Origin of the sequence: Sorangium sp. So ce204, from assembly GCF_051526795.1 — a bacterium.
Lineage (GTDB): Bacteria > Myxococcota_A > Polyangia > Polyangiales > Polyangiaceae > Sorangium > Sorangium cellulosum_B.
This window is the reverse complement of record NZ_CP150317.1, coordinates 3,777,501-3,835,171: the sequence shown is the minus strand read 5'-3', so window position 1 is coordinate 3,835,171 and position 57,671 is coordinate 3,777,501. Positions and strand designations below refer to the sequence as shown.

The following is a 57,671-nucleotide window of genomic DNA, read 5'->3' as shown; positions in this document are numbered from 1 at the left end:
GCCTCCGCGCCTCCTCCCGCGTCCGCCGAGCCTCCCGCGTCGCCCGCCTGCGGCCCGGCCGCCGCGCCTCCCGCCGGGGCGAGCACCGACTCCGCGGCCTGCGCCGGCGCGAGCGCGCCGAGCAGGACCATCCCGAGCACCGCTCTCTTCTTCATAACGTCCTCAAGAAGGCGGCGAGCGCCGCCTTGTCATTCCTCGACATGTGGCTGGTGCGACCCATCCGGTCCTGGTTTTCGTCGATGACCTCTTCGAGCGTCTTCGCGGATCCATCGTGGTAATAGGGCGCTGTCCCGCCGACGAAGCGCAGCGAGGGCGTCTTGAACACCTGGCCCGCCTTCTCGTCCGCGAACCCGGGCCGCGCCGCGAACCCGGGCATCGGGTAGCCCATGCGGTCGGTGTGCTCCGTCTCGGGCACGTGGCAGCGAGCGCACTGCGCCGTGTCGCTCATGAAGAGGGCGCGGCCATGCTCCTCCTGCGGCGTGAGCTTCCGCGCCTCCCTGGGCGGCGGCACGAGGCCCGCGCGCAGGAACGCGGCCAGGTGGCGCGCCCTCAGGGCGAGCTCGCCCTCGCCTAGACCACCGGGCCCCCACCGGTGAAGGCCGAACCCCTCGCGGAGGCGCTCCGCCAGGCTCTCGCTCTGGGCGTTCCAGCCATAAGGCCCCTCGGCCGACACGCGACCCGCGAGCATGGGAGTCTGCCGGGGCACGCCGCCGCGCGGCTCCACGTCGACCGGCTGGTTCTCGGCGGATCCGAGGAAATTGACGCTCTCGCCGCCGATGTCCATCACGTGGGCCTCGTGCCACACGTGGCCGTCGTCGCGCCCGTCCGGATGGCAGCCAGCGCACCCGAGGCCGCCGCTCGTGCCCCAGTCGACCGCGTTGTAGAAGAGCTTCCGGCCAAGGGCAGCCCGCTGCGGGACCGGCGCGTCGGCCAGCGCGATGTACGGCACGGGGCTCGGCTCGAACGGAGCGCCGTCGCGGTGCTCGTCGAGGCGGACGATCGCGAGGGCGTCCGTGGAACGGCAAAACACCCACGCCATGGACTCGTCCGCGGACAGCGCGACGCCGCTGGGCGCGCCGCACAGGGTCGCCACGTAGATGTCGGGGCCCGCATGGCGGCCGAGATGGTAGGTGCGGAGCGGCCGGAGCGCCGGATCGACCGCGAGCGCGTCGAGCTCCACCAGGGTGTCGGTGCCCTCGCTGGCGACGAGCAGGGTGCGGGTGCTCTTCCGGTACACGAGCGCGCGCGGCTGGACGAACGGGGCGAGCGATGTGTTGGGGAGCTCCAGCTCCGCGTCGTCGAACGCGGCATCGTCGAGCGCGCTCGCCCGCCAGAACGGCGCGCCCTGGCGGCGCCGGGGCGCGAGGGGCGCCTCGTCGCTCGTCACGAGGACGTCGACCGTGGAGGCGCCGAACCACGCCTGTTCACCGAGCGCGCCGAGCGCGTGGCGCGCGACGAAGAGGCGGCGGCCATCCGGCGAGAGCGCGGCCGCGTAGCCGAGCGACGCGGAGAGCGACTTGCCATGAGGAGCCCGGAAAGGCGACGGAGGGAGGGCGACCGGCCGGGCCTCGGGAGCGCCACCCAGCGCGATCCGGGTGAGCGAGGCGGACGTCAGGTGCATGACGTACGCGGCCGCGCCGTCCTCGCGGATCACGACGCCGCGGGGCTCGCGCGGGACATCGATGGCCCATGTCGCGGTCGCGGTCGCGAGGTCCACCGCGGAGACCTTGCCGGCCCATGCGCTCGTGACGAGCGCCGTGCGCTCATCGGGCGTGATCGCGAGCCCCCAGGCGTCGGCCGGCAGGGGCACGCGGGCCGCTTCCACGAGCCCCGCCGCCGGATCGGGCCGCAAGATAAGGAGGAGCCCGGGATCGCGGATCGTGACGAGCACGCGGTCCGCGAGCGCGAGCACCTGCGCCGGCCGCCCCGGCATGGCGATCTCGACAGGGGGCGTGCTCACGTCGACGGGGAGCGGGATGCGCCGGAGGACGGCGTGGTCCTCGTCGGCCAGATAGAGCGCGTCGTCCTGCGGCGCGCGCGCGAGCGCGCTGCCGACCCGCGTGACGGCCTCGAGCTTCTGCGGCGGCGGAGAGGCCGGCGGAGCCGGCGCCGCCGTCCCGGCGACTTCGGCGCTGCGCTCGACGGCCGGCGTCTCTCTGGAAGGACGCGAGCAGGCCGCGGCGAGGAGCGCGGCCAGGAGGAGGGTTGATGGTCGGTGCTTCATCGGTCGCCCGTGCCAACGACGGCGCCTGGCGTCCGTATTCCTCGGCACCGTCGGTCCCGATCCTCCGCGCACCGGCCACCGCTGCGCGGGAGGCGTCGCGGCGCCTGCGACAGCCCTCCCCTCTTTCCTTGGCGACCTCGGCGCCATGGCGGTTTCTCTGCTGATCCGTGGCAACTTCCCACAGCAAAGCAAGAGAACCTCTCAGCCTCGCTGCGGCGGTGTGCGTGACGTGCGCTGTGGTACGGTCATCGCGAGTCCCGTTGCCTGGATACGGCGGCTCGCCTGCAGCGTTGGGGAGCGTCGGTGGGACCGAGGGTGGGGCGACTCGGCACATGGGAAGGCGCCGGCGCTGGCCGGCCGCGCGCGCGGCTACGCCCGCCTCGGCCGGCGCCCGGCGCCCCTCACCGCGCGATAGTCGGTGAGGAGCGACCCCAGGATCGTGACCGCCCCCGCGGCGACGTGGATCACCGCGGCGAGCGGGTCGCGCTTCGCGTAGCCGAGCGCGAACGGCGCCGCGATCGCCGACACGCCGAAGGCATGGTCGATGACCTCGTGCGCCTCGATCGGTATCCGCTTTGCCAGGCTCAGCCGGCAGTCGGTGAGCAGGGAGACGAAAATGACCGACGCGCCGAGCGCGACGCCCGCAAGCCTCGCGGCCTTCGTCCGCGCGGAGAGCCCGGCCAGAGCGACGATGAGCCCGTTCGAGTAATCGAGGGCGGAGTGCACGTCCTCGGGAATGATCCGCGCGAAGGGCGCGGCGCCGAGGAGCGGCCTCGAGGGGATCGTCGTCGTGCGCTGCGCCTCCCGCACACTCGGGGCGAGCGAGGCGAGCTCCGCAGTCGGTACGTCGTCCGGCGGCAGGTAGGTCGTCGGCAGCTCGTATGCGCCCAGCGAAACGTCGGATCGTGCCATGAGGTCCTCCCGCTCTGCGCAGAGGCAATCCGCAGACCGGGGACAGGCCTCGTGCGCGGCGCGGGGCCCAGCTCTCTTGAGCTCGGCCCCCCGCGCTGCGCCTCGCGCAGGTCGCTCCGCGCGCCGCGCGTCCTACGGAGGCCTCTGTTCGTGCGATCGGCGATGCTAGGCTGCGCCCATGGGAGTCCGGATCATTCCTCTCGGCGGCCTCGGCGAGGTCGGGATGAACGCGATGCTGATCGAGGAGGAAGGCCGCCGCGTGCTCGTCGACTGCGGCGTCATGTTCCCCAACGACCAGGTGCTGGGCGTCGAGGTCGCGATCCCCGACCTCAGCTACGTCCGCGAGGCGGGCGGGGTCGACGCGGTGCTGCTCACGCACGGCCACGAGGATCACATCGGCGGGCTGCCGTCGCTGTTGCGCGAGTTCCCCGTCCCCGTGTACGGGACGCGCTTCACGCTCCGGCTGGTGCGCGAGCGCCTCGCCGAGCACGGCATCGACGTGCCGCTCCGCGAGGTCGAGCCGCAACAGCACTTCGTGGCCGGGCCGTTCCGCGCCGAGCCCCTCCGCGTGACCCACTCCATCCCCGACGCGGTCGGCTACGCCATCGAGACGGGCGAGGGGATCCTCATCCACACGGGCGACTACAAGATCGATCTCACCCCCGTGGCCGGCGAGCGGCTCGATCTCGGCCGCTTCGCCGAGTACGGCCGGGCCGGCGTGGCGGCGCTCCTCTCGGACTCGACCAACTCGGAGCGCGACGGCTGGTCGGTCAGCGAGACCGCGGTGGCCGAAGGGTTCACCCGGCGGTTTCGCGAGGCGAAGGGGCGCATCCTCGTCGCGCTGTTCGCCTCCAACGTCCACCGGGTCCAGAGCGTCCTCGACCTCGCCGCCCAGCTCGGCCGCAAGGTGGTGCTCGCCGGGCGCAGCCTCGCGACCAACACGCGGATCGCCCAGGAGATCGGCATCCTGCGCGTCCCGCCCGGCGTGCTCGTCGACGACGCCACGGCGGCCTCGCTCCCGCCCGAGCGCCTCGTCGTGCTCGCTTCGGGCGCGCAGGGCGAGCCGAACAGCGCCCTCGCGCGCATGGCCATGGGCGACCACCACCGGCTTCGGGTCGATCCGGGCGACACGGTGATCTTCTCGTCCCGCGCGATCCCCGGCAACGAGATCGCCGTGAGCCAGCTCGCCAACCGCCTGGCGAAGCGCGGCGCCGTTGTGCTCGATCGCGGCCTCGATCCCATCCACGCGAGCGGCCACGCGCAGGCCGAGGAGCAGAAGGTCCTCCTCGACGCCGTCCGGCCGGAGCACTTCGTCCCCATCCACGGCGAGTACCGGATGCTGCTCGCCCACGCGCGCACGGCGCTCCGGATGGGCGTGCCGGCGTCGGGGGTCTTCGTCGTCGAGGACGGCGACTCGCTGGTCCTCGAGAACGGCCGGATGCGCCTCGGCGAGACGGTGAAGAGCGGGCGGGTGTGGCTCGACGCGCGCGGCGGGCTCGACGTCTCCGAGCTGGTGCTCCGCGAGCGCGAGCAGATCTCGGATCAGGGGCTCGTGATGGTCCTGGTGGTGGCCGACCGCAAGACGGGCGAGATCTTGCGCGGCCCCGATCTCCTGGGGCGCGGCGTGGCGCACTTCGAGGAGGGCGGCCCGCTCTACGCCGCCGCGCTCGACAGCGCGCGCGACGCGCTCGCTGCGCTGTCCCCCGCGGCGCGCACGCTGGCGCCGGCGCTGGAGGACGCGCTCAGCCGCGGCGTGCGGCGGGTGTTCCGGCGCGAGGCCTCGCGGCGCCCCGCCGTGCTCCCGCTGGCCGTGTTGCTGTGAGGTCCGGCGCCGCGCCGTCAGGCGGGCCAGGCCGACCAGGCGGCCCGCGCGGCCCAGGCGCCTGGCCGCGCTGACAGGCGATCTGGAGTGAGCGCGGCTGTCGCCGGCGCTGGATCGCGCGGACCGGCGGAGCCCCTTTGTTCTGTCGCCGCATGACCGGCGTCGCTTCATGGTCCATCCTGGGGGGTTGCCCTCAGGCCGCGTGTCCCGGCGACCTCCCGAGCCGATCACCGCGCGACGCGGCATCATGGTGGAGCAGGCGAGATGAACGAGAGTCCCACGAACTCGCGCCTTCAGGGCGAGGCGGAGACGACGATCATGGAGGGAAAGGGCGCTGTCGCCGAGACGCGGGTCGAGGAGCCGCTCGGCGCCGATACCCGCCCTCCCCCGTCGTCGCGGCGGGGAGCGCCCGCCAGCCGGCGGGCTGCGCCGCCGGCGCGGCCGAGCGAGGACGTCGCCGCGGTCTATCTCCAGGAGATCTCGGAAAGCGCGCCGCTGAGCCGCGAGCTCGAGGTGGAGCTCGGCCGTCGTATCGAGTCGGCGGAGCGCGCGATGATCGAGGCCTGGGTCGCGTCGCCCGTCGCGCTGCGGGCGCTCGCGGCGCTGGCGGACGATGTGCGGGCGGGGCGGGTGGACATGAGCGATCTGCTGCTGAACGCGGACGGAGGCGACGCGCCGAGCGACGCGACGTCCGTGAGGATGGCGCGGCTGCTCGGGCTCGCGCGGTCCCTGGTGGAGGCCGGGCGGACGGAGGCGAGCGGGCAGCGAGCGCGCGCCGCGCTCTCGGCCGGGCTCTCCGACGTGCGCCTGGGCCCCCTGGTGGAGGAGCGGATCGAGCTCGCGCTAAGCGCGGCGATCCCCGCGGTCGACAGGCTCGGGCGCCAGGCGATCGAGGGGACGCTCTCGGCGATGCGCGCCGCCCGCCGAGAGGCGGCGGAGGCGAGGGCCGAGATGGTCCGCGCGAACCTGCGGCTCGTGGCGGCGGCGGCCCGGCAGCTCCGGCACCGCGGCGTGCCGCTGCTCGACCTCATCCAGGAGGGCAATCTCGGGCTGATCCGGGCGGCGGAGAAGTTCGATTACCGGCGCGGCTATCGGTTCAGCACGTATGCGATGTGGTGGATCAAGCAGGCGCTCTCTCGCGCGCTGCTCTATCAGGGCCAGGTCATCCGGGTGCCGGTCCACATCGCCGAGACCCGGCGCCGGGCGCTGCAGGCGCGGCGGGAGCTCGAGCAGGAGCACGCGCGCGAGGCGGCGCCCGAGGAGGTCGCCGAGCGGAGCGGGCTGTCGATGGAGAAGCTCCAGGCGCTGCGGGAGATGGCGCTGCCGCCGGTGTACCTCGACGCTCCGGTGGGGGACGACGACGGCGCGCGCCAGGGTGACTTCTTCGCGAGCGAGGGCGCCGCGCCGGACGAGCTCCTGGTCCACCGCCGCCTGCACGCGCAGGTCTCCGCGCTGCTCGAGTCGCTGACGCCGCGCGAGCGCGACGTGCTGCGGCTCCGGTTCGGCCTCGACGGCGGGCAGCCGCACACGCTCGCCGAGATCGGCGGCATGTTCTCGGTGAGCCGCGAGCGCGTCCGGCAGATCGAGGAGAGCGCGCTGAGCAAGCTGCGGACGCTGTCGCGCAGGCAGGCGCTGGAGACGCCGCTCGGGGGCTGACCGGCGCTGACGTCGCGAAGGCGCTTCGACCCCGGCTCAAGGCGTAGGGCACTGCAGCTGGAAGAGCCGCCGGCAGTTCGTCAACCACCCCCTCGGGCATATATTTGGTCGCGTGAGCTGCATCATGCTGACGAGCGAGCAGGGGTGTCGATGATCGTCGGGGCAGGCTATGCACTCCGCGAGAAGATCGAGGAAACCGCCGATTTTAGCCTGATCCGCGCGTGCCGAGAGGGTGAGGACGTCCCGGTCTTGCTGAAAGTCCTGCGCGCGGAGAGAGCCACTCGGGCCGAGGTCGCGCGCTTCAAGCACCAGTGCGAGCGCATCGCGCAGCTCGCCTCGCCCCGCCTCGTCGCGCTGCGTGGCGTCGAGGAGCTCGCCGGCGCCCTGATCGTCGTTCTCGAGGACTTCCCGGGCCGCGATCTCGCGCGGATCCTCGCCGCGCGCCCGTCGTGCAGAATGCCGATCTGCGAGGCGCTCGATCTCGCGGCGGCGCTCGCCGAAGGCCTCGCCGCGGTGCACGCGGCGGGGCTCATCCACCGCGATCTGCGCCCGCACAACGTGCTCGTCGGTGCGTGCGGCGCGGTCAAGATCACGAGCTTCGGCGTCGACGCCGAGATCACCCGCGCGCACGAACGGCTCTACGCGCCGGCGGTGATCGCCGACGTGCTGCCCTACGTCTCCCCCGAGCAGGCAGGCCGCATGAACCGCGGCGTCGACTACCGGACGGACCTCTACGCGCTCGGCGTTATCCTTATACCAGACGCTCACGGGTCAGCGCCCCTTCGAGTCCCTGGACCCCATGGAGCTCATCCACGCGCACCTCGCCCTCGCGCCCACGCCGTCGTCACGCGTCGACCCGACGATCCCCGAGGCCGTCTCCGGCGTTGTGCTCAAGCTGCTCGCGAAGAACGCCGAGGACCGCTACCAGAGCGCCGAGGGCCTGCTCGCCGACCTCGACCGCTGCCGCGAGGCCTTGCGCGGCACGGGGACGATCGAGCCCTTCGTCGCGGGCCAGCACGACCGCCAGGACCTGTTCCGGATCCACCAGAAGCTCTACGGCCGCGAGCAGGACATCGAGGCGCTCACGGCCGCGTCCGAGCGCGCGCTCGAGGGCAGCCGCGAGAGCGTCCTCGTCTCCGGCTACTCGGGCATCGGCAAGACCTCGCTCGTGCTGGAGATCCTGCGGCCGCTCGCGCGGCACAAGGGCTATTTCACGAGCGGCAAATCGGACCAGTACAGCCGCGACGCGCCCTATAGCGCGGTGATCCAGGCGTTCGACGGCCTCGTGCGGCAGATCCTCAGCGAGAGCGAGGCGCGCATCTCCCGGTGGCGGAGCGCGATCCTCGAGGCGCTCGGGCCGAACGCGCAGGTCGTCTGCGACGTCATCCCGTCGCTCTCCCACGTGATCGGCGCGCAGCCGCCCGTCCCGACGCTCGGCCCGATCGAGGCTCAGAACCGCCTGAACCGGTGCTTCTTGCGGTTCGTCTCGGTGTTCGCGCGCCGCGCCCATCCGCTCGCCGTGTTCCTCGACGATCTGCAGTGGATCGACCCCGCGAGCCTCGGGCTGCTCCGCGAGCTCCTCGCCGACACCTCGCTCGAGGCGCTCTTCTTCTGCGGCGCTTACCGCGACAACGAGGTATCGCCCGGGCACCCGTTCGTTCGGGCCATCGAGGAGGCCGGGCTCGTCGTATGCAACATCGTCCTCGGCCCGCTCGCGCGCCCGCACCTGGTCGAGATGCTCTCGGACAGCCTCAAGTGCGGCGACTGCGGGCCGCTCGCCGATGCGGTGCAGACGAAGACCGGCGGCAACCCGTTCTTCGTCAAGGAGTTCGTCCGGTCGCTGTACGACCATGGCGTCCTCACGTATTCGACCGGATCGGGCTGGCGCTGGGACCTCGCCGCGATCGACGCGCTCGGATACACGGACAACGTGGTCGACCTCATGGTGCGGACCATCGCGCGCCTGCCATCGGCGACGGTGAAGGCGCTCAAGCTCGCCGCGGCGATCGGCAACCGGTTCGACCTCGACGTGCTCGCGGCGGTGAGCGAATGCTCGCCGAAGGACGCGTACGCCCGCCTCGATCCCGCGGTGAGCGAGGGGCTCGTGATCGCCGGGCGCGAACGCTACCGGTTCGCCCATGACAAGGTCCAGGAGGGCGTCTACGGGATGATCCCGGAGGCGGACCGGCCCGCGTTCCATCTCCGGATCGGCCGGCTGCTCGCCGACAAGCTGGACCTCTCGGACAGCCAGAGCCTCTTCGACCTCGTCGGCCACCTGAACAGCGCAGGCGACCTCGTGTCGGCCCCCGCGGAGCGCCTGCAGCTAGCTCGCATAAGCCTCGAGGCCGCGGGCCGCGCCGCGGACTCGGCGGCCTTCGGCGCCGCGCTGCGCTACCTGCAATTCGGCCTCCTGCGCCTCCCGGAGGACGCCTGGACGTCACAGCACCCGCTCCGCCTCGAGTACGCGAAGAAGACAGCGCTCATGCTCTCGCTCAGCGGCCGGCACGACGAAGCGCTGGCGATCCTCTCCGACTGCCTGGAGCGGGTTGCGAGCCGGCTCGATCGCACCGAGGTCCTGCGGCTCAAGATGAACGTGCAGGTGCTCAAGAACGACCTGCCCGCCGCGCTCGAGGAGGGGCTCGCCGCCCTGCGCCCGTTCGGGCTCGACCTGCCCCTCTTCCCCGACCAGGCCATGGTCGACGCCCAGATCGACGCGACGATGGATCTGGTCCGCGAGCGGACGCTCGAGGCGCTACGGGGCCTGCCGCCGCTGCGGGACCCGGAGATCGGCGCCATGCAGGACGTGCTCCTGGAGCTGTTCGTTCCCTGCTACTTCCTCGCCTCGCACAACGTCGGCATCACCGTCGCCAAGATCCTCGATAACACGCTCCGCCACGGGCTGTCGGAGACCTCGATCTACGGCTGCGTGAACTTCGGGATGTTCCTCTGCGCGCGCGGTGACATCGAGCTCGGCTATCGACTCGGGCGAATCGCTGTAGAGCTCGCCGAGCGGTACCCGGACAAGAAGTCCGAGTCGATGCTCTGCAACATGTGGGGTGCCTTCATTCAGCACTGGAAGGAGGGTTACGCCGCCTACAGGGAGACGCTGCGCGTCGGCATGCACGCTGGACTCGCGACCGGCCAGTATATCTGGGCGTTCTATAACACGGTCAACCGGAGCACGAACAGCCTCCTGCGCGGCCTCCCGCTCTCCGATCTCCTCGCCGAGACGAAGGGCTACCAGCCGATACACCGGCTCGACAAGTCCAACGCCATCACCTGGGTGTCCGGCGCGGTCGGACAGCTCGCGCACCAGCTCTCGGTCGAGACGGCGCGCCCGGCCGCGCTCAAGGGCGAGTGGGTCGATATCGACGCGGTCGTGGAGGAGGCCCGCCGGATCGACAACCAGGCTTCACTCTTCTTCGCCCACTTCTTCGTCGTGCTGCTCGGCGTGTTCCAGGGCGCGTTCGAGGACGCAGCACGCCTCGCGCTGACGCTGAACATCGAGATCCCGGCCGTGGCGGCCTGGCACGGCAATCCCGCGTTCCATTGCTACGCCGGCATCGCGCTCACACAGGCGGCGGACATCGTCCCCTCGGACGAGCGCGCGCGCTTCCTCGCCCGCGCGGAGCTCTTCGCGGAGAGGCTCTCGCGCTGGGCAAGGCTGTGTCCGGAGAACCTGGCGCACCGCAGCGTCCTGCTCGGCGCCGAGCTCGAGCGCGCCCGCGGTGACGCGCGGGCCGCCGGCGATCGCTACGACGAGGCGATCGCCCTCGCGCAGCGCGGCGGCTACCTCCATGACGAGGCGCTCGCCAACGAGCTCGCCGGCCTCTCCTTTCGCGCTCTCGGCAAGACCACCATCGCCCGCGCCTACCTGACCGAGGCCCACCGGCTCTACGGCCGCTGGGGCGCGACCGAGGTGATGCGGCGCCTCGAGCGCGCGTACCCCGACCTCGTCCCCGGCGAAATCCTCCGCGGCGCGACGTGCCCGGAGGCCGCCGCGCCCGCCAGCACCGCGCTCGACCTCGGCTCGGTGCTCAAGGCCTCCCAGGCCATCTCGGGCGAGATCGTCCTCGACCGCCTGCTCGACGCGCTCATGCGCATCCTGGTCAAGAACGCCGGCGCGAGGCGGGGCTGCCTGCTCCTCGCCCGCGCCGAGACCCTGTTCCTGGCCGCCGAGGCGAAGGCGGAGGGGCCCCAGATCGAGGTGCGTATTCCCCACGAGCCCGAGGCCTCCCCTTCGGACCTGCCGGCGTCCCTCCTCAACTACGTCCGGCGCAGCCGGGAGACGGTGATCCTGGACGACGGGACGGCACGGAATCCGATCATCGCCGGCGATCACCTCTCTCGGCGCCCCAGATCCGCGCTCTGCCTGCCCATCCTGCGGCAGGCGGAGATCGTGGGGCTGCTCTACCTGGAAAACGACCTCGTCGCCGGCGCGTTCACCCCGGACCGGCTTTCCGTGCTGGAGCTGCTCTCGGCCCAGGCCGCCATATCGATCGCCAATGCCACGCTCTACGCCGACCTGCTCCAGGAGAACAGCGAACGCCGGCGAGCGGAGCAGGCCGTGCGGGACAGCAAAGAGCTGCTGCAGTCGATCGTCGACAACTCGACAGCGATCATCTACCTCAAGGATCTCGAGGGGCGCTACCTCATGATCAACCGGCGCTACGCCGAGCTGTTCCACGTCGGGGAGCAGGCGATCGTCGGCGGGACCGACTACGATGTCTTCCCCAGGGAGCGGGCCGATGCCTTCCGCGCCGTCGACCAGGAGGTGCTGGCCACCGGAGCGGCGCTGCAGGCCGAGGAGGAGGTCCCCCACGACGATGGATTGCACACCTTTATCTCCCTCAAGTATCCCCTGCGCAACGCGGCGGGGCAGCCCTATGCCGTCTGCGGCATTTCCACCGACATCACCGAGCGCAAGCAGGCCGAAGCGGAGCGCCAGGCCCGCAAGACGGCCGAAGCCGAGAGCCGTGCGAAGACCGAGTTCCTGAGGAACATGAGCCACGAGCTGCGCACGCCGCTGAACGCCATCCTCGGCTATGCCCAGATCCTCGAGCGCTCCCTGGGGCGCGAAGGCCGCGAGGCGACGGGGCTGAATACCATCCAGCAGAGCGGCCAGCACCTCTTGACCCTCATCAACGACCTCCTGGACCTGGCCAAGATCGAGGCGGGCAAGCTCGATCTCTGCCCCGAGCCGATCGATCTCTCGACCTTCGTCACGGTCGTCGCCGACATCATCCGCGTCAGGGCGGAGCAGAAGAGCCTTTGCTTCACCTATGAGGCCACGCCCCACCTGCCCCAGGCGGTGCTGGCCGACGAGAAGCGCCTGCGTCAGGTGCTGCTCAACCTCCTGGGCAACGCGGTGAAATTCACCGATCGGGGGCGGGTGCGCTTCGGGGTGCAGGGGCTGGTCCGGGACGGGACCGCGGCGCGCCTGCGCTTCGAGGTGGAGGATACCGGCGTCGGAATGACGCCGGAGCAGCTGGCAAAGCTCTTCCAGCCCTTCGAACGGGTGGGGGATGTGCGGCGCCGCGCCGGGACCGGCCTGGGGCTGATGATAAGCCGCCAGCTGGTGCACCTCATGGGCAGCGAGATCCACGTGCAAAGCCGGCCCGGCGAAGGCAGCCGCTTCTGGTTCGAGGTGACCCTGCCAGTGGCCGAGATCGCAGCGCCGCTCCGGCCCTCCGAGCGGGACGCCATCGGCTACGAGGGGCCGCGCCGGAAGGTGCTGGTCGCCGACGACGTGGCGGGCAATCGGGCGGTGCTCTCTGACCTGCTGAGCGGCCTGGGCTTCGAGGTCTGCGAGGCGACCAATGGCCAGGAGGCCCTCGATAAGGCGATGGCGGCGTCGCCGGATCTGGTGGTGATGGATCTGGTCATGCCGGTGATGGGCGGCCCGGAAGCCATCCATGGCATTCGTCGCGCTCGCCAGGCTCGGGGGCTCGCGCGGCTGCCGTTCATCGCCGTGTCCGCGAACGCCAACGAGGAAGAGCAGACGGAGAGCGTCGCGGCCGGTGCCGACGCCTTCCTCGCCAAGCCGATCGACCAGGAGAGCCTGCTGCGGATCATCGGCGCCCAGCTCGGGTTGACCTGGGTCTGTCGCAGACCGGCCGAGGAGCGAGCCGGGGGCGGAGAGGACGCGGAGCTCCTGGCGCCGCCCCGAGAGGAGATGGAAGTCCTGCATGCCCTGGCCCGGAACGGCAACATGCGCGACATCCGAGAGCGGGCGGCCTACCTGACCACCCTCGGCGAACGCTATCGCCCCTTCGCCGACCGCCTGCATCGCCTGGCGCAGGGCTGCCAGTCCAGGGCGATCCTCCGCCTGGTCGAGGAGCACCTGCAGGGGGTGGAGCCGAAGGCGAGGCTGGGGCCGGAGCCGCGGCACATCGGGGGCGACCAGCGACCATGAACAGCGCCACAGCGTCCGGTGCTCGCCCCCGCACACTCCTGATCGTGGATGACATGCCAGCCAATCTCACCGTGCTGGCGGACAATTTGGAATGCATGGGTCATCAGGTGCTCATCGCCGAGGGCGGTGAAGAGGCTTTGGAGCGTGCCCGCCTCATGCAACCCGACCTGATCTTGCTGGACGTGGTGATGCCGGACATCGACGGTTTCGAGACGTGCCGGCGCCTGAAAGCGGCTGAGAGCACCCGAGACATCCCGGTGATCTTCATGACCTGTCTCACCGATGCGGCGGACAAGCTCGTGGGGTTCAAGGCGGGGGGCGTCGATTACATCGACAAACCATTCGAGATTGGAGAGGTGATCGCGCGGGTCACGACGCACCTGAGCTTGCGCGAGGCGCAAAAGGAGCTCGAAGAAAAGAACGCGGAGCTGCAGCGTACCCATCAAGAGCTGGAACGACGGGTGCGAGATCGCACGGCCGAGCTGGCCAGATCGAACGCCGCTCTCCGCGAGAGCCAGCACCTGCTTCAGGCCATCGTCGACAACACGACCGCCGTCATCTTCGCCAAGGACATCGAGGGTCGCTACATGCTCGTCAACCGCGGGTTCGAAGAGCTCTTCCGGATGCGCCGCGAGCAGGTCATCGGCAAGACCGACCATGACGTCTTCCCACGCGAGCAGGCCGATGAGTATCGCGCCAACGATTTGCTCGTCCTGCAGCAGAACCGGGCCATCGAGCTCGACGAGCTGGCCCCCCAGAGCGACGGCGTACGCACGTACATCTTCCTCAGGTTCCCGCTCCGCGGCCCCGACGGAAGACCTGAGGGCATTTGCGGGATCGCGACCGACATCACCTCCCGCAAGCGCGCCGAGGACGTGCTGCGCCATTCCTACTCGCTCCTCGAGGCTACGCTCGAATCGACGGAGGACGGCATCCTGGTCGTCGACGGCGCGAGGCGCATCGTGCGCCATAACCACAGGCTCGCCCAGATGTGGCGCGTTCCCACCGATATCCTCGCCGGCGGATCGGCCGATGTGTTCCTCGCGTTCGGCGGCAGCCAGCTCCGAGAGCCAGAGCTGTTCCTGCAAAGCGTCCGCGACCTCGACGCCGATCCCGAGGCGAGCGTCTTCGATACGTTCCCGCTCCGGAACGGGCGGGTCTTCGAGTGTTATACGCAGCCCCAGCGCCTCGAAGGGCGCGTGGCCGGGCGGGTCTGGAGCTTCCGCGACATCACCGCGCGCGTGCAAGCCGAACAGCAGCGCGATCGGCTCCTCCTGGACGAGCGGCGCGCGCGCGCGGCGGCGGAGGAGGCCATTCACCTGCGGGACGAGTTCCTCATCATCGCCTCGCACGAGCTCCGGACGCCGGTCACCAGCTTGCAGCTCTCTATTCAATCGCTGGGGCAGAGGCTCTCGCGGGGCATGGACGTCGAGCGCGTGCGATCAGCGGTCGCGCTCTCCGGCCGCCAGATCAAGCGCCTCGCCAACCTCGTCGACATGCTCCTCGACGTCTCCCGGATCCAGGCGGAGAGGCTCGAGCTGAACCGGGCGCCCGTCGATCTGCGCGAGCTGGTCGCCGAGGTCGTCACCCAGCTCGGCGACCAGCTCGCGCAGTCGGGCAGCCCCCTCGCTCTGCGCGCGGAGCAGCCGGTCATCGGCTCGTGGGACCCGTACCGCCTGGATCAGGTCGTGACCAACCTCCTGACCAATGCCATCAAGTTCGGGGAACGCGCGCCGATCGAGATCACCGTCACCGCGGAAGGTGGCGTCGCACGGCTCTCGGTGACGGACCACGGGATCGGGATCCCGGCCGAGGTGCGGACGCAGCTCTTCGAGCGATTTCGCCGCGGCGTCTCGTCGCGACATTATGGGGGGCTCGGGCTCGGCCTCTATATCACGCGCACCATCGTCGAGGCGCACGGCGGACGAATTCGCGTGTCGAGCGAGGTCGGCCTGGGCTCGACCTTCTGCGTCGAGCTGCCGCTGCCGACCGAGGGCGCGGGGCGCCACGACGCATAGCCATGGCGGCCGGAGCCGTCATCCCAGGTCACGAGCCGGCGCGAGAGCGATGGCGGATCCATGTCGACCGCGACCGTCCCGTCGCGAAGGCGCGCCGACCCCGGCTCAGCGCGGCGAGTCGCCGTGGCGGAACTCCGCGGTCGCCTCGTCGAGGCGCGCCTTGAGCTGCGGATCGAGCGCGAGCTCGGCCGCGGCGAGCGTGGCGTCGAGCTGATCTGGCCGGCTGGCGCCGATGATGGCCGACGTGACGGCCGGGTTGGCGAGCACCCACGCCACGGCGACGGTCGTGAGCGGCTGGCCTGCTTCGGCGACGATGCCCGCGAGCTTCTCGACGGTCGCGAACGCGCGCTCGTTCCAGTAGCGCTGCTGGTAGATGGACGCCGCCGCGCCGAGCGTGAAGCGGGTGCCCGCCGTCGGCTCGCCGCGGCGGTGCTTGCCCGTGAGGAACCCGCCGGCGAGCGGGTTGTACGGGATGACGCCGAGGCCCTCCTCCTGCGCGAGCGGGAGCAGCTCGCGCTCGATCTCCCGGAACAGCAGCGCATAACGCGGCTGCACGGACACGAACCGCGCGAGCCCGCGCACGTCGGCGCGGCCGAGCGCGCGCGCCAGGCGATATGCCAGGTAGTTGGAGACGCCGATGTACCGCGCCTTGCCCGAGCGAACGACGATGTCGAGCGCCTCCAGCGTCTCGTCGATCGGGGTGTCACGATCGTCGGAGTGGAGCTGATAGAGATCCACGTAATCGGTGCCGAGCCGGCGCAGGGAGGCGTCGATCGCGTCCAGGATGTGCTTGCGGGAGGCGCCCTGATCCCACGGGTTCGGGCCGACCCGGCCGACGCACTTGGTGGCGAGGATGAAGCGGTCCCGCTTGCCCTTGAGCCAGCGGCCGACGATCTCCTCGGTGCGCCCGGCGGTCGGCAAGCCCCCGCCCAGCGGATACACGTCGGCCGTGTCGAGGAAGTTGACGCCGGCGGCAGCGGCCTTGTCGAGGATGGCGCGGGAGGTCTCCTCGTCCGTCTGGAAACCGAACGTCATCGTGCCCAGGCACAGGCGAGAAACGGTGAGGCCGGTACGGCCGAGTCGGGTCGTCGGGATGCTCATGATCTTCCGTTGGTGCTTTGGCTAGGTTGGCGTGAGGCGTCGAGCTGGCGCCCTCGTCTTCAGCGCCCGCGCGTGGCGCGGGCCCGTCGTTCATGGCTCAATAATAGATCGGCCCGACGCTGCCGCCGCCGGCGACGACAGCGTCGCCGTTGATCGCGACGCTCCTCGGCGAGGCGAGGAACGCGACGACCCACGCGACCTCGCGGGAGTCGACGATCCGGCCGATGCTCACCGAGGCGGCGAGGTCCTTCTCGGGCTCGGGCCGGGTGCGCTCGGTGCGCGTCGCGCCGGGGTGCACGACGGTGACGTTGATCCCCTTCGGGCCGAGCTCGTCCGCGAGGTTCTTCGTGATCGCCGCCACGCCGACGTTGCGCAGGGTGGCGACCGGGCGGCCGGCCTTGCGCACGGCCAGCCCGCCGATGTTGATGATGCGGCCCCAGCCGTTCGCGATGAGGTGCGGCGCGACGGCGCGCGCGGTCCGCAGGTAGCCCACGACCTTGATGTTGATGTCCTCGATCACCTGCGCGTCGACGATCTGGTCGAGGCGCGTCGCGGTCGAGATCCCGCCCGGCACGGCCGCGTTGTTGACGAGGATATCCACGCCGCCCAGCGCGGCGACCGCGCGCTCGACGAGCGCGTTGACCGAGGTCTCGTTGCCGGTGTCGACGACCAGCGGGACGACGCGGCGGCCCGTCTCCGCCGAGAGCTCCGCGGCGGTCGCCTCCAGCTTGTCCTTGCCGCGCGCGGCGATCACGACGTCGGCGCCTTCCCGCGCGAGCTCCCGCGCGATCGCCTTGCCGATACCGCGGCTGCCGCCGGTGACGATGGCCCGCTTGCCGGTGAGTTCGAGATCCACGATCAGCTCCTTCCATCGGCAGACACGAGGTCGTGTGTCTTCTCGCGCCGAGGGAGCCGCGCGTGAGCACGTTTCATTCCACCCGGTGCTTGCCCCGTGTTCGCAGAGAGAATGGGCGCGCGCCGGCACGCCGGGCGGCGTGTCTGCTTCGCAGGCAGCAGCCTGCTGGCGACGTGCTGCGGGCGGAGCAGCTCGCCCATCGCCGAGGCGCGCGGAGCGCGCGAGGGCGCCCTGCGCGAGCCCGCCGAGGCGGCGCAGGCAGCCGCTCGGCGCGGCGGCGAGCCGTCCGAGAGGGCGCGGGTCACCGCGACCGGAGCCGGTCGACCACCGCGAGCACGCCCGCCGCGATCGCCAGGATCGGCGCGAAGATCACGCCGCCGAACCACGCCAGCGCGTAGACGACGCCGAGCAACGGATCGCCCCCACCGTCGGGCGGGGGCGTGCCGCTCAGCACGGACACATGCTCGCGCAAGCCGAGCATGTGACACGCAGCGAAGGCCGCGATGAGCATCGCGGCGCCGAGGGCCAGCTGTCGGCTCACGGGGCACCTCCCGCGCCGGCGATCCGCTCCCAGAGCGGGCCGAAGCTCAGCGCGTAGAGCAGCGCCGCGTCGCCGACCTGGTTGCTCGCGGCGTACCGCAGCCGGTCCCCCTCGCGGATCGGGAACGCCGCGAGGTCGAGCGAGGTGAGCAGTCCCCCGAGGTACGGCGCGTCGCCGAAGGCCGAGGCGCCGAGCAGCGCGAGGCCGCTCGAGCCGGCGCTCGCCCCGACGAGCGGCACGATCGGGCCCGAGTCCACGTCCTCCGGGCCGGCCCACGAGCGGGGCCACTCGCGCGCCCAGCCGAAGCCGAGGAGCTCCGCCCCGAGCTCGCGGCGCGCCCGCGCGTACTGATCGCGCGCGAAATCAGGGTCGATCAGGAGCAGCGCTTGCGCGACCAGCCAGAGGGACGACCCCTCCGGGCCGTCCAGGATCCTGCCGTCGTGGGTGTAGCTCGACACGAGCAGCCCCGTCTTCGGGTCCAGGAGCCGGGCGCGCGCCGCCGCGAGCCAGCGGCGGCCGAGATCGAGGCCGCGGCGCTCGCCGTGCAGCGCGTCGGCCATGCGCATCGCGGAGAGGGCGAGCGTGTTGCAGAAGGTCCAGCACTCGTCGGGGTAGCTCTCGGCCGACAGCACGGGGCTCCGTTCCATGCGGGACCGCATCTCGGCGACGCGCGCGTCGAGCTCGGCCTCGTGATCGGCGCGGCGCGCGACCAGGGCGCGCGCGCCCAGCATGAGCGCGATCTCGCCGTCCACGAAGAGGCTGCGCGCAGGCTGCTGCACGAACGGCCGCCGCGTGGCGTACGGCATCATGAAGTGCAGCATCCCCCGCTCGCGCTCGATCGCGAGGGTCTCGTCGACGATCCGGTCGATGACGGCGAGGTGGCGCGCCTGGGCGCCCGGATCCCGCAGCGCGGCGTTGGCCAGGCCGAGGACGAGGAAGGTCCGTCCCATGAAGTCCCACTCGGCGTTCGCGGCCCGCATCCGCGCGAGCGCCGCGTCCTGCGCGACGCTGTCCTCCTCCCAGAGCGAGAGCTGATGCGCGAGCAGCGCCTGGCCACGCGGCGAGAGCGCGCCCGAGGCGCGGTGCTCGCCCGGCTCGCTCCGGAAGAAGAGGTGGAGGCACGGAAGCCATACAGCCGTGGCGACCAGCAGCGACAGCGCGGCGGCGCCGAGCCGGCGCAGGCGGCCCGCCGCCGCCGGGCGAGCCACGACGCCGGCGGTGGAGGAGAGGTCGGTCATGGGACGGAGCGTGGCGCGGCGCCGTGGCCGGGCTGCGCGCGAGATGTGGCGGATCGGAGGAGGCTCCGGGGATTTTCTCACCGGACGGCCGATTTCGCATACGGCGGTCGTGAGCCTTATCGTGAATCAGATGGAGGGGATTCCGAGGAGCCTGACCGCGGACGCTCGACAGGGTCGGGTGGATCCACGGGGGTGTCCCGCCGGAAGAGCCTCCGCGTGACGGCGCGGGTCATGGCGAGGAGGTTCTCGCTGGTGAAGCGGAACCAGAAGCCGGCGTAGCAGCCGTTCGTACGGAAGCCGGGGTTGGCCGCGGCGTAGCGCCGCGCGGCCGGGCGCTCGAAGTAGCGCGGCGGATAGCGGCTCACCGTCTCCTCGGTCATGAAGATGTTGACGCGGACGAGGCCGGTCTCGTCGTCGACGTGGTAGTCGCTCTCCCTGGCGAGCCTGAAGAACGCCTCCCGCACCGCCTCGTCCTCCGCGGCGCCACGGCGCTTCGGATCGAAGAGCTCGTAGCGCGCGAGCGCCTCGGTGATGGAGACGAACCCGAAGAGGCTGGCGATCGAGAGCCGGTAGAGGCGGGTCCGCGGCGCGCGGCGCTTCGTCTCGATCAAGAACAGGAGGCCGGAGGCGAGGTGCAGCCCGCGGGTACGGAAGTCCGGCGAGATCCTGAGCTTCCCGCCGACGATGGCCCGGCTGCGGGGCAAGGTGAGCGGCGCGGTCTTCCAGAACTGGAAGCCGACGATCGCCCCGGTGTCGGCGCGGCGGAAGACGTGCACGACATCGTTGGTCCTCGCGTGGACGCAGAAGTGCCCGAAGTCCTCGGCCATGAGCGCGTTCGCGAGCGCGTGGAGCTCGCGCAGGCGCGGCTCGGTGAAGTCGCGCCGCTCGACGGTCTCGAGGCGAACGGCGGGGCGCAGCGGGGAGAGGCGGAGAAGGACGTTCAACATGGATGGCTCTGAACGGGCTGGGATGGCCTCGTATCCGCGGCGAGCGACCGCCGCTCTCGGGAGCGCGGGCGACGCCCATGACGATTGGTTGGAATGGCAGCGGGCGTCTTCTCTTGGATCCGCGCCAGCCCTGGAGCGGCTGGACATCGTCTTACGCCTTTTACGCCTTATGCCCCATACAGGGCGTTCAGCGCCCGCGTGGCCTCGTCCGCGGCGGCGTTCACCGGGTCGGCCAGCGCCGCGTCCGCGCCGAACGTCGTGCGCAGCGGCCGCTGGCCGTGCGGCATCTCCAGCAGCCTCAGCAGCACGTCCGCGAGCTCTTCCGGGGGCGGTCCCTTCATGGTCTTGACCATCTCGAGCGTGGCGCGCGCCACGCCCCCGAGCGCCCCGTACTCGGCGGCGCGCGCCGTGTCGTCGTCCAGCCACATGTTGTCGAAGATCTTCGTGTGGACCATTCCCGGCTCCAGGATCACGACGTCGATCCCGAACGACGCGAGCTCGCGCTTGTAGCCCTCGGCGATCATCTCCATCCCGGCCTTGGCAGCGCAGTAGAGCGTCGTGGTCGGTATGACGACGCGCCCGCCGACGCTGGATGTGAAGGCGAGCACCCCGGTCCTTCGCCGGCGCATGTGCGGCAGCACGGCGCGACAGACGCGCTGCGTCCCGACGACGTGGGTATCGAGGAGCCGTTGCAGCAGCTCGACGCTGCCGCACTCGGCCAGCCCCATCAGGCAGCCTCCCGCGTTGTTCAGGAGCACATCGATCTTCCCCGTCTTCTCCATGACCGTCGCGACCGCCGCGGCCACCGAGGCGTCGTCCGTCACGTCGAGCGCGACCGCCTCGATGGGGATCCCCGCGGTCGAAAGGCCCGCCACCTCGTCGCGCGCCGCTCGGTTCCTGCCGTCGGGATCGCGCATGCCCGCGAAGGCCACATACCCGTTCCTCGCGAGCGTCTCCGCCACGCTCCGGCCGATCCCCGTGCTCGCGCCCGTCACCAGCGCCACCCGCTTCGCCGTCATCGGTCGTCCCTCCTCGGGCGCCGAGGCCTCCCCGGCGCTCGTTGCCCCGTCCACGGTGATACACGACCCGGAGAAAATTGAAATTCTGGACGGAGGTGTACGTTACCTTCCAGTCAGAATTGAAATTCGAGCCGGAGCCGCCGGCGGTCGCCGCCGACACGCCCTACGCCACGGCAAACCCGGCGCAGGGCAGGTCCTGTGGCCGGGACGACGAGCCGAGCGGATCCGGCAGATCGAGAACAACGCCTTGAGCAAGCTCCGGATGCTGTCGCGGCGGCAGGCGCGCGAGGTGCCGCTGGAGGGCTTAGGGGCTGCCGAGAGCTGTGTCGCGCGGCGACGCGGCGGTGCTCCGCTGCACGAACAGCTTGAAAGAGAGCTCGTCGACGGGCGATGGTAGCGTCTCTTCACCCGAGGGACGCTCATGAAGGACATCCTCTCTGCTCGCCTGGACTCGCGTGCTTTCTCGGCCGACGCGGTCGAGCTCCACGACCTCACCGGGCGCGAGGTCATCTCGCAGCCGTTCGAGTTCCAGCTCCACGTCGTGTGCAAGAGCCCCGAGGGGCTCGACGAGGAGGCGCTCCTCGCCGAGCCCGCCGCGCTCGTGTTCCTGAGGGGCGACCGCGAGGAGCGGCGTCTCTTCGGCGTCATCTCCGTCGTGCGCGACGCGCTCCACACCGAGACGCTGCACATGGCGTACACGCTCACCTTCGTGCCCCGCGCCTTCCGGCTGACGCTCACCGAAACGTCGGAGATCTTCATGGATCTCTCGGTCCCGGAGATCATCAAGAAGAAGCTCGAGCGGGCCGGTCTCCACGAGGGCGACGACTTCGAGCTCCGCCTGGTCTCGACGTACCCGCCGCGCGAGTACGTCGTGCAGTACAAGGAGACCGACCTCCAGTTCGTCTCGCGCCTCGCCGAGCACCTCGGCATCTCGTTCTTCTTCGAGCACCGCGACGGCCGCGACGTCGTGGTCTTCTCCGACACGAACAGCGGCTTTCAGCCGGTCGCCGGCGACGGGCGCGCGCACTTCTACCCGCGCGGCGATTGCATCGGCGTCCACCGCCTGGAGGGCACGACGCGCACCGTCCCGAGCCGGTACGTGGTGAAGGACTATAACTACCGCACACCGCACGTGCCCTTGATGGCCGCGGCGACCGTCTCGCCCGCGTCGGGCGGCGACGTCGTCGAGTACGGCGCTCATTTCAAGACCCCCGACGAAGGCGAGCGCATCGCGGTCCTCCGCGCGGAGGAGCTGCGCGCCGGCCGCAGGGTGTTCGAGGGAGCCAGCGACGAGCAGGCCCTCGGCGCCGGGGCGAAGCTCACGCTCGAGGGACACCCGCGCGGCGACATCGAGTTGCTGCTCGTCGAGGTGCGCCACCGGCTCCAGCAGGCGACGCTCAACGCGGGCACGGGCGAGGAGCGCGCTTACGCCAACGAGTTCCGGGCGATCCCCTATGCGACCACGTACCGCCCGCCGCGCGTGACGCCGAAGCCGAAGGTGCACGGCGTCATCACCGGCGTCATCGACGCCGCGGAGAAAGGCCAGTACGCCGAGGTCGACGAGAGCGGCCGCTACCGCGTCCGCTTCCTGTTCGACACCAGCAGCGCCGAGGATGGCAAGGCATCGAGGCTCATCCGCATGGCCCAGCCCCATACCGGTGCGGGCTACGGGTTCCACTTCCCCCTGCGGAGCGGGGTGGAGGTGATCCTCACCTTCATCGACGGCGATCCAGACCGGCCCATCATCGCAGGCGCCGTGCCGAACCCCCGCACACCGAGCACCGTCGACGCGAAGAACGGGCGCAGGAACGTCATCCGGACCGGCGGCGGCAACGAGATCAACATCGACGACAACGAGGGCGAGGAGCGCATCAAGCTCTCGACGCCGTACGGCGGCGCGACCTTCCAGCTCGGATCCCCGAACACGCCGGAGTCCGGCGCGGCGCTCACCACGAAGGAGGCGATCACGGCGCTCGGCGCTGCCGGCGTCAGCACATTGACGTCGGTCGCCACGACCCTCACGGACATCGCGTCCGTCGTGGCCTCCTCGAGCATCACACAGTACGCAACTGCCGCGCAAGCGTTCTCAAAGGCGCTGACCGATGACAAGCATCATAAGATCGTGGACGACATCCTCGGCGTCGCGAAGACCGCGCTCGAACTACCGAAGAAATGGGACGCGATGCAGCAGGCGAAGGCGAACGAGGAGGTCGTCGTCGCGGAGGAGCACATGAAGAGGGTGCGCGCGGCGGCCCAGGCGAAGGCTCCTTACCCGGAGAATAACCCGCCGCCGAAGAAGGATCATTACGGGTTGCTCAGGGCCATGACGAAGGAAGAATGGGAGAAAGAGGCCCCCGAGTACGAGGCAGCGGTCGCAGCCACCAAACAACACGCTGACGCGAAGAAGAGAGCCGAGGATCTGGCGAAGAAGATCGCCGAAGAAGAACAGGGGCGAAGAAATGCCGGGATCGTGCATGACATCGTATCGGGGACCAGCGGGGCCGCGAAGGCGCTCCGCGAGGGCAAGAAGGCCGGAGTCGAACTGCTGAGCGACGCCGCGAAGAAGGCCGGGAAGGCGATGGAAGTCGCGCAAGTCGGAATTGCGAACAGCATGATCGGCGCGGCCAACGGGATCGCCGCGGTCCCTCGCGTCTCGGCGGTCATACCTGGCATGGGCGCCCCCTTCTTCCTCGGAGGCGGGGACAACTCAGCGGTGCTGATGGGCAAGGTCGACGCGTTCGTCGGCGGCGCCGCGTCCGCGACGCTCTCCTCCGCTGGCAACGCCATCGTCTCTGGCGGCGCGATCGCCATGCTGAAATCTTTGGGCAAAGTCTCCGTTGCAGGCGCCGCCGCGGCGCTCATCACTGGGAAGAAGGTCGACATCCTCGCGCTCGACAGTTATGTGTCCAAGACAGTGGGCACTTCCAAGACGCACAGCGGAGGTGCCATGCGAATCACGACAGCCTCCTCGCTCACCATAAGCTCAGTGGGCGGCGCTCAACTCAAGTCGAAGGCCACTCTTGACATACAAGCGACCGGAAACACGAGCATAAAAGCAGCGGGAGACCTCCAGGAAAAGGGGGCCAACATCCATCTCGCTGCCGCCGGCGACGCGAAGGTCCACGGGGGGAAATTCGCGGAAGTCATGGGCGGCGGATGGGGAATGAGCGCAAAGCCTGGCAACGTCATGGTCGGCTCAAAAACGGACGGCCTGTCAGTCAAGGGCGGGACTGTGTCGGTAAAGAACGGAGGTTCCCAGTGTGTCCTGGGGGCCAGCGCAGCCAAGCTGGTAAAAGGCGGGACCAGCGTCGCGTGCTCTTCTTCCAGGGTAACTATCCGTGGCGGCCGGATCGACCTCGGCTAGCAGACGCGTACAGGATCTGATTGAACAGGAGCCCGACGCTCCTGCGCCATAGATCGATCTACGACGCCGCAGCAGCGGCCATCAGCAGCGCCAAGAGCCCCAGCACAACGATAGCTGCAACAATCCCAACGATCCGCTCAACTCTCGCTGCCTCTGCTCTCCGCTCACGCATGAGCCGCTCCGATGCTTCGTGCTCTGCCTGGGTCTTGGCCTTGACCGCATCCATCTGTCGCTCGACGACTTGTTGGCACGTCAACTTCTTGGGTCTGGACTCCTTTTCGCTCGCGAAGAGAAGCTCGCCGTCGTGGTCAAACCTCCAGGCGCGCCCGTCCCTACCAAAGAGCCAGTACGATCCATCGGGGCACACAGCAATGCTCATCTCCGGTTGCGGCAGCCTGTCGCGCTTTGACTCCAAGACGACGGACAGCTCACCCGTCGCGCTGATCCGCGCGAGCTGTCCGCTCCTGAGGACGTAGGCATTGCCGTTGCGGTCGACGCCGAGCGTGCGATATCGAGGATCTGGAGGCTCCGAAGAGAACTCCGCGCGGTAGATCTCGCGCCCATTCGCATCAAAACGCACGATCGACGCGCTACACAGGAGAAAGATCGACCCGTCCGTCCCGCACTGAAGACGCTTGAGCCCGCCTGCGATCTCGGTGAGATCCACACTCCCTGGAGCGCCGCCAGTCCAGAGAGGCAACTCCGCCCCATCCGGCGAGAGCCGCCGGAGGACACCGCCGTCCAGGATCAGGAGGGAGCCATCGCGACCGCAAGCCAAGTCGTCGCAATCGGACAAACCGCCATCGCTCTCCTTCACCATATGTGCTGGTTCTCCGGTAGGCGTACCGGTTCTGCCCGAAAGCCAGGGCTGGACCGACGTCTGCCGATCCGTGACGAGGAGTGTGCCGTTCGGAGAGAGCACGAGGTGCACAGCCCGCGATCGACCGCGCTGTAGCCAGCGGACGTTCATCGATGGATCGATGCACCAGAGTACGCTCTCGTGCTTTTCCCGGGCGAGATGTGTACCAACGGAGACCCAGTGCAGCAGCCTCGCCGCACAGTAGAGGTTGCCCTGCGCATCGACCGCCGCCATAGGCGGCTCTTCCCAATCGAACAGCCCTGCGGCGACGGCCTGCGGGGCCGGTGCGCTGTCGGCGATCGACGGATGAAAGATGAGAAACCAGCTCGCCGCCACCTTCCTTCGCCCCCGGTACACGAACTCGTCCGGCACGTGCACGTTCGCGCTGCAGAAGCGGCACGTGTACGCTCGGTTCACGCCGTCGAACGCGACCGGTGAGCCGCACTGCGGGCATGGAAACGTCGCCGCCTCCGCCGCATTTGCCTGCGCCATGGCGGGCGAGTCAGGATCTTCGCCCACGAGGTGCGTGATGTTCGGGAGCGCTCCCGCGAGCTCCACCGGCACCCGTCGCACCCAGGCCTGCTTGGCGCAGCGGTCACACCGGAGCATCGCCTGCTCCCGCACCTCCACGATGCTCGCGACGGGGATCTCCTCCTCGCATCCCTGGCAGCACGGACCGCGCCGGGTGTAAACGGCAGAGAGCTTCCTCGCAGCGCACTGTCGCCCCTCGTTCGCCAGCATCCTCGGCCCGTCGTAGACCGGATCGCGCAGCAGCGCCTGCCAGACATCGTCGCTCACCTCCGTCGACCTCCCGCAGCTCGGGCAGCCCACCTCGCGAGCCAGCGTGTTGACCGGCATCGGCATCCTGCAGGTGCCGCACTCCGTCTCGATCCTCACCGCGACGCTGATCATGCCTCTCCGCTCCTCTCCCCTCCCCCGCTCCCAGCCAACGCCCCCCAGCAACGCCAGCGAAGGCCCTTCAGGCTGCACGCTACCTCAGTGACACCCCCCGCGCGATGGCCTAGCCTCGCCCGAACCATGCCCGCGCAGCGCAACCACGGCTCACCCCCGACGCCTGCCGAGCTCTTGCAGAAGAGCCAGCGCGGCGAGCTCGCCGGCAGCCGCATCTCGGGCGCCGTCGCCCCCGGCATCGATCTCCGCGGCGCCGATCTCTCGCAGGCCCTCTGGCAGGACGTCGATCTGCGCGGCGCGAACCTCGCCGGCGCCACGCTCTCCGGCGCCATCTTCCGCAACGTGAACCTCGAGGGCGCCGACCTCACCGACGCCGACCTCACAGGCGCCCTCCTCGGCGGCCCTCCCGGCGAGGCCTGCCGCCTCGCGGGCGCCGATCTGCGCGACGCTGTCCTCACCGGCGCCTCCCTCCACCAGGTCGACCTCACCGGCGCCAAGCTCTCCGGCGCGCTCCTGGAGCGAGCCGATCTCCGCGCCACGCGCCTCCACAAGGCCGAGCTCCACGACGCCGTCCTCTCCGGCGCGCGCCTCCAGCGCTGCGACGCCCAGGGCGCCCGCCTCGACCGCGCCGCCGTCGACGGCGCCGATCTCTCCTCCGCCGACCTCACGGGCGCCTCGCTCCGCGACGTCGATCTCCGCGCCGCAATCACGACAGGCCTCCTCCTCGGCGGCGCCGATCTCCTGCGCGCCGCCGCCGCCGGACTCGACTTCTCCGCCTCGGGCCCCCCGGCGTCCCTCGCGAGCGCCGAGCTCCACGCCTCCCGGCTCACCGCGATCGATCTCCGCCGCACCGCGATCGAGGGCGCGCGCCTCGTCCAGTGCGACCTCGCCCGGGCCGACCTCTCCGGCGCGAGCTGCGACGGGCTCGTCCTCGACGGCTCCTCGCTCCGGGGCGCCCAGCTCCAGCGCTGGCGGGCCCGCGGCGCCTCGCTCGCCGGGGCGGACCTCACCGGCGCCTCCCTCGACGGCGCCGATCTCCGCAACGCCAACCTCGCCGGCGCCACCCTCGACGAGGCGTCTCTCGCCGGCGCGAAGCTCGAGGGCTGCTCGCTCGAGGGCGTCCGCCTCGCGGGCGTCGACCTGCGCGGCCTCGACCTCGCCGGCGTGTCCCTCGGCAAGGCGGCGCTCCGGGGCCTCTCGTGGGCCGGCGTGAACCTCTCCGGCGCCGATCTCGCCGAGGCCGACCTGCGCGGCGAAGGCCTCGCGGGCGCCGACCTCTCGGACGCCGACCTCTCCGGCGCCTGCCTCGCCAGCGCGAAGCTCGGCGGCGCCGCCTTCCGCGGGGCGCAGCTCGCCGACGTCGACCTCACCGAGGCCGATCTCTCCGACGCCGATCTCTCGGAAGCCGCCCTGTCCACCGCCGCCATCGCCGGGGCCGACCTCCGCCGGACACGGCTCTTCGCGGCCGACCTCTCCGGCGCCGATCTCCGCACCATGCAGCTCGCCGGCGCGGTGCTCGAACAATCGCTCCTCTGCGACGCGAACGGCGAGGGCGCCGATCTCCGCGGCTGCGTCCTGACGAATGCCACGCTGTCGGGCGCGAACCTCCGCGGCGCCAACCTCACCTCGGTGGAGGCCTCTCAGCTCAACCTCGAAGGCGCCGATCTGAAGGGCGCGAAGCTCGCGGGCCTGCGCGCCCCCGCCGCGAACCTCAGGAGGGCGATCCTCGACGGCGCCGATCTCTCCCGCGCCGACCTCTCCGACGCCGCGCTCAACGACGCCGCGCTGCGCCGCGCCCACCTGCGCGAGGCCAGCCTCGGCGCGGCGAGGCTCCCGGGCGCGGACCTGCGCGACGCGGTGATGACGAACGCCGATCTCTCGCTGGCCGATCTCTCGCACGCGCGCCTCGAGCGCGCTCACCTCGCGAACGCCAACCTCGAGGGCGCCGACCTGCACCGGGCCAGGCTCGATGACGCCGAGCTGCTCGGGGTGCGCACCCGCAACATGAAGAACACCGACCCTGACCGCGCGCGCGCGGAAGACTTCCAGACGGAGACCCGATGAACGCGAACGACGCTGTCGCCCTGGAACACGAGCCCTCCCCGGGCGGCGTGCTCGAGGCCACCCTCGTCGACCTGGAAGACGCCGCGCGCGCCGTCGTGCGCCTGGTCCGGCCCGGCGCCCCCGGCGTCGAGGGCGTCACGGCGCGCGCGCGGCTCGCCGTGCCCGGCTACAAGGCCACCCCCGGCGACAGGGTGCTCGTCTCGAAACACGTAACCACATCGGATTTTTACATCGTCGGCATTCTTCTCGCCGCCCGAGGGCCCGTGATCCACACGGCGGAGGGGGCCACGGCGTCGGCCGAGGGGAGCACGATCGCGATCCGGGACGCGTCGGGCGCTGTCGCGGTCACGTACGACGCCGCGACGGGCGCGGCGCGCGTCGCCGCTCCCGCGGGGGACCTGACGCTCGCGGCGCCGCGAGGGAAGGTCGTCGTGGAGGCGGCCACGGACGTGGAGCTCCGCGCGCGGCGCGATGTCCGGCACCGGGCGGGGCGGCGCGTGGCGAGCGAGGTCGGCGAGGGCGGCGAGCCGGCGCTCGTGGTGGAGCGGGCGGCCGTGCGCGTGTCCGCGGCGGCGGTCGACGTCACCTCGGAGAGGGCGTCGCTCCACGCGACCGAGGCGACCGTGCTCGCCGAGCGGATCGCCACGACCGCCGCGCAGATCGCCGCCACCGCCGGCCGGATGGAGATCCAGGCCGAGCGGCTGATCGAGCGGGCAAAGGACGCTTACCGCGACGTCGACGGGCTGCTCCAGACCCGGGCGAGGCGCGCGCGCTCGCTCATCCGCGAGGCGTATCAGCTCGTCAGCGATCGGACATCGATGGTCTCGAAGAAGGAGACATCGATCGACGGCGAGCGCGTGCTGCTCGGATGAGCCAGCGTGGAAGTGGAGGGATCCCGAGATGAAGATGCCCGCAGCGACGAAGGCCGGCGGCATGTGCTTCGCCATGCCGGACGTGTGCAAGGTGCCAGCGCCGCCGGCGCCCCCCGTGCCGACGCCGTTCCCGAACATCGGGACGCTGAACGGCTGCGAGTCGACCGTCTCCAAGGTGCTCGTCCAGAAGAAGGAGACCGTGACGGAGGCGTCGAAGATGCCGAGCAGCAAGGGTGATGAGGCCGGCACGCTCGGCGGGATGGTCTCGAACGTGAACCGCGGGCAGGTGACCTTCAAGCGCGCGAGCTCGAAGGTCTACGCCAAGGGGAAGAAGATCGTCTATCACACCGCGATGTCGGCCCATAACGGCTCGAACGCGAACATGCCCGCCGGCGCCCACGTCGCGCCCTCGCAGGTGAAGGTGTTCGTGGCGGTGTGATCCGCGCCGCTCATCGCTCCTCCAGCTTGGTCCCTGCCGTGAAGGCCTCCGCGATGTGGAGTTCGGCCGTGCGCGCCTTCCAGGTCTCCGCCTGATACAGGTTGGCGCCGCGCAGGTCGGCCCCCTCGAGATCGGCGCTGTCGAAGGCGGCGCGCATCAGGTTCGCCTGGCGCAGGCGCGCGCCGCGGAGCCGCGCCTTGCGGAAGCGGGCGTCGACGAGGTCGGCGCCCTCGAAGGTGGCCCGGTCGAGCGTCGCCCGGGTGAAGCTCGCCTCCGGGAGCGCCGCGCCCGCGAAGACGCCCTCGGTGAGGTCGGCGCCCTCCCACACGGAGCCCGGGCCCCGCGCGCGACGGAACGACCCGTTCCGGAGGACCACGTCGTCGGCGCGGAGGTCGGCGACCGAGGCCCCGTCCAGGGTGACGCGCGCTCCTGTAGCACCGTAAATTTTTACATCATCGAGCGTCGCGTCGCGGAAGCTCGCCTCGTCGAGGGAGGCCTGCATCATCTCGGCGCCGGTGAGGTCCGCGCGATCGAAGCAGGCCCTCGCGAGCGTGGCCCCCGCGAAGCTGGCGCCGGGCGCCCGGGCCCCCTCGAAGACGGCGCCGTCGCAGCGCGCCTCCGCCGCGGCCGCGAGCTCCAGGACGGCGCCGGCGAAGCGCGCGGCCTTGACGCTCGCGCCGGTGAGGTCGGCCCGGGTGAGGTCGGCTCCCTCGAAGCGCGCGCCCTCGGCGTCGGCCTCCGCGAGCACGGCCTCGACGAGCCGCGCGCCGTCCATGCGGGCGCCCCGGAGGTTCGCCCGCTTCAGGATGACGCCGCCCAGGTCGGCCCCGGCGAGATCCGCGCCGGACAGGTCGATGCCGGTCAGGTCCATGCCGGCGAGCGGCTCGCCGAGGCGAAGGAGCTCGAGGACGGCGTCGCGGCAGGCGGTCGGCGGCGCCGCCACGGGATCGCTGGGAGCCGCCTCTTCTCGCGGGGGGACGCCGCCTTCCGCCTGCGCCGGCGCTGCGGCAGCCTCCGCCGCGGCAGCCCCCGCCCCCGCCGCCGCGCCGCTCCCGGCCGCCGTGCGCCGCCGCGCGCGCGCCTGGGCGAGCGCCTCGGCGATGCGCGCCTCGAGGGCCGATTCGCCCTCCTCGGCCGCGGCGTCGTTCGCCGCGCCCTCCTCGCCTGCCGCCGGCGCCTCGGCCGCCTCGCGCGCCGCGAGCTCCGCGAAGAAGCGCGCCCGCGCGTCGCGCTTCGCCGTCGGCTCGCTCTTCGCCCCGCCCTGCGCCATCGGCTCGCTCAGGACGAACAGCGACGCGATCTCGGAAGCGTCCTCGTCGGCCACGTCGAGCAGGCCCCGCCAGACCAGCACGAGCCGGAGCGCGTCGGCGTCGAACCACACGGTGTCGAGCCGCATCGGGACCTCGGAGAACCCGCCGCCGGCCTCCTCCGTCGCCTGCTTGAACGCGCGGACCCGCAGCTCGGGCAGCCGCCCCCGGACGACCTCGCCCTCCGGGCGCACGGACCAGAGCTCGAACGGCTCGTCCCCCCGGGGATAGGCGATCTGCTGCTCCGCGGGCGCGGCGTTGAAGAAGGTCCAGTCGAAGTCGTCGGGAAAGAACGGCCAGCGCGTCTTCCTCCAGCGCTCGCCGTACGACCCGATCTTCTCGAGGCGTTCGCTCCACGTCGCCGCGATCGGCGCGAAGCACGCCGGACAGGGCCTGTCGCCCGCCGAGCGGATCACCCGATCCGGCAGCTCGAGCGACGGGAGCGCGCCGCCTGCCCGCGCGCCGTACCCGGTCCCGACGGGGTTCGGGCCGAACCCGGCGCCGCCGAAGGCGCTCTCGAAGCGGAGCGGGATGCGGTCCCACGTCCCGGGCGCGGTGGGCGCGCCGAGCGCGTCCCAGCGGCGCGGGCCGACGGCCGCGACGGAGCGGTCGAGCGCGTCGCCGAGGCGCAGCCGGACGAGCGCCGCGGCGTCGCCGTCGCTGGCGCGGTGCGCGTGCCCGACCAGCAGGACGTCGGCTCTCGGCTTGAAGATCGCGAAATCGGACGGGTAACGGAGGCTCTTCGCGGGGTCGTCGTCGACGTGGACGTCGCCGCCGGGGAGCTCCTGATCGGCCGCGATCGCCGCCGGCGCCCCGGGCACGAGGTCGAAGGTGCCCTTGACCACGACGGTGAGCGAGTCCCTCGGCGGCCGGGCCTGCCAGGGGACGGTGAACGCGGCGAACGGGGTGATGTTCAGGATCGGGACGTGCTCGGTCGTCCTCGCGGGCGGCGGCAGGTCGGGCGAGCCGGCGAGATCCTCGCTGGTCGGCTTCGACGGCTCCGGCTCGGGCAGCGGCAGCGTGGCCGTGGGCAGCGGCGCGCCGGCGTGCGCCGCGATGTGCGCGGCCATGGCGGGGAACGCCTGCCGGAGGGCCTCCAGCGAGACCTCGGCGGGGGCCCGCGCGGGCTCGGCCTGCTCCGCGGGCCGGGGCGGCGCGATCGGGAACGGCGCGTCCTCCTGGCGCGCGCCGCGCAGCACGTCCTGGAGGTTGAACTCGCGCGTGTCCGCGAGCACCGGCGGCTGCCCGGACACCGGCGGCGCCGGCGCGCCCGCGCCTCCGGCCGCCTCCCCGGCGCCGGGACCCGCCTGCGAGGCCTCCGCGGCGACGGCGCCGGGCGGCGCCGGGTCGAACGCGCGGAGGGCCTCGGCGAAGGCAGCGGGGTCGAGGGGGCGCGTCTGCGTCAGGTCGAGCGACGGGCGCGCCGCCTCCGCGCCCGCGCCGCGCGCGGCCCACTCCTCGGCGCTCATGCCGCGGACAACCGACGGATCCGGCTCGGGGATCGGGAGCGACGGCCGCGCGCCCGCGGGCGGCCTCACGCCCTCCGGCAGCGGCGCGGTCGTCGCGCCGACCGGCGGCGCGGCCGCGGCGGCGGGCTCCGGCGCAGGCCACGCCGCGCGCTCGTCGAGGGGCGCCAGCGTCACCAGGATCCTGCCCCGCTCGACGGCCTCCAGGGCGCGCTCCGCGACGGCCAGGGACGCGCGCCACGTCAGGGTGCAACGGAGCGCGTCGGCGTCGATCCAGAGCGTGTCGCAGCGCACGGTGAGCTCGACGCCGGCGGGGTCGGCGAGCCGCGGCGCGCGGAGGAGCACGCGCGCCGTCACGCCGGGCAGGCGAGAGCGCACCTGGGCGGCCGTGGGGTGGAGCCCTTCGAGCAGGATCCACTCGTCCCCGCGCAGGTAGCGTACCTGCTGGTCGCGCGGGGCCGCGTTGAAGTAGCCCCAGTCCATGGCGATCGGGAGCTCCGGGACGGGCCGCAGGAGCTTCGCGGGATCCCACGCGCCGAGCGCGCGCCGCCGCTGCGGCCACGCTCTCGAGATGGGCCCGAAGCCGTCGGGGGCGTCGGGCGCGGCGGGGTTGACGATGCTCGGCAGCCGGAGGTCGGCGGGATCGGCCCCCCTTCCGACAGGGTTCTCGGGGCAGCGCGCGCCGCCGAAGGCGAGCTCGTAGCGCACGGGCAGCCTGGAGAACGCGGCCGGCGCCGTCGCCTGGCCGGTCGCGGGATCGCGCTGCCGCTCGCCCACGACCTGGAGCCGCTTGTCGACCGCGGGCGCGTGCGCGTGCGCTTCGAAGACGGCGAGGCGCACCCACCGGTGGCTCACGCGCTGGCCGGGCGGGGCGTACGCGCTGCCGGTGAGCAGGACGTCGGCGCGGGGCTTGTGGGGCACGGCATCCGAGGCGACATAGAGGCTCCGGCCCGCGTTCTGCTCGTGGAAGACGTCGTCGAAGAGCGGCAGCGGCGCGGCCAGCGCGGCGACGCCGTCGGGCGAGAGCTGGAAGGTCGCCTTCACGGCGACGGTCACACAGGGTCCGTTCGCCGTTCGCCAGAGCAACGCCGAGGCGGCCAGGGGGGACAGGGAGATGAGCTGCATGAACGGCCCGGCACCCTAGCCGAGAGCGCCGGCGGATGCGCCCCCCTCGGCGACGCGGGGCCGCTCCGCGCTTCGACCTGCGTGGGGTGAGGAGCAGTGATCCTCGGGAGATAGGGATGAGAGACGAACCTGGGCGACCCGGCGCGAGATCCCTGGAGCTCCTCGCGCCCTCGTGTCCTCTTCTCCCGTGTCCTCCCGTGTCTCTGCCGTGGCGTCACGCCACGGCGAAGCCGGCGCTGAGCAGGTCTTGCGGCCGGGACGACGAGCCGATGTGGACACGGAAATCCCCCGGCTCCACCGCGCGGCGCCCCTCCGCGTCGACCAGGGACAGCTCCGCCACGGGCACGTCGAAGCGCACCTTGCGCGCCTCCCCCGCGGCCAGGCCCACGCGGCGGAAGGCCTTCAGCTCCTTCTGCGCCCACGTGGACGACGTCACCAGATCTTCGATGTACAGCTGGGCGATCTCGACGCCATCGCGCCCGCCAGCGTTGGTGATCGTCACCTCGAACGACGCCGTGCCGCCTCGCTCCACGCTCGGCGTCAGGACCTTCAGATCACCGTAGGTGAAGCGCGTGTAGCTCAGGCCGAAGCCGAAGGCGAACGCAGGCTCCTGCGTGAGGTCGGCGTAGCGACTCCCGTGCTGGCCGCGGGCCTGGTTGTAGAAGATCGGCTGCTGGCCCACGTGGTAGGGGAACGAGATCGTCAGCTTGCCAGAGGGGTTGATCTTCCCGAACACCGCCTCGGCCACGGCCCGCCCGCCCATCATCCCCGGGTTGAACGCCTCGAGGATCGCCGCCGCGCCGAGCGCCGAGCGCGGCAGGACCAGCGGCTTGCTGTTGACGAGGACAACGACCGTGGGAACACAGGTCCTGGCGATCGCGTCCGAGAGGGCCCTCTGTCCGCCCATGAGCTCGAGGGTCGCCGTGCTCTTCGTCTCGCCGATGAGCTCGATCCTGTCCCCCAGGACCAGCACCACCGCGTCTGCGCCCCGGGCCAGCTCGACCGCCTCGGGGATGCCCGACTCGTCCTCGCTGAGAACCGAGCAGCCCGCGGCATAGACCACCTCACACCCCGGGGGCGCGAGCTCCCGTATCCCATCCACGATCGTGACGATGCTCGAGCGGGGGTGCTGCGGCCCGTTGCCGCCGCTCATCTGGCCCGAGCCGAGCGACCAGTCGCCCAGCTGGGCGATCGTGTCGTCCGCGTTGGGGCCGATCACCGCGATCCGCCGCGAGGGCCTCGACGTCGCCGCCTCCGCGAGCGGCAGGAGGCCGTCGTTCTTGAGCAGCACGAGAGACGCCCGCGCGACCGTGAGGTTCAGGTCCCGGTGGGCCGCACACCCGATGATCTCCTGGATGCGCTGCTCGCTGCTGTACCCGGGGTCCTCGAAGAGCCCCAGGGAGAACTTGAGCGACAGGACGCGCCGCACGACCGCGTCGATCTCCGCCTCGGCGAGGAGCCCGCGGCGCACCGCCTCCTGGGCGCCCTCATAGAACTGCGGTGTCGCCATCATCAGGTCGTTTCCGCTCCGGAGCGCCACCGTGGCCGCCTCGGCCATGTCCTTGCAGACCTTCTGATCGAGCACGAGATTGCCAACGTTGTTCCAGTCGGTCACGAGGATCCCCTCGAACCCCCACTCCTCCTTGAGGACCTCCGTCAGGAGCCAGCGGTTGGCGGTGGCCGGGATCCCGTCCATGGACTGGTATCCAGTCATGAAGGCCATGCAGCCGCTCCTCGCGGCCCGCTCGAAGGGCGGCAGGAAATACGAGCGCAGGTAGCGCCGCGAGATGTTCGCCTCCGACGCGTCGCGGCCGCCCAGCGTCTCCGAGTACCCCGCGTAGTGCTTGGCTGTCGCCAGCACCGCGTCCGGATCGTCCAGGCCCTTGCCCTGATAGCCCTTGATCATCGCGCAGGCGAGCTCGCCGATCAGATAGGGATCCTCGCCGAAGGTCTCCCCCACCCTGCCCCAGCGGAGATCGCGTGTGAGGCACAGGACGGGAGAGAACGTCCACTTGAGTCCCGTGGCCCGCATCTCGGCGGCGGTCACCCGCGCGACCTGCTCCAGGAGCCCCGTATCCCAGCTGCAGGCCATGGCGAGCTGCGTGGGGAAGATCGTGGCGCCCGCCCAGAAGGAATGGCCGTGGATCCCGTCGTCGGCCATCAGCACCGGAATGCCAAGGCGGGTGTCCAGCGCGCGCCGGATCGCCGTGTCAGCGTCCTTCCCGTTGCAGTGCAGGAGGCTGCCGACCTTCATCCGTCCGATCGCGTCCTCCAGATCTCCCTGGGCGTCGAGCTGCATGAGCTGCCCCACCTTCTCGTCCAGGGTCATCCGACTCAGGAGGTCTTCCACCCGCTTTCCCACGGGCTGCTTGGCATCTTTGTAGAGAGGAGCGTCGTTCATGGGTTCTCCTGCACGATGGGGAGCGCACGGCGACAAGTCCACCGTCGCGCTCGTCGCCCTCGTCGCGAGCGTCGCGGTGGGGTGCTTCGGCTGAAGGTGGGGTCTTTCAAACGGCCAAGTCGCCGTGCGACGCCAAGAAAACCACAAAATCTTGGCGTCTCATGGCGACTTGGCGGTTCCATCCTTACACGACGGTGAGGGAATCCCCCCACCGCCGCCGCGACCCCGACCCTCGTCGCCTCAGACGCGGAGCACGGCGCTGCCCCACGTGAGGCCGCCGCCGAGCGCGCACAGCAGCACGTGATTTCCGGGCAGGATCCGGCCATCGCGGAGCGCCTCGTCGAGCGCCATGGCCACCGAGCCCGCGCAGGTCCCGGCCGCGCTGGCGCCGTCGACCGCGCCGAGGACGCGCTCGGGCGAGCACCCGAGGCGATCGGCGAGGAGGGCGACGAGGTGCGGGTCGGCGTGGTGCGGGATCACCCAGTCGACGTCCGCGGGCGCAAGCCCGGCGGCCGCGACCGCCGAGAGGGCGTGGGCCCCGAGGTGCTCCTCCGCGGCCTGCCGCAGCTCGGGCTGCTTCACGCGCAGGTAGTGCCGCCGGTCGGCGAGCCGCTCCACGGTGAGCGGCTCCGCGGATCCCCCGCCGGGCACCTGGAGCACATCGGCCCTCTTCCCGTCGGCGCGCAAGCCGACGCTCAGGATCCCCCGACCGTCGTCGGTCGCCGGCCCGATCACCACCGCGCCGGCGCCGTCGCCGAACAGCTGGGCCGCGGCCCTGTCCCGCGGATCCAGGCGGCGGGAGAGCAGGTCCGCGCCGATGACGAGCACGTGCTTCATGGTCCCCGCCGTCACGAACTGGTTCGCCACCGACAGCCCGTAGAGGAAGCCCGTCAGCGACGCGGAGAGGTCGAACGACGGGATGTGCTCGGCGCCGAGCTTCTGCTGCACGTACACCGCGGTCGCCGGCATCGGCGCGTCGCCGCTCGAGGTGGCGAGGATGATCATCTCGAGATCGCGCGGCCCGACGCCGGCCGCCTCGAGGGCCGCCTTCGCCGCCCGCGCCGCCAGGTCGCTCGTCCGCTCGCCGGGCGCGACGCGGCGCCGCTCGTCGCTCGCGCCAGGGTCGCCCGCCGCGCCGTCCGCCGGCGGCGCGCCCGCCTGCGCCTCGCTCGTCGGGACGGCGAGCGGCAGGGAGCGGCCCGTGCCGAGGATGCGCGCGCGTGGATTTCTGGCATCGAACGTCATCGCGGCCGCAGCCTACATCAAGGGCTGCTCGTTGGAACGGGCGATCGTGCCCTGCCGCTCGGTCCACGGAATGCTTGAGTCGCGGGCGCGCTCCGGTACATAAAGCGCCTCGATGGCTACGAGCTCCGAAGACAGAGACCGCCCCGACACGGACGAAGCGCCTCCCGGCGAAACCGACGCGCAGGACACCCGCAGCGAGGAGGACGGCGAGGGCCGCGCCGACGCCGCCGCGCCGGCCAGAGCCTCGCGTCCTGCAAAGCAGGCTGGCGCAGCGCGGCGCCCGGCCGGCAAGAAGCCCGGCGCGCGGCCTCGCGCCGCCGCCCAACCGCAGGGCGGCTCGCTCGGCAAGAGCATGATCCTGTTCCTCATCATCATCGGCGGCCTCGCCGCGGCCTTCGCCTATTTCGGGCGTGAGCCTGCGGCCGGCACGGCCGGCCCCAAGTGGAAACCCGGGGACAAGTCCCAGGTCGAGGTCACCCTCGTGTCCACCGACATCAAGGATCTCGCCTGCTGGTCGGCCGACGAGATCAGCGGCCGGCACTGCGCGTTCGAGTCGCCCACCAAGGGTTGGTCCAAGGGGGACGCGGACGACAAAAAGCTGCTCCGTCCTTACACGACCACGGACCGCGTCCAGTTCCTCGCCGCCGGCCTCTGGAGCGAGCCCGCGCTCACCTCGGGCAAGCTGCCGTCCGCACGGTTCGCGGTGAAGTGCACCTACACCGTCGAAGGCAGGATGAAGCGGCCCGGCATCCGTTGGTCCAGCGAGGGCGCATGGCTCGACAGGACCGATGATTGGTACACGGGGCTCCTGTCGGACTGCAAGCTCATCACCCCCTGATGTCGCAGGCGCCGCGGCGTTCATCGTCCTGACGCGCGGGAAGCGGCGTACGACGCAGCGCATTCAGCCGGCGCTGCGCCGCGTGCCATGCCCCCCTCGTGTGGCCGCGCCCCTCCGTGGTAGTGTGATTTTCGGCTTGGAGGTGCTCATGCCCTGTCATCGGGTGATCGCGTTGCTGTCGTGGGCCGCATTGTTCGCTGTCGCTGGATGTGAAGCTGACCCGGGCACCGTGGACCTTTGGCCGACCTATGTCACCACATCGAGCTCCTCCAGCGGGGGCACGGGCGGGGAAGGCGGAGCGACCTCCACCGTCGCGACGACGAGCTCGGGGGGCGAGGGCGGCATGGGCGGCGAGGGCGGCACGATGTGCACGTGTGAGACCGGGCTCTCGTGCTGCGGATCGGAGTGCGTCGATCTGACCGGCGATCCGCGCAATTGCGGGTCGTGCGGCACGACCTGCACCGAGGCTCAGGTCTGCATCCAGGGCGAGTGCGCGGATGCGTGCGCCCCCGGCTTCGGCTGCGAAGAAGGCCTCTGCTGCGGCGTGCGATGCTGCAACGCCGGCGAGATCTGCTGCGACTACGGCGACAGCGCCGGCGCGCCCGACCTTCACTGTCAGGCGACGGTGAACGGCACCTGCCCCCTCGCCTGCAGCGGCTGCGAGAACTGACGGACGTCGATAGCGGCGCGCGGCGCGCGGCGCAGCAGGCGGCGCCGCGCGCCGGCGCATTGCTCGCGCCGCGCCTCGTGAGCACGGCAGGCAGCGCGTCGCGCGCAGCGCGCCTCGCTCGCGCGCCGCGCACGCCGGCTCACGCCTTCTCGAAGATCTTGCCCGGGTACTTTCGCTCGAAGTGCCCAACCACGCCCCGGCCGATCGCCTCGATCGTGAGCCCTGCGATGCCCATCTTGATGGCCGGCCCGATCAGGGGGACGAAGCCGACCGCCCGGGTGGCCAGGAATTTCAGGCCTTGCCCGAGGATCGCGAAGCTCCCGCCGGCGGCGGTCGTCACCACGGATCCCATGTTCTCGCCGTAGATCTCGCCGACCATCGCCATCATGTGCGTCTCGATCGCGACGAGCCCGGTGGAGGTCGAGATCGGGAGCGGAAGCGCGGCGAACGCCGCCCCGCCGATCGCGTAGCGGTGAACCCAGCGGAGAGCTTCATCCCTGCACGTCGTCATGTCCCGAGGTTGCCGCAAGTCGCGCCGTCCGTCCATCGAGCACCGCGCTGACGGAGCGCGCGCGTCGGAGGCCCGGTCACGCCCGGGCCTTCTGTGCGCTGCCTTCCCGCGCCGCGGGAACCGCGCGTGCATGGCCCTCGCTCGGCTCGACCTCCGCGATCGCGCCGGAGGGAGGCGCCCGAGGCAAAGCGACCCCGCGAGGGGATGTTGGACCGTCGGAACCCGTGGCGATCCGGGCTCCAGGGAGGTTGCCCATGACAGCTCGACGCGCGCTCTTCAGCCTGCCCCTGCTCTGCGCCTGCGCCGCCTTCGCGGCGTGCGGCGCGGAGCCGCGCCCCGCCTCGCCCGGAGCGGAGCCGCCGACCGGCCCAGCGCCTGCGGACGCGCCCGACGCCGAGCGCGTCCCTCTGTTCGAGGACATCGGCGCTCTCCATCACCCCGTGACGACGTCATCGCAGCTCGCGCAACGTTATTTCGATCAGGGGTTGCGGCTCGTCTACGCGTTCAACCACGACGAGGCGAGGAAGGCATTCCGGGAGGCCGCCCGCCTCGATCCGGGCCTCGCCATGGCCCGCTGGGGCATCGCGCTCACGCTCGGCCCCAACATCAACCAGCCGGCCGACGCGGCGCGGGAGCGGGCCGCCCTCGAGGCCGTGGAGGAGGCGCGCGCGCTCGCCGCGTCCGCCAGCGAGCGCGAGCGCGCGTACATCGACGCGCTGGCCGAGCGCCACGCTTCCACGTCGGGCCGCGCGCCGGGCCGCGACCGCGCGGACCTCGACCGCGCCTACGCGAGCGCGATGCGCGAGCTCGCCCGTCGCTTCCCCGACGACCTCGACGCGGGTGTCCTCTTCGCCGAGGCGCTCATGGATCTGCGCCCGTGGGATCTCTGGACGCAGGACGGCCGGCCGCAGCCCGAGACCGAGGAGATCGTCTCCACGCTGGAGGGCGTCCTCCGGCGAGACCCCGAGCACCTCGGCGCGAATCACTACTACATCCACGCGGTCGAGGCGTCGCGCGCGCCGGAGCGGGCGTTGCCGAGCGCCGAGCGGCTCGGCGGTCTGGCCCCAGGCGCTGGGCACCTCGTGCACATGCCGTCGCACATCTTCCTGCGCGTCGGTCGCTACGCCGACGCCTCTGACGCGAACGAGCAGGCGGTGCTGGCCGATCGCCGGTACATCCGCGAGCGGCGCCCGGAGGGCATCTATCCGATGATGTACTTCCCGCACAACCTCCATTTCCTCTCGGTCTCGGCGAGCATGGAGGGGCGCAGCGCCGTCGCCGTGCGCGCCGCGCGAGAGCTGGCCGCGGCGGTGCCCGACCACAACGTCCGACACATGCCGATGCTCGAGATGTTCCGCCCTGCGCTGCTGTTCGCGCTGGTCCGGTTCGGACGGTGGGACGACGTCCTCGCGGAGCCGGCGCCGCCGCCCGGGCTGCGGTACACGGCGGGGATATGGCGCTATGCGCGCGGCCGCGCGCTCGCCGCGACGGGGCGCCATGACGATGCCGCGCGCGAGGCGGCGGTGCTCCGGGCGATGGCGTCCGAGAGCCGGGAGGACGCGACGATCGGCAGGAACCGCGCGAAGGATCTGCTCGAGATCGCCTCGCTCGTGCTCGAGGGCCAGATCGCGTCCGAGCGCGGCGACACCGGCGCCGCTGCTCGCATGCTCGAGGACGCCGCGCGCATCGAGGACGAGCTGCGCTATTTCGAGCCGCCGGACTGGCCCGAGCCGGTCCGCCACACGCTCGGCGCGGTGCTCCTCACGGCGGGCCGCGCGCGCGACGCGGAGGCGACTTACCGGGAGGACCTGCTCCACCACCCGCAGAACGGCTGGTCGCTGTGCGGGCTCGAGCGCAGCCTCCGCGCACAGGGCAAGGAAGAGGAGGCGGACGCCGCACACGCGCGCTTCAAGCGCGCCTGGGCGCGAGCCGACGTGCGGCTGTCCGGGTCACGCCCGTGAATGTCCGGTCTCGAGCGGCTGGAGGCGGCGAGAGAGGCGCGCATTGCCGGCGTGCGCACCGGAGCATCTGCTAGGTTGGTGGGGTGTTGCGCGCGAAGCTTGGACACTCGGCGCCCTGGTGTCTTTTTTCTCTCGCTTCCAGCCTGTGCGCGGTCTCGCTCTTCGGCTGCGAGAGCACCAACCTGCCGCCGTATACGCACCTCCCGGGGGAAGGCGCCGGCGGCTCGGGGTGTGCGCCGGGGCAGATCAGCGGCGCCAGCGGATGTGCACAGGTGGGCATTCGGGGCTGCGCCGACGCCTTCGTCGACGAGGACGGCTTCTGTCGTCCCGCGCTCGCGAAGTGCTCGCCCGGGACGATCCCGAAGCACGACGAGGGCTGCATGGACGTCGGGATCCCCGGCTGTGCGGCGGAGTTCGTGGAGGGCGGTGCCTGCCATCCCACCATGGCCAGGTGCCCGGAGGGGACATTCGCGGTCCCGCAGAAGGGCTGTGTTTCCATCGACGGCCCGGACGGCTGCGGCTCGGCGCCGTGGGGCGAGATCGTCGAGGCGCCCGGCGATCTCCACGTCGATCCTGGCTACGAGGGCGGAGACGGCGACGGGTCGCGGGAGAGGCCGTTCACGACGCTGGCGGAGGCGCTGGCGGGCGTTCAGGCGGACGGGCGCGTGGTGCTGGCCGAGGGCGAGTACGACGAGCCGATCGAGATAACGAAGCCCATCGAGATCGTCGGGCGGTGCGCCTCGCGGGTGGTGCTCCGGGGCGAGAAGAGCGATCCCGACGGCAACGTCAGCGCGATCTGGATCCACGACGTCGACCACGCCGGCGTGCGCGGCGTGAGCCTGCTCAGCCCGTCGATCGGGGTGTTGATCCAGTCAGCGGCGGTCTCGGTGCGCGACATCCGGGTGACGGGCGAGAGCGGCAAGGGGCTCGTGGTCGCGCTCCCTGGCGCGAGCCTCGATCTGTCGCGCAGCCTCGTCCAGTCGTCGTGGGCGGACGATGGAACGGGCGAGGGCTGGATCAGCGTGCTCGTCGTCTCCGGGGCCGAGGCGCGGCTCACCGAGAACGCGCTGGTCGGCGGCACCATCAACCTGCGGATCAGCTCCGAGGCGGCGGAGGTGGTCGCGGAGGGCAACCTGCTGGAGGCCGCGGCGCTGCCGTCGGCGACGAGCGACGGCGTCGGCGTGCACCTCGAGGACGGCGCGCTCCGGCTCGACGCGAACGCGCTCGTCCACCATCACCTGGGCGCGCTTGTGACGGGCGCCGGCGCGGAGCTCGTGGCGGCGCGCAACCTCATCGCCGCCCCGGCGGACCCGGCGCCCGAGGCCGGCGGCCTGGCCGTGGAGCAGGGCGCGCGCGCGTCGCTCGCCTCCAGCGTGCTGTCAGGGGCGTGCGACGCGCTGCTCGCCGTCGCGGGCGCCGGCACGGAGGTCGAGGCATCTGGCAACCTCTTCGATGGCGCGGCCGCCTCGGAGAGCGGTCACCTCGGATTCGCCGTCGAGCAGCGCGGCGGAGCGCTCTCGCTGTCGTCGAGCCTCGTGCGCCAGGCCGGCGACGCCGGGCTGTTCGTCTCGGGCGGGACGCTCTCGGCGAGCGGCGTGGTCATCGAGGGCACGCGCGCGAGCCCGCTGCACCGGGATCGCGCCGCCGGCGTGCTCGTGCAGGGTGGCCGCGCCGCGCTTGCGTCGACGTATGTCCTGGAGCCCCACGTCGCGGGCGTGTCCGCGTCCCGGGGCGCGATCCTCGAGATCGCGGACAGCCTCATCGAGCGCTCGCTGCCGGAGGAGCGCGACGGCACGGGCGGCGTCGGCGTGCTGAGCGCCGGGGCGGCGCAGGTCCTCGTCCAGAGGTCGGCCGTGCTGGAGAGCCGCGTGGCGGGCCTGCTGCTGGCCTCGCCGAGCACGGTGGAGGACACGGTCATCCTCGGGGTCGAGGGCGGCACGTTCTCGGCTCTGAGCGCCGGTGGGCAGACGGAATCGGTGCCGGACCTGGGCGACGGCCTCGTGGTCCTGGGCTCGACGGCGCAGGTGAGCTCGGTGCAGGTGCAGCGCTGCGCGCGCGCCGGTTTGCTGTTCAGCGACAGCGGCGGCGCGCTCGCGAGCTCGGAGTCCGCCGGCAACCGGTTTGGCCTCGTCGTGCAGGGCGCGCAGGCGCCGTCGGTGTCGGAGGACAACAGCTTCGAGGGCAACCGGGAGAGCGATCAGCTCGCCGAAGGCGCGCTCCCCGTCCCGAGCAGCGCCACGCCCGCCCCGTGACGATCGCTCGCCGAACGGTCTACCGTGTGTGTTGCGGACGCCTCCTGTCCGAGCGGGCGCGCGTTCGGAGCGGCGCGTCGGCATTCGCGCTGGCGCAGAATCTCTCACACGCACTGCAGCGCGCGTTCCCCTCATCGCGCTCTTTTCGCCCAAGACGCGGCTCGTATAGAGTCCTCGTTCGATCATGAAATTCACGTGCTTACTCAGGGGTACCATCACCGTGGTTGCTCTCTCGACGTTCGCGGCCCAGCTGGGCTGCGGCGGCGCCGCGCCCACGTCCGTGGCGCCGGTGATGGTCGACGCCGAGCCTGTCGAGACGTCGAGCCCGAAGATGAGCTCGGGTTCCGAGATCGGCGGCATGAACGAGGAGAAGGTGCAAGCGGCGTTCGAGCGCGTGTCGCCTCGGCTCTCGCGCTGCTACCAGAAAGGCGTCCAGCGGATCCCCTATCTCGGGGGCGAGATCCGCTTCAAGGTCCGGGTGACCGAGGAGGGCACGGCGCGCTGGGCGTTCGTGAAGGACTCGAACCTGGGCGATCGCGAGACCGAGGCGTGCATGCTGAGCGTCCTGAAGGCGACGAGGTGGCCGAAGCCGGTCGGCGGAGAGGGCCTGGCGGAGAACAGCTTCACCTTCGAGCCGAGCAGCGACGAGCGCCTGCCCGTGCCCTGGACGCCCGACCAGCTCGGGACGCCGTACAAGAAGGCGAGGCCGGCGCTCGCGTCGTGCCGGAGCCAGGCGGGCGCCAGCCAGCTCAAGGCCACGCTCTACATCGACACCGACGGCAAGCCGCTCAGCGTGGGCGTGTCCAGCGACGACGAACGGGGCGAGGAGGCGGCCGAGTGTGTCGCCGGCGCGCTGCGCGAGATCACCTTCCCCTCTCCTGGCAGCTATGCATCGAAGGTGAGCGTCGACATCGATTGACGTGACGCCGCGCACCGCCCGCAGCGATCGCCCGCACGCCGAGCTGGCCGCTGGAGGAGGTGTCCGACGGGCGTGCCGCCGCGCGCTGCGTCCCGCCCTGTCCGACGCGGCGAGGGTCGCGGGGCTCGTCCATTGGCCGCGAAATCGACCGCCCTTGCTGGCAGCGCGCGCCGCGGGACTGCGCTACGCTCTCGTCGTGGGCAAGGTCCTCCGGCAGATCCTGGTGCTCTTGTGGAAGGTGGCTCGCCTCGTCCTGTGGAAGTGGCTCAAGCCGCGCCTCATGAGGTTCGCGATGATCACGGCGGCGCTCGTCGGGGTCATCCTGCTCGTTGTGGCCGTGCTCGGCAGGCTTTAGCGGCGAGCGCGGCTCCCCGGCTGGCAGCCGCGGGCGGCGCGGCTGTCGTTCGCTTGTCCCCGGTCGCATCCGGCAACTAGTCTCTCCCGCTTGCATGGCTAGCTCACCGCCTTCCTTCCTCCTCGCGGCCCTGACGTGCGCGATCGCGTCGGGGGGCGCCGCTGCTTGCTCCGAAGAGAGCCCCGCCGAGGGGGCGCCTGCGTCGCTCGAGGCGGACGCCCTGCGGATGCCCCCCGAGGCGGACGCGCCACGCGTGTCCTCGGGAGCGGCCGCGCCGCGCGCCGCGGTCGTCGAGGCCGCGCACGTCACGAAGGCGCCGGCCCCGGCCCAGGCGGAGGCCGACGCGCCGCCCGCGGCGAGCGCGGCGGCAACGACGCCGCCCGCCAGCGCGGCGGCAACGACGCCGCCCGCCAGCGCGGCGGCGGAGGGCGCGCGCATCTACTCCAAGGCGCGCTTTGCGTGGATCAACCCTGGCCCTTACCCGACGCGGGGCTGGAGCGGCTACCTGGGGCTCGGCGGCTCCGTCGCGCTGCGCGGCGGCAGCGTCGAGGCCGCGCGGACGCCGGGCGAAGGGTGCGACGCGTGGTACGCCATCGAGCCGCGGGGCTACGTCTGCGCTGGCGCCGGCGCCGCGGTCGACCCGAACGACCCGGTCGTGGCCGCGCTGCGGCCGCACGCGCCCAGGGTCGACTCCCCGTGGCCCTATGACTACGCGGAGTCGACCGGCGCGCCGCGCTACCCGCACCTCCCGAGCGCGAAGGAGCAGCGGCGCTCCGAGTGGGACCTCGAGGAGCACCTCGCGAACATCGCGAAGGTGCGCGCCGCCGAGGGCGCCGGCGAGGAAGCCATCCGCGCGATCGACGAGGCCCTCGTGGGAGTCGACCTGAAGCCCGCGGGGGTCGCCGCCCCGGCGCTGTTTCCTTTCGGCGGCCTCGTGCGCGAGGGGCGCGACCGGATCGTGAACGGCTCGACTGTGGCGTTCACCCGCGCGTTCGACGCGCAGGATCGGACCTGGGTGGTGACCTCGGACCAGGCGTACATGCCGAAGGATCGCCTGAAGCCCTACCCGCGCTCGAGCTTCCAGGGCGTCTGGCTGAAGGACGGGCGTTCGCTCCCGCTCGCGTTCTTCCGCAAGACCGATCGGCCGAAGTACCAGCGGGGCGCCGGCGGCCGCTTCGAGCCGACCGGCGCGTCGTTCGCGCGGCTCGCCTCGGTCGGGCTCACCGGTCGCGCCGAGGTCGAGGACGGCGAGCGGCTCCTCGAGACGCAGGAGCCGGGGGTCTACGTGCGCGCGGACGACGCCGTCGTGATCGAGGCGGCGAAGCGCTCGCCGCTCGAGGGCGACGGCGATCCGTCGTCGCCGCGCAAGTGGATCGAGGTGAGCGTGCTCGGCGGCTGGTTCGTCGCCTACGAAGAGCTCACCCCGGTCTTCGCGACGCTCATCTCACCGGGGCGCGGCGGCGTCCCGAGGCAGGGCATCCCCGCCATCGAGACCGCGGCGACGCCGACCGGGCGCTTCCGCATCGACGGGAAGTTCGTGACGGCGATGATGGTCTCGAGCACGAACGACAAGATCGTCCACTCCGAGGTGCAGTTCGTGCAGAACTTCAGCGGACCTCACGCGCTGCACGGCGCGTACTGGCACGACGCCTGGGGCGAGCCGAAGAGCGGCGGCTGCGTCAACCTCTCCCCCATCGACGCGAAGCAGATGTTCGCCTGGACCGACCCGCCGGTGCCGGAGGGGTGGCACGGCCTGCGGGCCTCCCGCGACGCCGGCCGCTCCACGGTGGTCCTCATTCACCGCTGATCGCGCGCGCGATCCGGCCCACGAGCCGCGGCGCGGCTTCCGCGAACACGTCCGGATCGAGCAGCAGGCCGACCACGAGGAAGCCGTCGCGCGGCATGTCGAAGAAGTAGCCGGGGTGGACGATGATCCCCTCGTCGCGCACGAGGAGCTCGACCCAGCCGTCCTCGTCGTGCACGCGCGGGACCTCCAGCGTCGCGTACCAACCGCCGTCGATCGGGAGCCGCCGGACCGCGCCCCCGGCGCGCGCGGCGATCGCCGCGTCGAGCACCGCCAGGTTGGCCTGCACGCGCGACAGGATCGCGCGCTGGACGGGCGCCCGCGAGGCGAGGATCTCCGGCAGCGCGAGCTGCACCGGGGTGCCGACCGAGAGGTAGGTGTCCGCGATGACCTCGAGCCGCTCCAGCGCCGCCGCGGCGAGCTCCGGCGGCCCCGAGACCGCGATCCAGCCGAGCTTGAGCTGCGGCAGCGCCATCACCTTGGAGAGCCCGCTCAGCACGAAGGTCAGCGCCTGCCGCGCGCCGGCGAAGCTCGGCAAGCGGTCCGGGGCGAGGTCTCCGTGGGCGTAATCCCCGAAGACCTCGTCGACGATCAGCGCGAGCCCGCGCTCCCTGGCGCACGCCTCGAGCGCGGCGGCGTCGTCGCGGCGCACGAAGGAGCCGGTCGGGTTGTTCGGATGGACGAGCACCACCGCGCGCGTCCGCTCGCCGGCCGCGCGCTCGAGCGCGCCGAGGTCGATGCGCCATCCTTCCTCCCTGAGGAGCGGGTAGGGCGTGAGCGCGACGTCCTCGAGGCAGGCCAGGTACTCGAGCAGCGGGTACGACGGCACGGGGACGAGCACGTCGTCGCCGCGCTCCGCGAGCAGCTTGAGCAGCCAGCCGTACGCTTCGCTGGTGCTGGCCGTCAGCACGACGCGCGACGGATCCACGTCGAGCCCGCGCTCCTGGTAGTAGCGCGACACCGCGGCGCGCGCCTCGGGATCGCCGAGCGGCAGCGGCGCGTACCGCTCGCCGCGCGGCTCGCCGAGCGGCGCGATGAGGTGAGCCGCGTCGACGATCCCGCAGCGCGTCGGGTTCGACTCGGTGAAGTCGACGAGCGCGCGCCCCGCCCCGCGCGCCTCGGCGAGCACGGACGCGAGGCTGTTGCCCGAGAGATCCCAGCCTGTGCGCGCCGCGAACCGCAGCGGCCGGGGCGCGCGCGCGTGTCCCGCGTCCGCCTCTGCCGCGGGAGGTCGATCCAGGATCACCCGTTTCTCCATGCGTCCGTGCTCCATCGCCGTCGTGCTCTCCCCCGCCCCGCCGGTCGGCCACCGTGACACGGACGGCGCCGGACGGCAGCCGCGCGTGCAATCCGGGCGACGCAAGGGCGCGCGGGCCGCGGGGGTGCTCAGCCGCGGCGCCGCCGGCGCGCCGCCGACGCCGCCACGAGGAGGCTCGCGAGGCCCCAGGCGGCGCGGCTCGACGGCGGCAACCCGTCCGGGCGAGCCGCGGTCCACGTGCACGCGCCGCTGGTCGCCTCGAGCTCTCCGTTCGCCATCCAGACGTCGCTCCCCACCGGGAGCTCGCGCGCGCCGAGCGAGGCGCCGTCGTAGAGCACGTCGACGGCCAGCGTCGCCCCTCCGGAGCCGCGCGGGGCGGCGACCGCGAACTGCCACAGCCCGCGGCGCACCTCCCTGAGCGGCGTGTGCATCACCCCGCCGCGGACGGCGACCGTGAGCTTCCCCTCGACGCCCCTCACCGGGGCGCCGTCAGGGCGCCGCAGCTCGATCGTCCCCCAGACCGGCCACGACGGGTCGGGCCTCGCGTAGGTGCTCGACAGGACGTACCAGCTCTTGTCGAGCGCCGGCTCGTTGCCGCCGGTCTCGGCGGCCTCGAGCGCGAGGCGCGCGCCTTCGAGATCGAGCACGCCGGGACCGAGCTGCGCGTCGAGCGGCACCGCGCCCCTCGGGTACCGCGCGCCTGCCTGGAGCGCCTCCGTCACCTCCGCCTGGGTCAGGTTCGGGTTGACCTGGAAGAGGAGCGCGATCGCCCCTGCGACCTGCGGCGCCGCCATGGACGACCCTGACGCGATCGCGTGGTGGTCGTCGACGACGAAGCAAGGCTCGTCGCCGGGGCACCCGGGCGTATCGAACAGCCCTCCGGGATCGTCGCGCGGGTCGACGCCGCTGGCCATGGCGGCCGCGACCAGGCCGCCGGGCGCGCTGATCTCCGGCTTGGCCACGCCGAACGGCGTGGGGCCAGCCGCGCTGAAGTAGCAGGCGCTGTCCTCTTCGATGTCCACGCCGTCGAGGCTCGTGAGGCGCACGCTCGTGGAGCTCCCCTGCGGCTGCCAGCGGACGCGGTTGATGGTGCACCCCACGGCGAGCAGCCCAGGGTGGCTCGCGGGCACGTTGATCGTCCCTTGCTTGATGGCGCGCGGGAACAGGAGCCCGAGATCGTGCGACGGCGAGACGTCGCCGAGCCCCGTCACCCAGAGCTGCGCGTCCCCTCGGCCTCGCAGGCGGATCGCGAACTCGCCCGCCTTCCACGCCCCGCTGAAGGCCACGACGGCGCTGTTCGTCGCCGCGGTGATGGGCGACTTGCCGTTCGCGAGCCGGTTGATGACCGCGCCGGTCGTCTCGCCGTCGTCGCCGGTGTAGCCGGCGTCGTCTCCGGGCTCGACCAGGCCGATCCACGCCTCGCCGCCCGGCCCGTCGAGGCCGACCGACACCTCGTCCCCGGGCCGGAAGGTGATCCAGACGTATCCTTCGCCGCGCTCGGCGCTCGGCGTGCGGATGGGCACGCGCGTCTCGGCGTGCGCCGACACGTGGGCCTCGGTGTGGATCCCGAGCGGCCCTTCGCCGTCGATCTCGTACGTCGCGCCGCTGTTGCCTGCGGCGACGACGATCGCCCGCCCCGGATGAGCGCTGCCGACCATCGCGGCGAGCCCCGCCTCGAGCGGGCTCGTCCCGTCGTGGGGCCCGAAATCGCTCCCGACGCTCAGGTTGACGACCGCCGGCATGTTCAGCTCCTCGGCGCGGTCGAAGATGAACTGCACCGCCTTGAGGATGTCCGGATCGTCGAAGCCCTCGCCGGGCCGCGCGGGCGCGGCGATGATCAGCGTCGCGGCGGGCGCCACGCCGACGTACCGCGGCCGCTCCGAGACCATCGGCCCGCCGTTGCCCGCGGCGATGGAGGCCACGTGCGTGCCGTGCCCCGCGATGTCGCGGAGGATGCCGGGCTTGCTCTGCGCGAGCATGGCGTCGATGTCGGCGCCGGAGAAGATCGCGCACGCCGACTGGTCCGGATCATCGCACCCGTAGGTGTGCTCGAGCGCCGCGTGCAGCCCCTTCGGGCTTCCGGCCTGCAGCATCCATCGGATCCGTGTCTTGCCGTCCTTGTCTCGAAAATCGGGGTGGGTCACGTCGAGGCCGGTATCGACGACGCCGACGACCACCCCCTCGCCGTCCGCGCCGGTCGCCTTCCTGTACGGCTCGACGCGGATCCACCCCTTGGAGCGATCCAGCAGGGGCTGCCGCGGCGGTCCTGTGAGCAGCCTGAGCTCCGGGTGCGCGGCGGAGAAGGCGCCGACGTCGCCGGGCGCGAGCCGGATGGCCCCGAAGCCCGGCGCGACCGGGAGCAGCCCGAGCGCTCGCGCGTCGGCGCCGGCGGGCAGCGGCACCATCACGGGGACGCGCCCGCGCGGATCGGCGAGCGGGTGCCGACCCAGGCGCGAGCCGAGCAGGCGCGCCACCGCCTGGGCCGGGACGTCGGCGCGCGCCTCACCCGCCGCGAGGGCGAGGCCGAGCAGCGCGATGGAAAGCGGAGACCTGCGGGCGAGCACGCCGCGAGTCTACACCACGTCCGCGCGCGGCCGAGGTCACGAAGGGCGCTGCCCTCGCCGCGCGCGCTCCGGAGCGCGCCGCGCCCCGCTCACACGGGCGGCACGAGGTGCTTCTTTCGCGGCCTCTCCTCGACCTTGCCGGCGTACCGCTCGAAGCGGCGCGCCACCTCGCGGCGGAGGTTCGCCGTCGGGACGATCGCGTCGATCACGAGCTCGCTCGCGAGCTTCTCCAGATCGACGTCGGCCCGGTACTCGTCGCGCAGCTTCTGGACGAGCGCCTCGCGCTCGGGCCCCGCCGGGATCGCCTGGATCTTGTTGAAGTAGACGGCGTTCACCGCGGCGCTCGGCCCCATCACGGCGATCGAGGCCGAGGGCAGGGCGATGCACTCGTCGGGCGCGAACGCCGGCCCGCACATCGCGTAGAGCCCGGCTCCGTACGCCTTGCGCACGACGACGGACAGCTTCGGCACGCTCGCCTCGCTCACCGCGGCGATCATCTTCGCCCCGGCCCGGATGATCCCCTGCCTCTCGACGACGGTCCCGATCATGAAGCCGGGCACGTCGGCGAGGTAGAGGAGCGGGATGTTGAACGCGTCGCACAGCCAGATGAACCGCGCCGCCTTGTCGGCCGAGTCCACGAACAGCACGCCGCCCTTGTATTTCGGCTGGTTCGCGACGATGCCGACCGCGCGCCCCTCCACGCGCGCGAGCCCGGTGACGATCTCTCGGGCGTAGAGCTTCTTGATCTCGACGAAGCTGCCCTCGTCGATGACCGCGTCGATCACGGCCATGATGTCGAACGGCTTGTTCTCGTCGGCGGGGATCACGTCCTCGAGCGGCCGCTGCCCTGGCTTCTCCGGCCTCGGCGCGACGCGGGGCGCGGCCTCGGCGGAGCTCTGCGGCATCAGCGCGAGGTAGCGCTTCGCGAAGGCGATCGCCTCCTCCTCGGTCTTCACCAGGACGTCGCCGCACCCGGAGACCGAGCAGTGCATGCGCGCTCCGCCGAGCTCTTCGAGCGTGACCTTCTCGCCGATCACCATCTCCGCCATGCGCGGGGAGCCCAGGTACATGCTCGCGTTGCTCTCGACCATGCACACCACGTCGCAGAACGCCGGGATGTAGGCGCCCCCCGCCGCCGACGGGCCGAACAGCAGGCAGATCTGCGGGACGAGGCCGCTCAGCTCGACCTGGTTGTAGAAGATCCGGCCCGCGCCGCGCCGCCCGGGGAACATCTCGATCTGGTCGGTGATGCGCGCCCCCGCGGAGTCGACGAGGTAGAGCAGCGGGCACCGGAGGCGCCGCGCGGTCTCCTGCACGCGCAGGATCTTCTCGACGGTGCGGCGCCCCCACGAGCCGGCCTTCACCGTCGAGTCGTTCGCCATCACGCACACGGGGCGCCCGCCCACCGTCCCGGTGCCCGTGATGACGCCGTCGGCCGGCAGCTCGGGATCCAGCGCGTTGGCGAGCGCCGCGTCCTCGATGAAGCTGCCTTCATCGACGAGCAGCGCGACGCGTTGCCGCGCGAACAGCTTGCCCTGCTCCGCGTTCTTGTCGTGGTACTTCTGCGCGCCTCCCTTCTCGATGCGCGCCGTGAGATCCCGCAGCTTCTGATCGAGCGACATGGCGCGACCCATAGCCCTAAGCGCGCCGGGCGACCACCTCCCGCGCCGCCGATTCGAGCTCCCGCGCGGTCCGGGCGACGAGCACCTTCGTCGCCGCGGCGGCGTAGCGCGGCATCGCGCTGTCCCCCGTCCCCCAGGCGCCCGGCCCCTCGGGGCACAGCCACAGGAGCGCCCGCGCCCGGTCACGGAGCCTCCTCACGATCTCCGCCTCGTCCGCGAAGTAGTTCGTGCGCCCGTCGCCCAGGATCACCAGGGTCACCCGCCGGTCCACGTCACGCCCGTGTCGCTCCTCGAAGGCCAGCAGGGCGCGCCCGTAATTCGAGTTGTGCGCCCGGTTCACCACCTCGCCGCGCTGGATCCGCTCGAGCGCCGAGCTCGCCGGCAACGCCTCGAAGAGCTCGGTCGTCTCGGCGAGCTCGCTCACGAAGACGAACGATCGCGTCCGGTCGAAGAGCTCCTGCGCCGCGCAGACGAACTCGAGCATGAACCGCGCGGCGACGCGGACCGAGTCCGACACGTCGCACAGGATCATCAGGCGCGGCTTGTCGCGCCGCCGCGCTCGACGCGCCGGCTGGAACGGCACGCCGCCCGTCTGGAGGCTGCGCCGCAGCGTCCGGTGGGGATCGATCCTCCCGCGCCGCGCGCGGCGCCTCCGGAGCCGCTCCGCGCCCCGGAGCCGCACGGACAGCTCCTTCACGGCGCGGCGCACCTCCTCCATCTCGCCCTCGCCGAGCGAGGCGAACGGCACATCCATGCGGCCCTGGGCAGCAGGCTCTTCGCCCTCGACGCGCCGGAGCGACAGCGTCACGTGCTCGCGCACGCGGCGCCGCATCCGCTCCAGCTCGGCGGCGAGCGCCTCCCCGAGGGCCCTCCCCCGCTCCTCGCCGAGCGCCTCCTCGAGCGCGCTCCGGATCCGCCGCAGCGCGCTGGCGACGGCCGGCACCCCGAGCTGATCCATCACCCGCTGCGCGAAGAACCCGACCTGGAGCGAGCTCGTCATCGGCGCGAGCACGCGCGCGATCCCGGCCGCCTGGAGCGCTCGGTCGAGCTCCCCCGCGGTCCCTGCGAGCGCCTGGAACGCGATCGCGTCGCCCGAGGCGCCGCTCCGCTCCGCCGCCGCGCTCAGCAGATCGCGCAGGGCGGAGAGCTCCCCATCCGAGAACCCTCGCTCCCGCAGGCGCCCCCACAGATCGCCGACGTGCGCGCCCGCGGGGGAGAAGAAGCGGTCGAAGCAGGCGCGGTACCGGCGGAGATCGGCGGCGCGCTCGACGACCACCGCGCCGATGGCGTCGCGCAGCGCCCCTCGGTCGCCGAACCCGACGAGGGCGCACGCGCGCGTGACGTCGATGGCCTGCGCCGTCGAGACGGCGAAGCCGTCGCGGCGCAGCGCCCAGAGGAATTCGTCGATGGAGAGCAGCATGGAGGGCGTACCGGTCAGCCGGCGCGGCCCCGCGGCGGCTACGGCGCCGGCGCGGGCTCCGCGAGCAGCGCCTTGAAGAGCTTCTCGACCTCGGCGTGCCGGGTCGGGTCGTACCCGACCACCACGTCCCGGATGACGCCCTTCTTGTCGATCACGAACATCGTGGGGAGCGCCTTGACGCCGTAGGCCGCGGAGGTCGACTCCGACGCGTCCGCCGCGACCGCGTAGCGCATCGAGAGGGCCTGCGCTGTCTTCGTCGCGACGCTCACGTCGTCGGTCGTCACGCCCACGACCCGCAGCCCCTGCGCGGCGTACGCCGCGTGCCACGCCGAGAGCTGCGGGGCCATCAAGCGGCACGGCGCGCACCAGGTCGCCCAGAAATCGAGCAGCACCACGTTTCCGCGCAGGGTCCCGATGTTCGCCGGGACGGTCCCTCCGACCGTGGTGAGCGACCTCCAGGCTGGGGCGAACGTGCCGATCTTGTCGAGGCGAAGGATCTGATCGTGCCCGGGGAACGGCACCAGCGTCGGCGCGACGTCTCGCTCTCGTCCGCCGCGCCGGATCCGGAGGTTCACCACGTTTCCAGGCCCCGCGAGCGCGACACGCGCGACGAGCTGCTTTGGCTCGTCGATCTGGACGCCATCCGCCGCGATGACCTGATCGCCGTCCACGATGCCCGCCTTGGCCGCCGGCGAGCTGGTGACGACGTGCTTCGCGACCACCCCCCCGGCCGGCCCTGGCTCCAGCTCCACGCCGAGCCAGGCGCGGCGGGACGCCGCCTCGGCGGCTGCGTGCGGGGCGCCCCCCAGCAGCGCGGCGCCCGACAGCGACACCAGCGTGGCGGCCGAGAGGGCGCGCCATGCGCGGCCTCGCCAGGAAGAGGCCAGGTACATCCGGGCAGTGTAGCATCTCGGCCGGTGCGGTCCCGAACCCGCCTCTCTGCGTGGTGCGCGCTCGCTGCGGCGTCGCTCGCCTCGATGACGCTCTCGACGGAGGCGCGGGTCCGCTCCGGGTGGGCCCCGCTGCCGCTCGGCTGTGCGCCGCCCCCGCCGTCCCCGTCCCCCGCTCACGTCGCGGAGACCACGGCGTGGATCGGGCGCGGCTCCAGCTCCATCCCCGAGGCGCGCGCGCCGGCCGCGGCGCCCGCTGCACCGCCGGCCGCGGCGCCCTCGGCGTGGGAGCTCGCCGGGCAGCTCGCGAGCTTCCAGCCTGTCACGGGTCGAGCTCGCTCCCAGCACTTCACCGGCGAGATGGAGGCGGAGGTGAGGATCAACGCGGCGGCTGCGCCCTACCCGCAGCTCGGTCCGGATCGCGTCCTCCCCTCTGGCGCCGCCGTTGTCGAGTTCCACTACCGGGCGGGCGCATCGGAGCCGGACACGCTCCTGGCCATGGTGAAGCGACCGTCTGGCTACGACCCCGACGGCGGCAACTGGGAGTACCTCGTCCTCACGCCCCAGGGCACCTCCACCCACCGCGGCGCTCTGCCCCTCTGCAAGCGCTGTCACGCCGACGCCCCGCACGACCACCTCTTCGGCGGCCCCCGATAGGCGCTCGCGTCGCCCTCGACAACGCAACGCGTCACGGCGTCCGTTGGCCGGGACGCTTGGTCCGCAAAGATTGCGAAGCACGGCATGGCACGCGACACCGCTGCCCGAGCACCTCGTCGGACACGGGATCCACGACAGCCGAAGAAGCCGAAGAAACCGCGGCGAAACGTGAGTATTCCGCTGGACGTACGCGCGCGAGGACGGCGCCGAGGAGGAGGCCGCGGGGTGGCACAGAGGCTGCTCCAGGCGGAATTGGCCGTGTTCTGCGCTGTGGGCTGCAGCGTGTCTCGGTCCTCCTCCCCTCGTAACGGGCCTCACTAGCTTGTGCTTGGTCGTTCAGCGGGCGCCATCCCGCCTCTCCATGGCGCCGCTGCTGCTTGGCTTACAGCTTCTTCCCGTTTCGTCAGCTTGGCCTGCTCATCTCGTGGTGCGCTTCTAGATCTTCGCTTGCCCTTCGAGAGCGTGTGAAAGCGCGCGGCCATTCCGTGACGGAGTCGCCGCGCGCCCTGTTTTTGTCCAGCGCTCGTTGCCCGCCGCCGGCCTCGTGTGCGTCGCCGGCATGACCCTTGGCAACGACCTCGGCCGCAAACGCCGTGCATCCGAGCAGACGCCCTCAGGCCTCGATCACTTTTCCTTTGACAGCTCGCTCGGGGGCGTATAAACGCCGGCACTCACTTCGCGCAACCGAGCGCGACGCGGGAGTGCGGTGGCGTAGCCACGTCTTGCACTCGTCTTCACCAGAGCGCCCATAGCTCAGCTGGATAGAGCATCGGCCTACGAAGCCGGGGGTCGGAAGTTCGAATCTTCCTGGGCGCGCCTGATCGGTCGTGTAAAAGGTCCTGAGCCTCTCATGGTTGTCATGGATGACGGAGCGGATTTGCTCCTCTCCCCTGTGGCACAGCCGGAGGAACCAGCGAGCGCCGACGCGCGGTGGATGCGCGAGGCGCTCGCGGAGGCCGAGGCTGCGGCAGGCGCCGGTGACGTCCCCGTGGGGGCGCTCGTCGTCGACGCGGCGGGGACGGTGCTGGCGCGCGGTCGAAACCGTCGCGAGATCGACCAGGATCCGACCGGTCACGCCGAGGTGGACGCGCTGCGGGCGGCGGCCAGGCGGCTTGGTCATTGGCGGCTCGAAGGGGCCACGGTCTACGCGACGCTGGAGCCGTGTCCCATGTGCGCCGGCGCGCTCGTCAATGCCAGGATTGCGCGGCTCGTCTACGGCTGCCCGGACCCGAAGGCGGGAGCGGTCGACACGCTCTACGCGATCGGGCGCGACAACCGGCTCAACCATCGCTTCGCGGTCACGTCGGGCGTGCTCGCGGACGAGTGCGCCGGCGTGCTCCGCGCGTTCTTCGCGAAGCTCCGGACCGCCGCGTCGAAGCGCTGACGGCCCGGCCCGCAGGTGCGGGCGTCAAGGCGCCGCCCAGGCGCCCCCCTCGTCCTCTCCCGATCTGTCCTCGCCGGCCTCACCGCCGTCCTCGGAGGGCTGACGGGGCGCCAGATGAGGCGCAGGGGAGCCTCGCACCACGACCTCCTGGAGCCCCTTCTCCAGCTCCTCGTCGGAGATCCGGCGGCGCCTGTGCGCGATCTGCATGAGCTTGCGCAGGTACCCGCTCCACGCAGGCGTCACCTCGCCGTTCGCCCCGAAGTGCTGCACGCTCGGGTTTGGCAGGATCGACGCGATGTACAGCGCCTGTCCGAGCGAGAGCTGCGCCGCCGACGCATTGAAGTAGTGCCGCGCGGCGGCGCCGATGCCGTAGACCAGCGGCCCGAACTCCACCGCGTTCAGGTAGAGCTCCATGATCTGCTCCTTGGTGAGCTCCTGCTCGAGGTACATGGTGAGCAAGGTTTCCTGGAGCTTGCGCGCCACGCTCTTGGTCCGCTCGAGGTAGAGGTTCTTGGCGAGCTGCATGCTGACGGTGCTCGCCCCCCGCACGAACCTCCTCTTCCGGAGGTTCTCGCGGATCGAGTTCTTGATGGCTTCCTCGTCGAACCCGTGGTGCCGGTGGAAGGCGCCGTCCTCCGTGGTCAGCACGGCGACCTCCATGAAGCGGGAGATGTCCTCGTAGGGGACCCAGTCGGCGGTCCCTGGCCCGGACTCGATGTCGACGCGCTTGCCCCCGGGCCCGTAAACCAGGCGCCGGAACGCGCGCTTGAAGCGATCGACGCTGAGCTCCGGCGGCATCTCCGTCACGCGGCAGGTGTTCGATACGCCCCAGTCAAGCAAGAAATTCCGGTCGAGGTTCGCGGTATCGAACCGGAGCTTCCCTTCGATCCCGAACGAGCCGGCGAGCCTCATTCCGTGGAGCTTCGCCACGATCCCTTTGGGCACCGAATCCAGCATCGACTGGCAAGCCGTGAGGGGCACCTCGAAGGTGCCGCGGACCCGGTGTGAGTTCCCGGCCTGCTCGTACTCGCCGCGCGCGATCAGCCTCAGCGCACCGAGGTCGACCTCGGCGTCCTCGGCGACGAGCTTGGACCCGTCGAGCTTGCCGTTCGCCTTCGCTCGCCATGCCAGGTCGAGGCCTGCGATGGGCTCGTCTGCCAGGGCCGCGCTCCGCAGGGAGAGATTTCTCAGCCTTCCTTCGCCGTCGACGCCGAGCGTCTGGCCGTCGGCCGAGAGGACGACCCGCGCGCGGCTGACGATCGACGTCCGCGCCACATCGAACAGGCCCATGTCCCCTTCATGGATGCCGAGGGTGGAGAGCCAGATGGGTCCGCCCTGCACGTCGGCGACGATCTCCTGCGGGGTCTCCTTCGCGTCGCTGAGCGGCACGCGAAGGCGAAAGGTGAGCGCTTGCTGGGCGTCGGCGTCGGCGCCGGCGGCCGCGATCGCGGCCTCTCCAGGCGAGAGCTCCACCACGAGCGAGCCTGCCTCGCGCCGCACGGCGAGGTGCCCCGGTCCCAGGTTGAGGTGATCGGCGTCGCGCCGGAGGCGCGCGGTGACGCCTGCGACGTTGACCTTGGCGTCCTTACCGAGCGCCAGATCGATGCCCTGCGCCGCCCGCAGGAGGGCATCTCGAACCGCAGCCCCTCGATTCCGCCCCGCATCGGCCCCGTCGCTGCGCTCGGCCGCCCTCGTCAGCTGTGCCGGATGGGTGCGCCCGCTCTGCTCAGGCACGACCCGAGGTTCAGGGGTCCCCTCCGGGA

37 protein-coding genes, 1 tRNA gene and 1 pseudogene (2 of these 39 cut by a window edge) are annotated in these 57,671 nt (G+C 71.9%); 19 read left to right on the top strand and 20 right to left on the bottom strand.

Annotation, left to right across the window (positions count from 1 at the left end):
• The 3 genes from WMF22_RS14435 to WMF22_RS14425 all read right to left on the bottom strand — a co-directional run.
• Positions 1–155, bottom strand: partial view of a hypothetical protein gene (locus WMF22_RS14435; protein ID WP_437299658.1) — the start only. Its footprint begins 430 nt before the window's first position; 155 of the gene's 585 nt are visible here — the first part of the coding sequence; its start codon is at positions 153–155; the stop codon falls past the left edge of the window.
• Complete coding sequence (locus tag WMF22_RS14430) at positions 152–2,224, bottom strand: hypothetical protein (protein WP_438036091.1); 2,073 nt, start codon at positions 2,222–2,224, stop codon at positions 152–154. Before WMF22_RS14430 ends, WMF22_RS14435 begins: the two co-directional genes overlap by 4 nt.
• Before the next feature lie 369 nt (positions 2,225–2,593).
• Positions 2,594–3,136, bottom strand: coding sequence for an SPW repeat domain-containing protein (locus WMF22_RS14425; protein ID WP_437299656.1), 543 nt, complete (start codon positions 3,134–3,136; stop codon positions 2,594–2,596).
• 178 nt (positions 3,137–3,314) lie between these two features.
• Here WMF22_RS14425 and WMF22_RS14420 point away from each other — a divergent pair, with 178 nt between their 5' ends.
• The 5 genes and pseudogenes from WMF22_RS14420 (at position 3,315) to WMF22_RS14400 (ending at position 15,047) form a co-directional block, all read left to right on the top strand.
• Complete coding sequence (locus WMF22_RS14420) at positions 3,315–4,958, top strand: ribonuclease J (protein WP_437299655.1); 1,644 nt, start codon at positions 3,315–3,317, stop codon at positions 4,956–4,958.
• A 264-nt stretch (positions 4,959–5,222) separates the two neighbouring features.
• On the top strand, positions 5,223–6,614 hold the full coding sequence (locus WMF22_RS14415; RefSeq protein WP_438036090.1) for a sigma-70 family RNA polymerase sigma factor: 1,392 nt from the start codon (positions 5,223–5,225) through the stop codon (positions 6,612–6,614).
• Between the two features lie 150 nt (positions 6,615–6,764).
• Positions 6,765–7,337 (top strand): annotated as a pseudogene (locus WMF22_RS14410) (protein kinase domain-containing protein); the annotation flags it as partial.
• A gap of 76 nt (positions 7,338–7,413) precedes the next feature.
• Positions 7,414–13,029: an AAA family ATPase gene (locus WMF22_RS14405; RefSeq protein WP_438036089.1), complete on the top strand. Its 5,616-nt coding sequence runs from the start codon at positions 7,414–7,416 to the stop codon at positions 13,027–13,029.
• Entirely contained in the window at positions 13,026–15,047 is a 2,022-nt protein-coding gene (locus tag WMF22_RS14400) for an ATP-binding protein (RefSeq protein WP_437299652.1), read from the top strand. Before WMF22_RS14405 ends, WMF22_RS14400 begins: the two co-directional genes overlap by 4 nt.
• Before the next feature lie 105 nt (positions 15,048–15,152).
• Here WMF22_RS14400 and WMF22_RS14395 read toward each other — a convergent pair whose 3' ends face one another.
• From WMF22_RS14395 to WMF22_RS14370, 6 genes are all read right to left on the bottom strand, one after another.
• Positions 15,153–16,148 (bottom strand): aldo/keto reductase, encoded by a 996-nt coding sequence (locus WMF22_RS14395; RefSeq protein ID WP_437299651.1) that lies wholly within the window; start codon positions 16,146–16,148, stop codon positions 15,153–15,155.
• 97 nt (positions 16,149–16,245) lie between these two features.
• A complete protein-coding gene (locus tag WMF22_RS14390) occupies positions 16,246–17,004 on the bottom strand; it encodes an SDR family NAD(P)-dependent oxidoreductase (RefSeq protein WP_012235241.1) in 759 nt (252 codons plus the stop codon).
• A gap of 301 nt (positions 17,005–17,305) precedes the next feature.
• Positions 17,306–17,545 (bottom strand): hypothetical protein, encoded by a 240-nt coding sequence (locus WMF22_RS14385; RefSeq protein WP_437299650.1) that lies wholly within the window; start codon positions 17,543–17,545, stop codon positions 17,306–17,308.
• On the bottom strand, positions 17,542–18,783 hold the full coding sequence (locus WMF22_RS14380; protein WP_438036088.1) for a hypothetical protein: 1,242 nt from the start codon (positions 18,781–18,783) through the stop codon (positions 17,542–17,544). Before WMF22_RS14380 ends, WMF22_RS14385 begins: the two co-directional genes overlap by 4 nt.
• 116 nt (positions 18,784–18,899) lie before the next feature.
• Positions 18,900–19,730 carry a hypothetical protein gene (locus WMF22_RS14375; protein WP_438036087.1) on the bottom strand — a complete coding sequence of 277 codons (831 nt, stop codon included), beginning with the start codon at positions 19,728–19,730 and terminating at the stop codon, positions 18,900–18,902.
• A gap of 167 nt (positions 19,731–19,897) precedes the next feature.
• Entirely contained in the window at positions 19,898–20,749 is an 852-nt protein-coding gene (locus WMF22_RS14370) for an SDR family NAD(P)-dependent oxidoreductase (protein ID WP_438036086.1), read from the bottom strand.
• A gap of 421 nt (positions 20,750–21,170) precedes the next feature.
• On the opposite strand from WMF22_RS14370, the gene WMF22_RS14365 reads away from it, so the two are divergent.
• Positions 21,171–24,113 (top strand): type VI secretion system Vgr family protein, encoded by a 2,943-nt coding sequence (locus WMF22_RS14365; RefSeq protein WP_438036085.1) that lies wholly within the window; start codon positions 21,171–21,173, stop codon positions 24,111–24,113.
• A 58-nt stretch (positions 24,114–24,171) separates the two neighbouring features.
• Here WMF22_RS14365 and WMF22_RS14360 read toward each other — a convergent pair whose 3' ends face one another.
• Complete coding sequence (locus WMF22_RS14360) at positions 24,172–25,884, bottom strand: hypothetical protein (protein ID WP_437299642.1); 1,713 nt, start codon at positions 25,882–25,884, stop codon at positions 24,172–24,174.
• A gap of 126 nt (positions 25,885–26,010) precedes the next feature.
• Here WMF22_RS14360 and WMF22_RS14355 point away from each other — a divergent pair, with 126 nt between their 5' ends.
• The 3 genes from WMF22_RS14355 to WMF22_RS14345 are packed head-to-tail and all read left to right on the top strand — an operon-like array spanning position 26,011 to position 29,259.
• Positions 26,011–27,948 (top strand): pentapeptide repeat-containing protein, encoded by a 1,938-nt coding sequence (locus WMF22_RS14355; RefSeq protein WP_438036084.1) that lies wholly within the window; start codon positions 26,011–26,013, stop codon positions 27,946–27,948.
• Positions 27,945–28,820, top strand: a complete 876-nt coding sequence (locus tag WMF22_RS14350) for a DUF3540 domain-containing protein (protein ID WP_437299640.1) — start codon at positions 27,945–27,947, stop codon at positions 28,818–28,820. The genes WMF22_RS14355 and WMF22_RS14350 overlap by 4 nt, the downstream gene beginning before the upstream one ends.
• A gap of 28 nt (positions 28,821–28,848) precedes the next feature.
• Complete coding sequence (locus tag WMF22_RS14345) at positions 28,849–29,259, top strand: PAAR-like domain-containing protein (protein WP_437290455.1); 411 nt, start codon at positions 28,849–28,851, stop codon at positions 29,257–29,259.
• Between the two features lie 10 nt (positions 29,260–29,269).
• On the opposite strand, the gene WMF22_RS14340 is transcribed toward WMF22_RS14345, so the two are convergent.
• From WMF22_RS14340 to WMF22_RS14330, 3 genes are all read right to left on the bottom strand, one after another.
• A complete protein-coding gene (locus WMF22_RS14340; protein WP_438036083.1) occupies positions 29,270–33,157 on the bottom strand; it encodes a DUF2169 domain-containing protein in 3,888 nt (1,295 codons plus the stop codon).
• 214 nt (positions 33,158–33,371) lie between these two features.
• Complete coding sequence (locus tag WMF22_RS14335) at positions 33,372–35,558, bottom strand: glycoside hydrolase family 3 N-terminal domain-containing protein (RefSeq protein WP_438036082.1); 2,187 nt, start codon at positions 35,556–35,558, stop codon at positions 33,372–33,374.
• 240 nt (positions 35,559–35,798) lie between these two features.
• The gene (locus WMF22_RS14330) at positions 35,799–36,803 is read right to left on the bottom strand and encodes a 3-oxoacyl-ACP synthase III family protein (protein WP_438036081.1); all 1,005 of its coding nucleotides are present in this window, start codon (positions 36,801–36,803) and stop codon (positions 35,799–35,801) included.
• A 112-nt stretch (positions 36,804–36,915) separates the two neighbouring features.
• On the opposite strand from WMF22_RS14330, the gene WMF22_RS14325 reads away from it, so the two are divergent.
• Both WMF22_RS14325 and WMF22_RS14320 read left to right on the top strand, forming a co-directional pair.
• Positions 36,916–37,641, top strand: coding sequence for a hypothetical protein (locus WMF22_RS14325; RefSeq protein ID WP_437299636.1), 726 nt, complete (start codon positions 36,916–36,918; stop codon positions 37,639–37,641).
• 148 nt (positions 37,642–37,789) lie between these two features.
• On the top strand, positions 37,790–38,311 hold the full coding sequence (locus tag WMF22_RS14320; RefSeq protein ID WP_438036080.1) for a hypothetical protein: 522 nt from the start codon (positions 37,790–37,792) through the stop codon (positions 38,309–38,311).
• A gap of 139 nt (positions 38,312–38,450) precedes the next feature.
• On the opposite strand, the gene WMF22_RS14315 is transcribed toward WMF22_RS14320, so the two are convergent.
• Entirely contained in the window at positions 38,451–38,822 is a 372-nt protein-coding gene (locus tag WMF22_RS14315) for a hypothetical protein (protein WP_157906655.1), read from the bottom strand.
• Between the two features lie 254 nt (positions 38,823–39,076).
• Between WMF22_RS14315 and WMF22_RS14310 the strand changes: the two genes are divergently transcribed.
• The 5 genes from WMF22_RS14310 (at position 39,077) to WMF22_RS14290 (ending at position 46,116) form a co-directional block, all read left to right on the top strand.
• Entirely contained in the window at positions 39,077–40,783 is a 1,707-nt protein-coding gene (locus WMF22_RS14310; protein ID WP_438036079.1) for a hypothetical protein, read from the top strand.
• An 83-nt stretch (positions 40,784–40,866) separates the two neighbouring features.
• Positions 40,867–43,035, top strand: coding sequence for a DUF1565 domain-containing protein (locus tag WMF22_RS14305; protein ID WP_438036078.1), 2,169 nt, complete (start codon positions 40,867–40,869; stop codon positions 43,033–43,035).
• A 220-nt stretch (positions 43,036–43,255) separates the two neighbouring features.
• Positions 43,256–43,954: an AgmX/PglI C-terminal domain-containing protein gene (locus WMF22_RS14300; protein ID WP_438036077.1), complete on the top strand. Its 699-nt coding sequence runs from the start codon at positions 43,256–43,258 to the stop codon at positions 43,952–43,954.
• Positions 43,955–44,150: 196 nt separating this feature from the next.
• Complete coding sequence (locus WMF22_RS14295) at positions 44,151–44,309, top strand: hypothetical protein (RefSeq protein WP_157906653.1); 159 nt, start codon at positions 44,151–44,153, stop codon at positions 44,307–44,309.
• Positions 44,310–44,403: 94 nt separating this feature from the next.
• Positions 44,404–46,116 (top strand): L,D-transpeptidase, encoded by a 1,713-nt coding sequence (locus tag WMF22_RS14290; RefSeq protein WP_437299631.1) that lies wholly within the window; start codon positions 44,404–44,406, stop codon positions 46,114–46,116.
• Here WMF22_RS14290 and WMF22_RS14285 read toward each other — a convergent pair.
• The 5 genes from WMF22_RS14285 to WMF22_RS14265 form a co-directional block, all read right to left on the bottom strand.
• The gene (locus WMF22_RS14285; protein ID WP_437299630.1) at positions 46,103–47,371 is read right to left on the bottom strand and encodes a pyridoxal phosphate-dependent aminotransferase; all 1,269 of its coding nucleotides are present in this window, start codon (positions 47,369–47,371) and stop codon (positions 46,103–46,105) included. The genes WMF22_RS14290 and WMF22_RS14285 overlap by 14 nt on opposite strands.
• 128 nt (positions 47,372–47,499) lie before the next feature.
• Positions 47,500–49,935 carry a S8 family serine peptidase gene (locus WMF22_RS14280; RefSeq protein ID WP_438036076.1) on the bottom strand — a complete coding sequence of 812 codons (2,436 nt, stop codon included), beginning with the start codon at positions 49,933–49,935 and terminating at the stop codon, positions 47,500–47,502.
• Positions 49,936–50,024: 89 nt separating this feature from the next.
• Positions 50,025–51,557 (bottom strand): acyl-CoA carboxylase subunit beta, encoded by a 1,533-nt coding sequence (locus tag WMF22_RS14275; RefSeq protein ID WP_438036075.1) that lies wholly within the window; start codon positions 51,555–51,557, stop codon positions 50,025–50,027.
• A gap of 16 nt (positions 51,558–51,573) precedes the next feature.
• Entirely contained in the window at positions 51,574–52,977 is a 1,404-nt protein-coding gene (locus WMF22_RS14270; protein WP_437299627.1) for a VWA domain-containing protein, read from the bottom strand.
• Positions 52,978–53,015: 38 nt separating this feature from the next.
• Entirely contained in the window at positions 53,016–53,870 is an 855-nt protein-coding gene (locus WMF22_RS14265; protein WP_437299626.1) for a redoxin domain-containing protein, read from the bottom strand.
• 24 nt (positions 53,871–53,894) lie between these two features.
• On the opposite strand from WMF22_RS14265, the gene WMF22_RS14260 reads away from it, so the two are divergent.
• The 3 genes from WMF22_RS14260 (at position 53,895) to tadA (ending at position 55,908) form a co-directional block, all read left to right on the top strand.
• The gene (locus WMF22_RS14260) at positions 53,895–54,524 is read left to right on the top strand and encodes a hypothetical protein (RefSeq protein WP_438036074.1); all 630 of its coding nucleotides are present in this window, start codon (positions 53,895–53,897) and stop codon (positions 54,522–54,524) included.
• Between the two features lie 742 nt (positions 54,525–55,266).
• A tRNA-Arg gene (locus WMF22_RS14255) sits at positions 55,267–55,340 on the top strand.
• A 43-nt stretch (positions 55,341–55,383) separates the two neighbouring features.
• Positions 55,384–55,908 (top strand): tRNA adenosine(34) deaminase TadA, encoded by a 525-nt coding sequence (gene tadA, locus WMF22_RS14250; protein ID WP_438036073.1) that lies wholly within the window; start codon positions 55,384–55,386, stop codon positions 55,906–55,908.
• Between the two features lie 24 nt (positions 55,909–55,932).
• Here tadA and WMF22_RS14245 read toward each other — a convergent pair whose 3' ends face one another.
• On the bottom strand, positions 55,933–57,671 hold the 3' portion of the coding sequence (locus tag WMF22_RS14245) for a transglycosylase domain-containing protein (protein ID WP_438036072.1). 556 nt of this gene lie beyond the right edge of the window; only the last 1,739 of its 2,295 coding nucleotides appear in the window; its start codon lies off the right edge, out of view; it ends in the stop codon at positions 55,933–55,935.

Bases quoted from the DNA above. Each gene is read 5' to 3' on its own strand.
- WMF22_RS14265 (WP_437299626.1), bottom strand. From the start codon at position 53,870: ATGTACCTGGCCTCTTCCTGGCGAGGCCGCGCATGGCGCGCCCTCTCG.
- WMF22_RS14350 (WP_437299640.1), top strand. From the start codon at position 27,945: ATGAACGCGAACGACGCTGTCGCCCTGGAACACGAGCCCTCCCCGGGC.
- WMF22_RS14270 (WP_437299627.1), bottom strand. From the start codon at position 52,977: ATGCTGCTCTCCATCGACGAATTCCTCTGGGCGCTGCGCCGCGACGGC.
- WMF22_RS14275 (WP_438036075.1), bottom strand. From the start codon at position 51,557: ATGTCGCTCGATCAGAAGCTGCGGGATCTCACGGCGCGCATCGAGAAG.
- WMF22_RS14420 (WP_437299655.1), top strand. From the start codon at position 3,315: ATGGGAGTCCGGATCATTCCTCTCGGCGGCCTCGGCGAGGTCGGGATG.
- WMF22_RS14290 (WP_437299631.1), top strand. From the start codon at position 44,404: ATGGCTAGCTCACCGCCTTCCTTCCTCCTCGCGGCCCTGACGTGCGCG.
- WMF22_RS14425 (WP_437299656.1), bottom strand. From the start codon at position 3,136: ATGGCACGATCCGACGTTTCGCTGGGCGCATACGAGCTGCCGACGACC.
- WMF22_RS14380 (WP_438036088.1), bottom strand. From the start codon at position 18,783: ATGACCGACCTCTCCTCCACCGCCGGCGTCGTGGCTCGCCCGGCGGCG.
- WMF22_RS14405 (WP_438036089.1), top strand. From the start codon at position 7,414: ATGGAGCTCATCCACGCGCACCTCGCCCTCGCGCCCACGCCGTCGTCA.
- WMF22_RS14355 (WP_438036084.1), top strand. From the start codon at position 26,011: ATGCCCGCGCAGCGCAACCACGGCTCACCCCCGACGCCTGCCGAGCTC.
- WMF22_RS14325 (WP_437299636.1), top strand. From the start codon at position 36,916: ATGGCTACGAGCTCCGAAGACAGAGACCGCCCCGACACGGACGAAGCG.
- WMF22_RS14400 (WP_437299652.1), top strand. From the start codon at position 13,026: ATGAACAGCGCCACAGCGTCCGGTGCTCGCCCCCGCACACTCCTGATC.
- WMF22_RS14320 (WP_438036080.1), top strand. From the start codon at position 37,790: ATGCCCTGTCATCGGGTGATCGCGTTGCTGTCGTGGGCCGCATTGTTC.
- WMF22_RS14335 (WP_438036082.1), bottom strand. From the start codon at position 35,558: ATGAACGACGCTCCTCTCTACAAAGATGCCAAGCAGCCCGTGGGAAAG.
- WMF22_RS14395 (WP_437299651.1), bottom strand. From the start codon at position 16,148: ATGAGCATCCCGACGACCCGACTCGGCCGTACCGGCCTCACCGTTTCT.
- WMF22_RS14370 (WP_438036086.1), bottom strand. From the start codon at position 20,749: ATGACGGCGAAGCGGGTGGCGCTGGTGACGGGCGCGAGCACGGGGATC.
- WMF22_RS14365 (WP_438036085.1), top strand. From the start codon at position 21,171: ATGAAGGACATCCTCTCTGCTCGCCTGGACTCGCGTGCTTTCTCGGCC.
- WMF22_RS14285 (WP_437299630.1), bottom strand. From the start codon at position 47,371: ATGGAGAAACGGGTGATCCTGGATCGACCTCCCGCGGCAGAGGCGGAC.
- WMF22_RS14430 (WP_438036091.1), bottom strand. From the start codon at position 2,224: ATGAAGCACCGACCATCAACCCTCCTCCTGGCCGCGCTCCTCGCCGCG.
- WMF22_RS14310 (WP_438036079.1), top strand. From the start codon at position 39,077: ATGACAGCTCGACGCGCGCTCTTCAGCCTGCCCCTGCTCTGCGCCTGC.
- WMF22_RS14315 (WP_157906655.1), bottom strand. From the start codon at position 38,822: ATGACGACGTGCAGGGATGAAGCTCTCCGCTGGGTTCACCGCTACGCG.
- WMF22_RS14375 (WP_438036087.1), bottom strand. From the start codon at position 19,730: ATGTTGAACGTCCTTCTCCGCCTCTCCCCGCTGCGCCCCGCCGTTCGC.
- WMF22_RS14340 (WP_438036083.1), bottom strand. From the start codon at position 33,157: ATGCAGCTCATCTCCCTGTCCCCCCTGGCCGCCTCGGCGTTGCTCTGG.
- WMF22_RS14360 (WP_437299642.1), bottom strand. From the start codon at position 25,884: ATGATCAGCGTCGCGGTGAGGATCGAGACGGAGTGCGGCACCTGCAGG.
- WMF22_RS14415 (WP_438036090.1), top strand. From the start codon at position 5,223: ATGAACGAGAGTCCCACGAACTCGCGCCTTCAGGGCGAGGCGGAGACG.
- WMF22_RS14330 (WP_438036081.1), bottom strand. From the start codon at position 36,803: ATGACGTTCGATGCCAGAAATCCACGCGCGCGCATCCTCGGCACGGGC.
- WMF22_RS14345 (WP_437290455.1), top strand. From the start codon at position 28,849: ATGAAGATGCCCGCAGCGACGAAGGCCGGCGGCATGTGCTTCGCCATG.
- tadA (WP_438036073.1), top strand. From the start codon at position 55,384: ATGGATGACGGAGCGGATTTGCTCCTCTCCCCTGTGGCACAGCCGGAG.